The 57,671-nt window shown below is 34.8% G+C and carries 53 protein-coding genes (2 of these 53 cut by a window edge); 4 read left to right on the forward strand and 49 right to left on the reverse strand.

The window, feature by feature from the left end; all coding sequences use genetic code 11:
• From BMY18_RS15485 to BMY18_RS15630, 30 genes are all read right to left on the reverse strand, one after another.
• Window positions 1-333, reverse strand: partial view of a nitrogenase component I subunit alpha gene (locus BMY18_RS15485; protein ID WP_092455685.1) — the beginning only. 1,275 nt of this gene lie to the left of the window's left edge; 333 of the gene's 1,608 nt are visible here — the first part of the coding sequence; it begins with the start codon at window positions 331-333; its stop codon lies beyond the left edge, outside the window.
• A gap of 16 nt (window positions 334-349) precedes the next feature.
• Window positions 350-739 (reverse strand): P-II family nitrogen regulator, encoded by a 390-nt coding sequence (locus BMY18_RS15490; protein WP_092455687.1) that lies wholly within the window; start codon window positions 737-739, stop codon window positions 350-352.
• Window positions 740-749: 10 nt separating this feature from the next.
• Complete coding sequence (locus tag BMY18_RS15495) at window positions 750-1,076, reverse strand: P-II family nitrogen regulator (RefSeq protein WP_092455689.1); 327 nt, start codon at window positions 1,074-1,076, stop codon at window positions 750-752.
• A 33-nt stretch (window positions 1,077-1,109) separates the two neighbouring features.
• The gene (nifH, locus tag BMY18_RS15500; RefSeq protein WP_092455691.1) at window positions 1,110-1,931 is read right to left on the reverse strand and encodes a nitrogenase iron protein; all 822 of its coding nucleotides are present in this window, start codon (window positions 1,929-1,931) and stop codon (window positions 1,110-1,112) included.
• Between the two features lie 244 nt (window positions 1,932-2,175).
• Complete coding sequence (locus BMY18_RS15505; protein ID WP_092455694.1) at window positions 2,176-3,318, reverse strand: sulfate/molybdate ABC transporter ATP-binding protein; 1,143 nt, start codon at window positions 3,316-3,318, stop codon at window positions 2,176-2,178.
• A 643-nt stretch (window positions 3,319-3,961) separates the two neighbouring features.
• Window positions 3,962-4,657, reverse strand: coding sequence for a molybdate ABC transporter permease subunit (modB, locus tag BMY18_RS15510; protein ID WP_092455696.1), 696 nt, complete (start codon window positions 4,655-4,657; stop codon window positions 3,962-3,964).
• Window positions 4,658-4,681: 24 nt separating this feature from the next.
• Window positions 4,682-5,548: a molybdate ABC transporter substrate-binding protein gene (modA, locus tag BMY18_RS15515; RefSeq protein WP_092455699.1), complete on the reverse strand. Its 867-nt coding sequence runs from the start codon at window positions 5,546-5,548 to the stop codon at window positions 4,682-4,684.
• Between the two features lie 153 nt (window positions 5,549-5,701).
• The gene (locus BMY18_RS15520; RefSeq protein WP_092455701.1) at window positions 5,702-6,292 is read right to left on the reverse strand and encodes a TetR/AcrR family transcriptional regulator; all 591 of its coding nucleotides are present in this window, start codon (window positions 6,290-6,292) and stop codon (window positions 5,702-5,704) included.
• Window positions 6,293-6,441: 149 nt separating this feature from the next.
• Window positions 6,442-7,428: a BMP family protein gene (locus tag BMY18_RS15525; protein ID WP_092455703.1), complete on the reverse strand. Its 987-nt coding sequence runs from the start codon at window positions 7,426-7,428 to the stop codon at window positions 6,442-6,444.
• 87 nt (window positions 7,429-7,515) lie between these two features.
• A complete protein-coding gene (locus BMY18_RS15530; protein WP_092455705.1) occupies window positions 7,516-8,457 on the reverse strand; it encodes an ABC transporter permease in 942 nt (313 codons plus the stop codon).
• A 2-nt stretch (window positions 8,458-8,459) separates the two neighbouring features.
• Window positions 8,460-9,521 (reverse strand): ABC transporter permease, encoded by a 1,062-nt coding sequence (locus BMY18_RS15535; RefSeq protein ID WP_092455707.1) that lies wholly within the window; start codon window positions 9,519-9,521, stop codon window positions 8,460-8,462.
• Window positions 9,522-9,538: 17 nt separating this feature from the next.
• Window positions 9,539-11,056, reverse strand: a complete 1,518-nt coding sequence (locus BMY18_RS15540; protein WP_242941056.1) for an ABC transporter ATP-binding protein — start codon at window positions 11,054-11,056, stop codon at window positions 9,539-9,541.
• 403 nt (window positions 11,057-11,459) lie between these two features.
• Window positions 11,460-12,650, reverse strand: coding sequence for a YgeY family selenium metabolism-linked hydrolase (locus tag BMY18_RS15545; RefSeq protein WP_334292370.1), 1,191 nt, complete (start codon window positions 12,648-12,650; stop codon window positions 11,460-11,462).
• Between the two features lie 11 nt (window positions 12,651-12,661).
• Window positions 12,662-13,867: a diaminopropionate ammonia-lyase gene (gene dpaL / locus BMY18_RS15550; RefSeq protein WP_092455713.1), complete on the reverse strand. Its 1,206-nt coding sequence runs from the start codon at window positions 13,865-13,867 to the stop codon at window positions 12,662-12,664.
• Entirely contained in the window at window positions 13,857-15,464 is a 1,608-nt protein-coding gene (locus tag BMY18_RS15555; RefSeq protein WP_092455714.1) for a hypothetical protein, read from the reverse strand. The genes dpaL and BMY18_RS15555 overlap by 11 nt, the downstream gene beginning before the upstream one ends.
• The gene (gene ssnA, locus BMY18_RS15560) at window positions 15,454-16,809 is read right to left on the reverse strand and encodes a putative aminohydrolase SsnA (RefSeq protein WP_242941057.1); all 1,356 of its coding nucleotides are present in this window, start codon (window positions 16,807-16,809) and stop codon (window positions 15,454-15,456) included. Before ssnA ends, BMY18_RS15555 begins: the two co-directional genes overlap by 11 nt.
• 220 nt (window positions 16,810-17,029) lie before the next feature.
• A complete protein-coding gene (gene xdh, locus BMY18_RS15565; protein WP_092455716.1) occupies window positions 17,030-19,582 on the reverse strand; it encodes a selenium-dependent xanthine dehydrogenase in 2,553 nt (850 codons plus the stop codon).
• A gap of 10 nt (window positions 19,583-19,592) precedes the next feature.
• On the reverse strand, window positions 19,593-21,194 hold the full coding sequence (locus tag BMY18_RS15570; RefSeq protein ID WP_092455718.1) for an N-acyl-D-amino-acid deacylase family protein: 1,602 nt from the start codon (window positions 21,192-21,194) through the stop codon (window positions 19,593-19,595).
• Window positions 21,195-21,237: 43 nt separating this feature from the next.
• Window positions 21,238-22,080, reverse strand: a complete 843-nt coding sequence (locus BMY18_RS15575; protein ID WP_092455720.1) for an FAD binding domain-containing protein — start codon at window positions 22,078-22,080, stop codon at window positions 21,238-21,240.
• Window positions 22,074-22,541 carry a (2Fe-2S)-binding protein gene (locus tag BMY18_RS15580; protein WP_092455722.1) on the reverse strand — a complete coding sequence of 156 codons (468 nt, stop codon included), beginning with the start codon at window positions 22,539-22,541 and terminating at the stop codon, window positions 22,074-22,076. The genes BMY18_RS15575 and BMY18_RS15580 overlap by 7 nt, the downstream gene beginning before the upstream one ends.
• A gap of 18 nt (window positions 22,542-22,559) precedes the next feature.
• On the reverse strand, window positions 22,560-24,662 hold the full coding sequence (locus BMY18_RS15585) for a xanthine dehydrogenase family protein molybdopterin-binding subunit (RefSeq protein WP_092455723.1): 2,103 nt from the start codon (window positions 24,660-24,662) through the stop codon (window positions 22,560-22,562).
• A gap of 10 nt (window positions 24,663-24,672) precedes the next feature.
• Window positions 24,673-25,998, reverse strand: a complete 1,326-nt coding sequence (locus tag BMY18_RS15590) for a dihydroorotase (protein ID WP_092455725.1) — start codon at window positions 25,996-25,998, stop codon at window positions 24,673-24,675.
• A complete protein-coding gene (locus BMY18_RS15595; RefSeq protein WP_170841435.1) occupies window positions 25,995-26,654 on the reverse strand; it encodes a nucleotidyltransferase family protein in 660 nt (219 codons plus the stop codon). Before BMY18_RS15595 ends, BMY18_RS15590 begins: the two co-directional genes overlap by 4 nt.
• Before the next feature lie 26 nt (window positions 26,655-26,680).
• The gene (locus tag BMY18_RS15600; protein WP_170841436.1) at window positions 26,681-27,760 is read right to left on the reverse strand and encodes an XdhC family protein; all 1,080 of its coding nucleotides are present in this window, start codon (window positions 27,758-27,760) and stop codon (window positions 26,681-26,683) included.
• An 8-nt stretch (window positions 27,761-27,768) separates the two neighbouring features.
• Complete coding sequence (locus BMY18_RS15605; RefSeq protein WP_092455731.1) at window positions 27,769-28,278, reverse strand: MogA/MoaB family molybdenum cofactor biosynthesis protein; 510 nt, start codon at window positions 28,276-28,278, stop codon at window positions 27,769-27,771.
• Window positions 28,265-28,762 (reverse strand): MOSC domain-containing protein, encoded by a 498-nt coding sequence (locus BMY18_RS15610; protein ID WP_092455733.1) that lies wholly within the window; start codon window positions 28,760-28,762, stop codon window positions 28,265-28,267. The genes BMY18_RS15605 and BMY18_RS15610 overlap by 14 nt, the downstream gene beginning before the upstream one ends.
• Before the next feature lie 5 nt (window positions 28,763-28,767).
• Window positions 28,768-29,739 carry a GTP 3',8-cyclase MoaA gene (moaA, locus tag BMY18_RS15615; protein ID WP_092455735.1) on the reverse strand — a complete coding sequence of 324 codons (972 nt, stop codon included), beginning with the start codon at window positions 29,737-29,739 and terminating at the stop codon, window positions 28,768-28,770.
• The gene (gene moaC / locus BMY18_RS15620; protein WP_092455737.1) at window positions 29,740-30,219 is read right to left on the reverse strand and encodes a cyclic pyranopterin monophosphate synthase MoaC; all 480 of its coding nucleotides are present in this window, start codon (window positions 30,217-30,219) and stop codon (window positions 29,740-29,742) included. It lies immediately after the preceding gene.
• Between the two features lie 109 nt (window positions 30,220-30,328).
• Window positions 30,329-31,348 carry a molybdopterin-binding protein gene (locus BMY18_RS15625; protein WP_092455739.1) on the reverse strand — a complete coding sequence of 340 codons (1,020 nt, stop codon included), beginning with the start codon at window positions 31,346-31,348 and terminating at the stop codon, window positions 30,329-30,331.
• A 24-nt stretch (window positions 31,349-31,372) separates the two neighbouring features.
• Window positions 31,373-32,644: an amidohydrolase family protein gene (locus tag BMY18_RS15630; RefSeq protein ID WP_092455741.1), complete on the reverse strand. Its 1,272-nt coding sequence runs from the start codon at window positions 32,642-32,644 to the stop codon at window positions 31,373-31,375.
• A 324-nt stretch (window positions 32,645-32,968) separates the two neighbouring features.
• Here BMY18_RS15630 and BMY18_RS15635 point away from each other — a divergent pair, with 324 nt between their 5' ends.
• Window positions 32,969-33,259, forward strand: a complete 291-nt coding sequence (locus BMY18_RS15635; protein WP_092455743.1) for a PqqD family protein — start codon at window positions 32,969-32,971, stop codon at window positions 33,257-33,259.
• A gap of 78 nt (window positions 33,260-33,337) precedes the next feature.
• On the opposite strand, the gene BMY18_RS15640 is transcribed toward BMY18_RS15635, so the two are convergent.
• The 6 genes from BMY18_RS15640 to BMY18_RS15675 form a co-directional block, all read right to left on the reverse strand.
• Window positions 33,338-34,345, reverse strand: a complete 1,008-nt coding sequence (locus BMY18_RS15640) for a hypothetical protein (protein WP_092455745.1) — start codon at window positions 34,343-34,345, stop codon at window positions 33,338-33,340.
• A gap of 79 nt (window positions 34,346-34,424) precedes the next feature.
• Window positions 34,425-34,556 carry a hypothetical protein gene (locus tag BMY18_RS21550; RefSeq protein ID WP_278281068.1) on the reverse strand — a complete coding sequence of 44 codons (132 nt, stop codon included), beginning with the start codon at window positions 34,554-34,556 and terminating at the stop codon, window positions 34,425-34,427.
• Between the two features lie 236 nt (window positions 34,557-34,792).
• Window positions 34,793-35,458 (reverse strand): TraX family protein, encoded by a 666-nt coding sequence (locus BMY18_RS15650; RefSeq protein WP_170841437.1) that lies wholly within the window; start codon window positions 35,456-35,458, stop codon window positions 34,793-34,795.
• A gap of 85 nt (window positions 35,459-35,543) precedes the next feature.
• On the reverse strand, window positions 35,544-37,385 hold the full coding sequence (locus tag BMY18_RS15655) for an alpha-amylase family glycosyl hydrolase (protein WP_092455749.1): 1,842 nt from the start codon (window positions 37,383-37,385) through the stop codon (window positions 35,544-35,546).
• A gap of 578 nt (window positions 37,386-37,963) precedes the next feature.
• The gene (locus BMY18_RS15670) at window positions 37,964-39,457 is read right to left on the reverse strand and encodes an MFS transporter (protein ID WP_092455755.1); all 1,494 of its coding nucleotides are present in this window, start codon (window positions 39,455-39,457) and stop codon (window positions 37,964-37,966) included.
• Window positions 39,458-39,634: 177 nt separating this feature from the next.
• Complete coding sequence (locus tag BMY18_RS15675; protein WP_092455757.1) at window positions 39,635-40,558, reverse strand: radical SAM protein; 924 nt, start codon at window positions 40,556-40,558, stop codon at window positions 39,635-39,637.
• 266 nt (window positions 40,559-40,824) lie between these two features.
• Between BMY18_RS15675 and BMY18_RS15680 the strand changes: the two genes are divergently transcribed.
• Complete coding sequence (locus BMY18_RS15680; RefSeq protein WP_092455760.1) at window positions 40,825-42,468, forward strand: ABC-F family ATP-binding cassette domain-containing protein; 1,644 nt, start codon at window positions 40,825-40,827, stop codon at window positions 42,466-42,468.
• A gap of 245 nt (window positions 42,469-42,713) precedes the next feature.
• Entirely contained in the window at window positions 42,714-43,136 is a 423-nt protein-coding gene (locus BMY18_RS15685) for an acyl-CoA thioesterase (protein ID WP_092455762.1), read from the forward strand.
• 64 nt (window positions 43,137-43,200) lie between these two features.
• Here the strand turns inward: BMY18_RS15685 and BMY18_RS15690 are convergent, their stop codons facing one another.
• Both BMY18_RS15690 and BMY18_RS15695 read right to left on the reverse strand, forming a co-directional pair.
• A complete protein-coding gene (locus tag BMY18_RS15690; protein WP_092455764.1) occupies window positions 43,201-44,157 on the reverse strand; it encodes a Gfo/Idh/MocA family protein in 957 nt (318 codons plus the stop codon).
• A 120-nt stretch (window positions 44,158-44,277) separates the two neighbouring features.
• Complete coding sequence (locus BMY18_RS15695; RefSeq protein ID WP_092455766.1) at window positions 44,278-45,738, reverse strand: phosphate--AMP phosphotransferase; 1,461 nt, start codon at window positions 45,736-45,738, stop codon at window positions 44,278-44,280.
• A 267-nt stretch (window positions 45,739-46,005) separates the two neighbouring features.
• Here BMY18_RS15695 and BMY18_RS15700 point away from each other — a divergent pair, with 267 nt between their 5' ends.
• Window positions 46,006-46,242: a hypothetical protein gene (locus BMY18_RS15700; RefSeq protein WP_092455768.1), complete on the forward strand. Its 237-nt coding sequence runs from the start codon at window positions 46,006-46,008 to the stop codon at window positions 46,240-46,242.
• A gap of 330 nt (window positions 46,243-46,572) precedes the next feature.
• Here BMY18_RS15700 and BMY18_RS15705 read toward each other — a convergent pair whose 3' ends face one another.
• The 11 genes from BMY18_RS15705 to BMY18_RS15755 all read right to left on the reverse strand — a co-directional run.
• On the reverse strand, window positions 46,573-47,274 hold the full coding sequence (locus tag BMY18_RS15705; protein WP_242941058.1) for a S8 family peptidase: 702 nt from the start codon (window positions 47,272-47,274) through the stop codon (window positions 46,573-46,575).
• 195 nt (window positions 47,275-47,469) lie between these two features.
• A complete protein-coding gene (locus tag BMY18_RS15710) occupies window positions 47,470-49,173 on the reverse strand; it encodes a recombinase family protein (protein WP_092455772.1) in 1,704 nt (567 codons plus the stop codon).
• 39 nt (window positions 49,174-49,212) lie between these two features.
• Window positions 49,213-49,827, reverse strand: a complete 615-nt coding sequence (locus BMY18_RS15715) for a DedA family protein (protein WP_092455773.1) — start codon at window positions 49,825-49,827, stop codon at window positions 49,213-49,215.
• A 294-nt stretch (window positions 49,828-50,121) separates the two neighbouring features.
• Window positions 50,122-50,595, reverse strand: a complete 474-nt coding sequence (locus BMY18_RS15720; RefSeq protein WP_170841438.1) for a heme-binding protein — start codon at window positions 50,593-50,595, stop codon at window positions 50,122-50,124.
• A 14-nt stretch (window positions 50,596-50,609) separates the two neighbouring features.
• Window positions 50,610-51,578: an aldo/keto reductase gene (locus BMY18_RS15725; protein WP_092455777.1), complete on the reverse strand. Its 969-nt coding sequence runs from the start codon at window positions 51,576-51,578 to the stop codon at window positions 50,610-50,612.
• A 30-nt stretch (window positions 51,579-51,608) separates the two neighbouring features.
• Window positions 51,609-52,667: a Gfo/Idh/MocA family protein gene (locus BMY18_RS15730; RefSeq protein ID WP_092455779.1), complete on the reverse strand. Its 1,059-nt coding sequence runs from the start codon at window positions 52,665-52,667 to the stop codon at window positions 51,609-51,611.
• 1 nt (window position 52,668) lies between these two features.
• A complete protein-coding gene (locus BMY18_RS15735) occupies window positions 52,669-53,301 on the reverse strand; it encodes an MBL fold metallo-hydrolase (protein WP_092455781.1) in 633 nt (210 codons plus the stop codon).
• A 49-nt stretch (window positions 53,302-53,350) separates the two neighbouring features.
• Entirely contained in the window at window positions 53,351-54,277 is a 927-nt protein-coding gene (locus BMY18_RS15740) for an AEC family transporter (RefSeq protein WP_092455783.1), read from the reverse strand.
• Complete coding sequence (locus BMY18_RS15745) at window positions 54,277-55,410, reverse strand: Gfo/Idh/MocA family protein (protein ID WP_092455785.1); 1,134 nt, start codon at window positions 55,408-55,410, stop codon at window positions 54,277-54,279. The genes BMY18_RS15740 and BMY18_RS15745 overlap by 1 nt, the downstream gene beginning before the upstream one ends.
• Before the next feature lie 761 nt (window positions 55,411-56,171).
• Window positions 56,172-57,302 carry a Gfo/Idh/MocA family protein gene (locus tag BMY18_RS15750; protein WP_092455787.1) on the reverse strand — a complete coding sequence of 377 codons (1,131 nt, stop codon included), beginning with the start codon at window positions 57,300-57,302 and terminating at the stop codon, window positions 56,172-56,174.
• Window positions 57,303-57,497: 195 nt separating this feature from the next.
• Window positions 57,498-57,671 carry the 3' end of a hypothetical protein gene (locus BMY18_RS15755; RefSeq protein WP_092455789.1) on the reverse strand. 303 nt of this gene lie beyond the right edge of the window, so the window shows 174 of its 477 coding nt (coding positions 304-477); its start codon lies beyond the right edge, outside the window; its stop codon occupies window positions 57,498-57,500.

Genomic DNA, 57,671 nt, shown 5'->3' on the forward strand with positions numbered 1-57,671 from the left:
CATATCCGTTGAGAAACAATATTCAAGATAGCAATCTGCATTTTCGCCATCGCGCTCATCTGCAAATGCTTTGTGTCTTCTTGTTCCCCATGCATAGTATGAACAACCGATAGGACCATGGACAATAATAAGTGCATCCTTGATTGGTCCCAAAACAACGCCTTTACACCCTGCATAACAACAACCTCTTTGTGTCATAATTCCCGGGATTGCTCTTGTATTTGCTGCCACTACATCGGTTTCGTTCTCTCCAACTGTAATAACATGCTCTTTTCTATTTTTATATACTCTGGAACTATACTGATCCAGAACATGATCTCTTACTGAACTCATTTTTGTCACCTCCTACTTAATATGCCTCTGAATCTTTTTGCGCTTCGCCATCTCTAACACGGATTGATTCACATATTGGTAATATAAATATTTTCCCATCACCTGGATTCCCAGTTGAATTAACTTCAATAATCGTATCAACTGCTTTAGAAACATCACCATCTTGAACAATTAGCGTAAAATATCTTTTCGGAATTAATCTTGCATTTTCAGTAAAGTATTCACCTACTGATGAAACAGGAAGTGCACCCTCATCGAGGATCATTTGAATCAATGCTGGATCAATCGATTTCTTGCCTCTTCCCATTACTTTTCTACATGTAAATGCCGGAAATCCTACTTCTGCTAAGGCTTCTTTGGTTTCAGTAACTTTATTCAATCGAACCATTGCCATTATTTCTTTCATAATGTTCCTCCTATAATCCAGCAGTTTTTGTACTAATTGTATAAGCTTCTTCAACCGGGCTAACGAAAATTCTACCATCACCATAGTTGCCGTTTTCACCAGTTCTAGCATATTTCATGATTATTTTTACAACATCGTCTTTATCTTCATCTTTTACTACCATCAACAACATCTCTTTCGGAATTTCATCATAAAATACGTCTCCAACTTTAACGCCCTTTTGTTTTCCACGTCCAAAAACGTCCATTTTTGTTACTGCTGAGAAACCACCTGATAATAATTCTGATAAAACGATACCCACTTGATTAGGTCTTATAATTGCACGAATCATCAACATATAAAAATACCTCCTTTAATATAATTTTATTTTTTATAAATCCATCATTCCATGTTCCATAAGGATTGCTTCTAATTCTTCAATTTTCATTGGTTTGGGAATAACAAACATATCATTATCATCTACTTTTTTTGCTAATTGTCTGTATTCATCTGCCTGTGGTACTTCTGGGCTATATTCAATTACAGTTTTTTTGTTAATCTCAGCTCTTTGTACTGCATTATCTCTAGGTACAAAATGAATCATTTTTGTTCCAATTTGTGCTGCAACTGCTTCTACAAGTTCTTTTTCTCCATCAACGTTTCTTGAATTACAGATAAGTCCACCAAGTCTACATCCACCTGTGTTAGCATATTTCAAAATACCTTTTGATATATTATTAGCTGCATAAAGCGCCATCATCTCACCTGAACATACGATGTAGATTTCCTTTGCTTTACCTTCACGAATTGGCATTGCAAAACCACCACAAACAACATCACCAAGTACATCGTAGAATACATAATCTAAGTCGTCTTCATAAGCGCCTAATTGTTCAAGTAAATTGATTGAAGTAATAATACCACGACCTGCACATCCAACACCTGGCTCTGGACCACCTGACTCAACGCCCTTGATTCCGCCATACCCTTCTTTCAAAATCAAGTCGAGATCGATATCTTCTCCCTCTTCTCTTAATGTATCAAGTACCGTTCTTTGAGCTAAACCTCCGAGTACCAATCTTGTTGAATCTGCTTTAGGGTCACATCCAACGATTAATATCTTTTTACCCATTTCAGCTAAACCTGCTGTAAGATTCTGTGTCGTAGTTGATTTTCCAATACCACCTTTACCATAAATAGCAACTTGTCTCATAATGTTATCCTCCTTTTTGTTCAAATCTGGTTATTTTTTTTTTGCAATGTTACAAACTTGGCGAATTCTATCTTCACTACCGGTTAGATGAAAAAAGACGTCAAAAGGATTTCTCCTTTCAACGTCTTTGTCGAATTGTTCTCAAGTTCTATGTTTAAATTATATGTTATTTTAAATCTTTTACAATACACTAAAATATACAAAAACTTAGTAAAACCATTCATTTTATACATCAATTTGTTCATTAGATTAGTAAAAGTAACCTTTCTGGTGGTATTATTATGGTTTGAATCTCCTCAAATGGATCAACCACTCCAATATTCGCATTGGACACCTTGATCCAGATTTCACCACTGCAACCAGTTGAATTTTTCACTATATAATTCGTATCAAATGGTTGCTCTGACATCTCTACTACATTTACTGATAGTTTGTTAATACTCTTAGCACTTTTATCTATTTCTACATGATGTGCTCTAATACCAACATAAGCGATATTATCAGGAACCTTCTGAACCGTATTTAATGCTACATTCCAGTCAGTAGCATTAATCTGATAATCATCTATTTTGATTGCTTTCGATATATTTTTACAGCCTGTAAGTTTAGCAGCTTCAATGTATTCTGGGTTCTCAAACATTCTTTTTGTCTCATTATATGTAATTATTTTACCACTATCCATTATGACGAGTTTCTCCGTAAGTTTAAATACTTCATCGCGGCTATGGGAAACCATAAGTACTTCACCATCATATTCTTTCATAATATTAAACATTTCTCTTTGAAGCTCATCCTTTAGGAAACTATCCAATGCAGAAAATGGTTCATCAAGCATAATGATATCTGGTTCATTCGCAAGCATCCTTGCAAGTGCCACCCTTTGTTGCTGACCACCTGACAATTCTGATGGGTATCTTTCCTCTAAACCTTCCAGCTGAAACTTTACAACTAGTGCCCTCACAATTTCTTTTTTCCTGCCATTACTGTTTGTATCATTTTTTGTGTCACTCTTTATGTCATTCTTTGTATCATTCTTTATGTTCTTTTTTGTCTTATTTTTTATGTTATCCTTTATATCCCGAATTCCAATCGCTATATTTTTCTCCACTGTCATGTTCGGAAATAATGCATAGTTCTGAAATAAATATCCCACTTTCCTCTTCTGTGGAGCAAGATTAATCTTCTTCTTAGAGTCGAATAATACTTTCCCATTCAGTACGATTCTGCCTTCATCCGGCTTCACAATTCCAGCAATACATTTTAAAGTCATACTTTTCCCACAACCACTTGCACCAAGAATTCCTATATGACTCCTACTGTCTGCATCAAATTTCACATTCAGCTCAAATTTCCCAATCTTCTTCTTAATATCCACCTCAAGCCCCATACATACTCCTTCCCGAAAACCCACAGTATATATTTTCTTATGTTTTCTTTTGTTTCTTTATATTTTCTTATATTTTTCTCTTCTTCAATTTTTAGCTCGCCTATCTTAGCTAACTTTTCTCAACTCTTGTATTGTTCCTTTATCGTTCTTTTATTGCTCTTTCCCTTGCTTTTTTCTTGCTCTTTTTTCTTGCTCTTTTTTCTTACTTTGTATTTCTCTTTGAGCCATTTGAATTGTTCCAAAAACGTCTATAAATAATTTGCACTTGTTGTTGTTTTTTTTCTTTTCCGCCCTAATGTGCGTAATTCAAATTTCGCACTTTAACCCATTAACTCGCCTGATAAAATCCACCTCGATAAACTTCAAGTAACCTAGAATTATCACTTTGCCTTTGCTGTATATTTGACGTTATGATAAGTTACTTATGCATTCATTTCATGCGTTAAGATATAAAGTTCTACTGTCTGACGAACGAAGTGAGGAGTTTAGAACTTTATATCTTGCTTTTAGCATAAAATGAATACATTAGTAACTTACATAAAAGGATATATACAGCAAAGGCAAAGTGATAATTCTAGGTTACTCAACGCCTTCCGATCCATTTTTTATCAGACCATTGCCTTCATAGCCGCCGAAGTTTCAATTACCACTGCCTTATATTCTTCATTCCCTTGCCAGAAATCATATTGATAGATAATATGATTACAAATGACATCGCCACAATAATTGCAACCCACATTCCTGCTGTATCGTAATTTCCTGCGGATGTCTCTGATGCAATTGCGACTGCTATTGTTCTGGTTTTTCCAAGTATATTACCAGCTAACATTGAAGTTGCTCCGTATTCGCCCAATGCCCTTGCAAATGCTAAAATTGTTCCTGAAGCAATACCTGGTGATGCAATTGGCATTACTATTTTCCAGAATATTTTACTTTCACTAAGCCCCAAGGTTCTTCCTGATTGGATCATCGTTATATCAACCTGCTCAAAAGCTGCCCTCGCATTCCTATACATCAGTGGAAATGCAATGACAGCTGCAGCAATCACGCATCCAGTCCACGTCTGAACTACTTTGATGTCAAATTGCATATAAAGGAACTTACCAAATGGCCTTCTCACACTAAATAATAGAAGCAGGAAAAATCCCGCTACCGTAGGTGGCAAAACTAACGGCAGCGTAAATATTCCATCTAATATCCATTTAAATGTTCTGTTTAACCTCATAACTAACCTTGCTGCTAATATTCCAAGGAAAAATGCTATAACTGTTGCCACAATACCAGTTTTTAATGAAATCCATAATGGACTCCAATTGATGTTACTAAATATATCATTCATAGCATACCTCCTCTCAAGCCAAAACTACTTTGCTTTACTAAATCCATATCCACTGAATATACTTGTCACTTCATCTGTCTGAAGATAAGAAATAAAATCTTTTGATGCTGCTGTTTGTGCTGTACTAGCACTTTTATTTTTAACTAGGCCAACTGGATATATTACTGGAGTCTTTAGACTTGTACTTGGAGCACTTGCAATAATATCTATTTTGCTAGCAACGGATGCTGCATCTGTTGCATATACTACACCGACTTCATTACTACCTTCACTTACAGCGGCTAGAACTGCTGTAACATTTGCACCTTGATTGATTTCCATTGCCATTACTTTATCTAAGATTCCTAGATTTGTAAATATTTCTCTTGCATACGCGCCAACTGGAACATCTTCTCCTGCAAGTGCAATATTTTTAGCTTTTGTAATCGTATCAAAACTTGTTACAAGTGTAGTTCCACCCTTAGGTTTAATTAAAACGACTTGATTCTCAAGCAGTTTTGCGATTGATGTTGATTCAATGTATCCTTCCGTGTTCAAGTCATTCATTTGTTTCATCGCAGCGGAGAAAAAGATATCACATGTAGCACCCTCTTCTATCTGTGTTTTCAAAGTTCCTGAACTGTCTGGATTAAGTACAATTGCTACATTCGGTTGAACTTTGCTATACATCTCTTGAATTGTTGTCATAGAGTTTTTTAAACTCGCTGCAACAAATACATAAATAGTAGCCTTATCTAATTTAGCTACCTGCGATGCTTCAACTGATGTTGTATCTGCTGTTGTGTTGCTTACATCCTTTGCGCTTGAACACCCCACAAGTCCCATTGCTGAGCAGATTACTAATAACGATACTAATAATAATGAACTTATTCTTCTTTTCGCATTTTTCATATCAAATTCCTCCATATTCTTTTAATATGTTCATAATACAGATTATTTCGATATTTGCCATCAACATAATTTTAGATTTTTGTAATATTCTTTATCAGTTATTTGTGGAATCATCCATAAGCATTTACTTATACCAACAAAATTTCATATCTCTTAAGCATTTATCTCATGAATAATTAATTGCTTACAATATTCAAAATATTTATCGACTGAAAACGCTTCCGCATCAACTAAATACTGTATCGTTGCCCCCTCAAGAAGTGATATTATAACACTTGCAAGTAATATCTGTTTTTCCTTCTCAAAATGTAATGCATAAGTTTCAATAAGATCTTGTAGCTCTTTTCTCCAACCATAAAACGACCGTTTAAATTCTTCTTTAAAATCTTTATCAATTCTTGACTGAATCCAAAAGTCAATTTCTGCATAATCATACTTTGGTTCTTCTTTGATGAAAATTAATTTTTGCTGTAAAAATACATCAAGTTGACTTTCCAATGTATCTTTAGCTTTACTCTTTTCTTGCTGTCTGAGTTCAGAACAACGGTTTGCGACTTTTTTCTGTGCTGCTAATAGAAGTTCTTTTTTTGACTTATAGTAATAATGCAAATTTGACTGATATACATCCGCTTTATCTGCAATACAACGCATCCTAGTCTCGCTAATCGTCTTCTCCTCAATAACATCAAGTGTTGCTTGAATAATTTTATCCTCTGTTGAAATCGTATCTAATTTTTCTTTCATCCCAAACCTCGCAATCTAGTAAAAACGGGATTCAAAAGCATGTCCGTCTAAAAAGCCGACTTATCCTTCAAGAATCCCGTCATAAAATAATATATTTATATTACATTGCTTTCAATTAAACCGCAAGTAATAATTTAGGCTTACATGTATTATTTAATAAATGTGCCTGCTTTAATTTGTTCAACAATTGCTAAATACTTGGTCTTAACATCTGCTGATACAGCACTTCCGAATGTACCAACACTTAAAGCACCATTTGCAAGGTTACCATAAACAGTTTTGTTGCCATATGTGCCAGCTTTTACGTCTTTCATACAAAGACCGATCATTGTTGCATTATCTGTTACAACGCTACAAAGTACTGCATCAGATTTTTGTGTTGCAAGCAAATCACTTGGTTGTCCAATATCAAATCTATCTTTATAAGTTGCTAATACTTCACGAGCGCCTGAATCTACTGCACTTGCATCACCAAAGAATACATCAACATTGTTATTTGTAATCATAGAGTTTGCAATTTCTTTACCTTTTGCAGTATCACTAAATGATCCAGCATAAGCGGAGAATGCTACTACTGATGGATTAGCAATTTTTGCAGCAGCTTCATAGCATGCTAATTTTGCTTTTGTTGTATCTAATTCCATTCCACCAATAAATCCAATTTTATTTGTTTTTGTTGTAAGACCAGCTAATGCACCAGCCATGTAACCAATCTGCTTTGCATCTGGTAAAATAGATGCAATATTTGCAGTTTCAACAGTACCGTTTAATAATGCAAAATATACATTAGGGTAATCTGCTGCCACTTGTTTAACAGCATCCGTATACTGATTTCCAGGAGCAAATATTAGATTAAAGCCCAAATCACAGTATGCTCTCATACTAGATGCAAAATTAGCTGAAGTAATACTATCTGTGTATTGTGTTTCAAATCCATTTTCTTTACCAGCAGCAACCATTGCGTTGTAACATGCTGCGCCCCAACCGCCGTCTGAAATTGAAGAATCACAGATCATTGCAACTTTATATGTCTTCTCACTTGTAGTTGCACTTTCATTTTTCACTACACCACAACCTGTTAATCCTGTAACAACCATTACGGTCATTAATAATAATGATATTAATCTCTTTTTCATAATAATTTCCTCCTAATAATTCATTTTATTTATAATCAAGGCTTTGCCTGTAACTATCTTTATTCTATAATTATCTTTCTTCTATAATTATCTTTCTTCCTTAAAATAAGGTCTGCCATTCGCTTTTGGTCCAGCTTTTTTGATACCAAAAAATGCAAGAACAAATAATGTGCAAATGTATGGAATCATTGCTAATAACTGATATGGAGTACCAGAACTCATAACTTGCATACGAAGTTGAAGCGCATCTGTAAATCCAAATAACAAAGCTGCAAGTAAAACGCCACCAGGCATCCAACGTCCAAATATTACCGCTGATAATGCAATAAATCCACGTCCGGAAACGACGCCATCTGAATAGGTACTAATATAACATGTTGTAAGATATGCTCCACCGATTCCTGCAAGCGCACCGCAAATAATTGATGCTAGATACTTCTTAGCGATTACATTTATTCCAAGTGACTCAGCAGCTTTAGGGAATTCTCCTACTGCTTTGAAATTCAAGCCAGCTTTCGTCTTATTAAAAAACACATAAGTGATTGGTACTAGTAAATATGCGAAGTATACAATTGGTGTATGATTAAACAAAATGCTACCAAAAAATGGTATTTTGCTTAGAATTGGTATCGGAACTACACTCATTAAAGTATTCGTGATTAGGGCTGAATTAATCCCAAAGTAAATTTTATAGATGAATGAAGCGATTGCCGGAGCAAATATATTGATTGCCATTCCGTAAACAATTTGTTCCGCACCCAAGGTGATTGTGCAAAAAGCATAAACCATATTGATGAGAACTCCACCTACCGCACCTGCTAATATTCCAAGGTAAGGGTCTCCAGTGATATAACAAGTAAGAAATCCAACAAGTGAACCAAATGCCATAATTCCATCTAATCCAATATTAACTAATCCAGCTCGTTCAGAGTATAATTCTGCGAGCGCTACTATAAGGATGGGGGTAGCCATGCGAACCATTGATAACAACAAATCCTGTGTGAAATTCAAATTAAATATTGCTCCCATAATCACTCCACCTCCTTTTTAGACTTTTGCGAAATGTTAGTGAAAAATTGTTTTACTTTTGGTAAGTTGGTCAATGCACTTCCAGCAACTGCAAAGACAATTACAAGTGCCTGGATGATATCAATCACTGATGTTGGCATTCCTGTCCCAACCTGCATAGTAATTGCGCCTTTACGAAGTACTGCAAATAAATATGCGACAAGTACTGTTCCTATCGGATTAAGTTGTCCAATCAAAGCGATTGCAACACCATCAAATCCATACCCTACGCCAAATCCTGACATAAGTCGAAATTGTGTTCCGTGGAGTTCTACACTACCTCCCAATCCAGCGATTGCGCCAGATATTACAAATGATGCCAACATAAGTTTCTTAAGAGGAAAACCATTATATTCTGCTGCTGTAGGATTTAACCCAACTGCACGAAGTTTAAATCCAAATGATGTGTGAAACAAAAAATAATATAGAACGAATGTTAAAACTAATGCTATTAAAATTCCTGCATGTACTCTTGTGCCACTAAATATTCGACCAAGTTTCACAGCCACTTCTGCTGTCTGAGGAAGATTTCCATCTCTTAATGGTCCTGAATATAAATAACCCATAAAAAGCACTGCAATATAATTTAACATAATGCTTACAATCATTTCATTTAATCCACGTTTTATCTTTAATATACCGGGAATCAATCCCCATAAACCGCCTGCTATTACTCCACTTGTAAGACTTAAAACAAGCAATAATGGAGCAGGAACACTTAGAAATGTTGTTGATACCCATACACTTGCTACGGCTCCCATTACAAACTGTCCTTCAGCACCTAGATTAAACACACCGCATTTATATGCAAATGTTGCTGCAAGTCCTGTAAATATCAAAGGCGTTGCCTTAACAAATGTTTCTCCGATATTTGATGTGGTTCCAAATGCACCTTTTAATAAGTAAGAAAATGCTTCCACCGGATCACCACCAATACTCGCTATCAAAATTGCTCCTACTATAAAGGAACACACTATTGATATAATAGGCACTAATATTTTAATTAACTTATTTTTCATATTCATATCTTAAGTTCTCCAATCTATTCTATTTTTCCGGCCATTGCCAATGAGATTTCTTTTATAGGAGGATTCTTTCCTGCGTAAATTCCTACTAACTGACCTTCAAACATAACTGCAATACGATCTGATAACTTTAATATCTCATCAAAATCAGCACTTATTAACAATACCCCGCAACCTTTATTTCTAGAATCAATCATTTTATCATGAACATATTTTGTAGCTCCTATGTCTAATCCTCTTGTAGGATGGACTGCTACCAATAATTCTGGATTTTCTTCCATTTCTCTAGCTAGTATGATTTTTTGTTGATTGCCGCCTGATAGATTTCTCGTTTCTTGCTCTACAGAAGCACATCTGATATCATATTTTTCTTTCATCTCTTCTGCATTTTTTGTGATTGCTTTCTTTTTTAGAAATAATCCCTTTGCAATTGAGATTTCTGGAGTTTCTAAACTTTTAAGTGCTAGGTTTTCCTTTACGCTCATATTCCCAATTAGTCCCATTTTATTTCTATCTTCTGGTATATGTGAAACATTAGCGTCAATAAATCTTTGTGGACTAAACTTTGTCATTTTCTTTGAATTCAAATAAATAGTACCGCTATCTGGTGCAATAACACCTGTAACCATCTGTGCAAGTTGAGATTGTCCATTTCCATCAACGCCTGCAATGCCAAGAATCTCGCCTTTACCTACCGCGATTGTTATATCAGAAATACCACTATGCTTTGATTTTTTATTAAAGCTTACATGCTCAAGCGAAATGATGTTTTCTAGAGTTTTAGTAACTTTCTCATATTCACTTGTAACTAATTCTTTTCCTATCATTAAGTTTGCAAGTTCTAATGCCTCTGTATCATCTTTTTTCAAAGTTGTAACGGTCTTACCAGTTCTAAGTATTGTGATTTGATCACTTATTTCAAGAACTTCTCTCATTTTATGTGATATGAAAATGACGGATTTTTTCTCCGCTGTCAGTTTTCTTATAATCTTGAATAAACCCTCTACCTCTAACTCTGTCAATGCTGCCGTCGGCTCATCTAGTATTAATACTTCAGCTCCTCTGTACAACGCTTTTAATATTTCGACACGTTGCTGCGCTCCAACTGAAATTTCAGTTATCTCTTTATCAATTTCTATATCTAGTCCATATCTGTCTGCAAGTTCAATAATTCCTTTTTTGATTGCATCTTTTTTAATAAATATTGATTTATCCTTTGATGTTCCAAGTATGATATTTTCAAATACTGTCATCGCTTCTACTAACATAAAATGCTGGTGAACCATTCCGATTCCAAGTTTAACTGCTTTAGACGGTGAATCAATCTTAACCTTTTCACCTTTTATATAAATATTTCCTTTTGAAGGTTGATAGAGCCCAATCAAAATATTCATCAGTGTGCTTTTTCCTGCTCCATTTTCGCCTAGAAGCGTGTGCACTTCACCTTCCATAATTGTTAGGTTAATGTCTTGATTGGCATATACCTCTCCAAATTTCTTTGTTATATCTTCCATTCTCAGAATTTCTTTCATCATCACATCTCCTAACTATTATCTGTTCTATCCTCTTTTTACTTACTGATATAAAGGGGATGCACTTTTAAATAAAACAAAAAAAGATGCAGACAAAACCTTTCAGTTTTCCATCTACATCTTTGTATTGGTATAATATTAAATTTTTAGTTATCTGTCGCTGCTTATGTGCTATCTACCTATGTGATATTGCCCATGTGCTATCTGCCTATGTGTTATCTACTTATGTGTTATCTACTTATGTGTTATCTACTTATGTGTTATCTACCTATGTGTTATCTGCCTATGTGTTATTTGGTCAAATGGTAAATTAACTTGTTATTAATATATCATTATTTGGTCATCTAGTCAATATTTATTAAATTAGTTTTTATGGCACTTTTACTTTATATTATTAAGTTTGAAACTACTTCAATAGTGCCTTCATGATTCCACAATAACACTCTGTCACTTTCGTAAGCTGCTCAACCTCAACATACTCATCAATCGTATGCGCAAGTTTTTCATCAGATGGTCCCATACCAATTGTTTTTATTCCTGCTTCTCCGGCATAGTGGCTACCGTTGGTACAAAAATTATATTGTGTAATCTCCGGCTGAAATCCCATATCTTTTAATTCACCAAGAACGTTTTCGATAAAATCTTCTTCTTTTGAAAATAACCATCCTGGAAAAAATCGTTCCCCTGATATTGAATTTCCTGTATAGCATGTTTCATGTCCTGTTGCATAGGAAACCTTAGCCTTTAATTTATCATCTGATTCCATTAGTTCATTTAATCGCTTTTGAATTGGCTCTAGGACGCTTACCTTTGTTTCCCCAACTAAAAGCCTTCTATCGTATGTTACTCTACAGTATTCAGGAACAACTGAAGCACCAGGATATGGGCTTGATTTAATATCTGTCAGTTCTAAAATACCTTTCCCTAAAATCGGATGCTTCGGTGGTTCAATCTCTCTAATTGCATTGATTACGTGACTCATTGCATAGACTGCATTGATTCCTTTTTCTGGACTAGCTGAATGTGCAGGCACGCCAAATGTTTCAACGACTATCTCAGCTCTACCTCTTTGTCCGATCTTCAAGTTCAAATTGGAAGCTTCTCCGATAATAACATAATCCGGTTTTACAAATTCACTGATACTTCTTGCTGCAACGCCTTCAAAACATTCTTCATGTACAACACCTGCCACATAAAGTTCTCCTGCAAAATCTTTATCGCATTCTTTGGAAAATTTTGCAACTGCGCAAGCCATTGCTGCGACTGCACCTTTCATGTCACTTGTGCCTCTACCATATATTTTTTTGTCCACTATTTGCGCGCCAAATGGTGCATGTGTCCACTTTTCTTCATTTATAACTGGAACCGTATCAATATGACCATCAAAAAGTAATTTCTTACCCGGTCTTTTCCCTTTCATAATTCCAATCACATTGCCGTATGAATCAATCTTTACCTCGTCAAATCCATTTTGTTCAAAATATTCTTTTAATGTTTCACCGACCTGTTTTTCTTCGCCTGAATAGCTCTGGATTCTGACTAATTTTTGGCACAGCTCAATTACTTCTTTGCTCTGTTTTTCATTTAACATGGCTATTTCCTCCGCTATTATTTATTTTCAGGTCGTGGATAGATCCCGTCCCATACAATCTTGTTATAACTTTCTTTATCTGTATCTCCTTCAGTGCTAAAGAATAGAAGTACAGAATCTTCATCGATTTTAAGTTTTTCTTTCCAATCACTTAGACTGCTATTTGTCATAATCTCATAAAACAAACCAAATCCTGCTGCTCCACTTTCTCCTGATATAATTCTTGAATCTGCTTCTAACGGTGAAGAAAGCACCCTCATTCCCTGTGCTGCTACGTAGTCAGGGCAAGAAATATAGTTGTCACAATAGTTTCTTAAAATCTCTATCCCTACAGTAATTGGTTCACCACAGGCAAGGCCTGCCATAATTGTATTCATGTCGCCCGTTACAGGATGAATCTTTCCATCATTTGCTTTCATTGTCTTGAATATACATGCTGCTGCATTTGGTTCAACAATCGTAATGATTGGCTGATTCTCACCATATATAGAGGCGAAAAATCCAGTCACACCTGATGCAAATGAACCAACACCAGCCTGAAGAAAAATATGTGTCGGTTTTATATCTTTCATTTGTTGATGTGCTTCATATGCCATAGTGGTATATCCTTGCATAATATGTGTGGGAATATCTTCATAACCATCCCATGAAGTATCCTGCACAAGCACCCATCCATTTTCATTTGCATCACGATTGGCAAGTCTTACAGCATCATCGTAATTTAAATCCGTAATTTCAGCGGTTGCACCAGCAGCTCTTATATTTTCAAGTCTTTCACTAGCGCTTCCCTTTGGCATATAGATCACAGAAGACTGCTTTAATGCACTTACTGTCCAAGCCACACCTCTTCCATGATTTCCATCTGTTGCTGATATAAATGTAATGTCTCCAAGCTTATTTCTAACCTCATCAGAAACCATTTTATCATAAGGGAGGTCATCGATATCCATATCTAATTTTTCAGCTATATAGCTTCCAATGGCATAACTTCCACCGAGTACCTTAAATGCGTTCAGTCCAAATCGATAAGATTCGTCTTTTACGAATATATTTTTTACACCCAGTTTTGATGCTAGATTTTCCAATTCTCTTAAAGGAGTTGGTTCATAGATTGGAAAGCTTTTATGGAATCTATTTACTTTTTCTGCGACCTCTAGGTTTAGATTGTCTACAGATGGTTTTTTGTTTGAATTCCTAAGATGTTGAATTATTTCAAAACTCATAATATTCCTCCAGGCATTTTATTTTTTCTTTTACTTGTTCTTTTACTTCATCATTTTTTATACGAAATATTGGGTCTTTTCCATCCATTACAAGTCCTTCATTTTCACTAGAATGAAATGCTTCCATACTATCGAATATGGTCAGCTTATCCAAATATGGTTTATGACCTGCGATACAAAAGAAGCTACAGTTTCCGCATTGATTACAAAGTCTGTCATAATGAATTACGTAAGTTTTTTTGTCCTTTACAATCTTTTTATTTGCACGATTCGGACATACATCCACACAGTTGTTACATTTCCCACAAAGAAGAGAATAGTCCTTGGATATTGCGAAGCTTTTTTCAACCTTTTTGCAGTATTCCAGATGCGTAATTGCTTTTTTTGCCAAATCATTTAATGCCTCAACATCCACAGTTCCAGTTTTAACTCTCTCATGCTTATCTGCCTGCACATTCATTTTGGTTATGTTTTTGTATCCACCTGGCTTTAATAAAATCGAAGAAATCGTTACTGGATAGATACCCGTTTTTAGGATTTCTTCTACGTTGCTTGTATCTGCGCCTCCCGAATAAGATATTGGGAGCTTTCCATCAAATTCTGCTTCCAACTTTGCGGCTACCGCTATCGCAATGGGATACAATGGCGTTCCTGATAAATACATATTCTCACCAGCAAGCTCATTTCTATTAATTTTTACCTGAAATGTGTTTGTAAGTTTGACGCCAAACGCTTTTCCTTCTTTTTTTGCGATTTCCAGCAGAACAGTAATCATTTTTACCGCATTAGGGAAATCAAGATCCGTCTCAAATATTTCATCGTCAAAAGTAATATGTGTATAACCCATGCTATCTAAAATTGTTCGAATGGCATCGTTTCCCAATAGGGTTGGATTCATCTTCACATAGGTATTCAGTGCTTTTTTCTCAATGCAATATCTAGCGATTGACTCAATTTCTTCGTTTTTACATCCATGCATCGTCGAAAGTGCGATTGTATGAGATATCGCAGGAGATATTGATTCCACAAAATCCTGTGTTACATTTTCAAACATCTCTAGGTGTGAAAGAATATATTCAATATCTTTTTTCCATTCATTTGTTTCTTTGGCATTCTTCATATTTTCAATGAATTCGTCTATTTTTTTAGATTGGATTCCGGCCAGATTATAACCGATACTCATGATAAAGTTGAATCCATTTATATTTCCTAACTGCAATTCTTGAATCAATATTTTCAACAAAATATATGCTTTAATATATTCATCCGCTGCCTGTTTTACAGTAAGTTCTGTAGACCATTCCGTATTATAAACTTCTTGTGAAGAATAAATACATGGTTTTACAATCCCTAACGCTTCTCCGTCTATAATCTGAACTGTTTTCAATTCAAAATGAGAGGCGCCTGCCCCATATGCAGCCACTATATTTCCTGCCAACTGCGTATGTGGTCCTGCTGCCGGTCCGATTGCACTTATGTAGTCCATATCTGTGTTACGACTTACCGGAACAGATAAGAAACTATTATTTATTCTATATTCATCTAAGAGCCTTTTCAGTAATTGCTCAAAAGATATTGGGTTCATTTTATCGCTCATATAAATCTCTCCATAATTCTGCAGAAGCATCTCTACAATTTTCTAGTAATTCCTCTGTATTATTGATTACAAGCTTACGATTCTTCATTAATACTCTTCCATTTACAATCGTTGTATCAGTTAATGCACCACTCATCCCAAATATGATATGTCCATCGACATTTGCCTCATTCATAGGGGTAAATGGATTGTAATCCACCACAATAATGTCTGCCACAGCTCCAGCTTTTAATATACCTATCTGCTCCCCAAACATTTCTGACACAATTGATGCATTATTTTGAAACAGCATCTGTGCAGCTTCCAAAAATCCTCTGTCTGGATTTCTGCTGTTATGTTTCTGCAAAATATTCGCAACTTTTACTGATTCCAGCATATCATTTGTATAGCCATCTGTACCCAACCCCACCAAGATTTCTTTATCTATCATTTTTAATACATCAGGACAACCAACTGCATTGGCCATATTGGATTCTGGATTATGAATTACAGTTGTGTTCGTCTCTTTCAGGATATCCATATCTTTCTCTGAAATATGAATACAATGACCTGCTATTGTTTTTGGTCCAAGAAGACCTTTTTTGTTTAGACGCTCCACCACTGAACAGCCATATTTCTCTAGACAATCTAGATTATCATATTCACCTTCGGCTACATGAATATGGTACCCTTTTCCATAGTAATTATGTTCTTTGCAATACGCTATTGTTTCATCGCTTAAGGTAAATGAAGCATGCATGCCTATCATGGCCTTTAACATTGGATTTGGATTCTTTTCTGTGAACTCTATAAAATCACAGGTCTCACTAACTGCCTCTTTCATTTTATCTTGCCCATCGCGGTCGGATATCTCATAAGCCAGACATGTTCTAATTCCAATAATTGCAGCCGCATCTGCTATTTTAAAAAGGCTTCCTTTGATTTCTTTATAGCTTGCGTGATGATCTACTACCGTTGTTACTCCATTTCTAATGCATTCCATATAAGTACCTATCGCACTGCAATATGTTTGATTAAGGTCCAAATGCCTATCTATTTTCCACCATGTTCCCTCAAGTATTTCTAAAAAATCAGTAGGATGGTTACCAAAAATATTAAGCCCTCTTGCAAATGCACTATAGATATGATTATGCGCATTAATATATCCTGGCATGATCACCTTGCCTGCTGCATCTATATATTCTATATCTTTATATTTGTTTTTTAAAACTGAGTCCTGTCCAACTTCTTTGATATAGCCGTCTTCAATTAAAACAGCACCATTTTCAATATAAGGGTTATCTTTGTCTCTGGTAACTAGACATCCGTTCCCAATCAATATTCGTTTACTATTCATATTTTCCATGATTCACCCCTATTCATTGAACTTATTTTCATTACAAAAGCAAAAAAATGCACACAGCTATGCTATGTACAACTTCATTGTTGTTTCATCTTTATTTATAATCAGTATAACTTCCATCTTTTTTCGTGTCAAGAGTTTTTTGGTCATTTAGTCAAATATTGAAATTGAATAGATAAAAAATTCATGTAACACGATATAGTTACATGAATTTTTTCATTTTTTATTTTGAATATGGCGTATCTTTTAACGGAAGTGAAGTACGAAAAATTCCATCACGTTTATAATAAGCGGCCTGTGCTGCAGGAGAGGTTGGGATAAGTGGTATTTCTCCAATACCTTTTGCTCCATAAGCCAGTTCTGAATGATTTTTTTCAATCAAAATGGTTTCTATTTCTGGTACATCTGTTGCTCTGAACAATCCTAGTTTTCCATAAGAAACGGTTGGTCGTCCTCCTACTATCTTTGGATTTTCTGTAAGTCCAAATCCGAGTCCCATAACAACTCCACCTTCTATCTGGCCTTCGACATTTGTAGGATTAATTGCACGGCCTACATCATGCGCTGCAACGACTTTCTTCACCTTGCCATCAACACCTAGTATTACAACTTGCGCAGCATATCCATAAGCAAGATGACTTACTGGATTTTCTTTCTTCGAACCCATTGGATCTGTAATTCCGACAAATTCTTCATAGTACTCTTTTCCTTCAAGTTCCTTCAATGAATATGTTTTTAAATCCTCTTTCAATTTGAGACCGACTCTTCTTGTTGTTTCACCTGTTATCACAGTCTGTCTTGAAGCGGTACTCGTTCCTGAATTTGGTGTAATATTCGTATCCGGCTTTGCTACTATAATATTTTTAGGTGTAAGCCCCGTTGCTTCACATAGAATTGAACGCATTGTTTCAGCAATTCCCTGACCCATGCAAGCTGCACTTGTTCGAAGGCTTACAATTTCGTTTTCGATTTTCAAACGAACACGCCCTGTATCTGGAATTCCTACACCTACTCCAGCATTTTTGATTGCACACGCAAGTCCTGCGTGATCAAAATTATCATAATATGCTTTCTTTACTGCATCAAGACATTCTACAATTCCTGTACCTTCATCAGCAATCTGACCATTGGGAATTACTTGTCCTGGTCGGAGTGCATTCAAATAACGTATTTCAAAAGGATCAATCCCTACTTTTTCGGCAAGCTGATTGAGATTACATTCTGTCGCAAACATCGTCTGTGTTACACCAAATCCGCGGAATGCCCCACTTGGTACATTATTTGTATAAATAGATTGACCAATAATATCAATATTTTGATAATTATACGGTCCTGCAGCATGCGTACACGCTCTTTGCAAAACTGGTCCACCAAGAGATGCATATGCTCCAGTATCTGCGATTAGACGTAACCTCATTCCTGTTAGTTTACCATTTTTATCACAACCTGTTGTAAGTTCCATCTCCATTGGATGACGTTTCGGATGTACAAATAAACTTTCATCTCTTGTTAAGGTCACTTTTACTGGCACTTTTGCAAGATATGCAAGTAGTGCAGCATGATGCTGAACACTCATATCTTCTTTGCCACCGAATCCACCACCTACATATGCACTAATAATTCGCAGTTTTTCTTTTGGTATTCCGAGTAGATCACCAATCTCTCTGTATTCATCATAAACACTTTGCCCTCCGGTAAAGACAGTAAGAGAATCTCCTTCCGGTACTGCTAAAGCACTTTCTGGCTCTAAAAATGCATGTTCTTGTGCTGGTGTTGTATACGTATTCGTTACAATAAATGCAGATTCTTTTAGTACTTTGTCTACATCGCCTCTTTTAATCAATTCCGTGCGATATACATTACCTGTTTCATGAATCAGATATGCATCTTCTTTCATAGCCTCTTTCGCAGATAACAATGGTACTCTTTCTTCATAATCTACTTCAATTAGCTTTTTAATCTCTTCAACTGCCTTCTTCGTTTTTGCTGCTACTAATGCAACTGAATCACCAAGATACCTTGTCTCTTCGCCTACCGCAATCAATGCCGGCCAATCCTGCGTCAAATGTCCAATCACTCGCTGTCCAGGAACATCTTGTGCCAAAACAATCTTCACAACATCTGGATGCTTAAGCGCATTACTAATATCAATACTTTTCACGAGTGCTCTTGGATATTTAGAACGAAGTGCAGAGCCATAAGTCATTCCCTCGACCTTTAAGTCATCTGCAAATTTTGCAGTACCTAGTATTTTACCAGTAGCATCTGGTCGAAATGTTCTTTCACCGATTTTTCCTGTAAACTCTTTTACTGGTATTGCTTTATTATCTCTAAAAAACTCTGCTGCCAATAATATTGCTTCCTCAATCTTTTTATACCCTGTACAGCGGCAAATATTTCCTTTGATTGCCTTTTTGACGTCGTCTCTTGTTGGACTTTCATTGACATCGATAAGTGCTTTTGCACTAATAATCATACCCGGGATACAAAAACCACATTGCACTGCACCCGCTTGATTAAAACAGAAATCATATACTTCTTTTTCTCTATCTGTTAATCCCTCAATTGTGAGGACATCTGCACCATCAAGTTTTTTTGTCGTCATAAGACAAGCTCTTGCTTTCTTTCCATCAGCCAGAATCATACACGCACCGCATGCGCCCTCACTACATCCGTTTTTAAGCGAGGTTATATCTAGATGATCTCTCAAATAATCTAAAAAATTCAATTCTAGTTCTGTTTCTATTTTCATTCCATTAATCGTAAATTTATACATTTGCTTTCTCCTAACTTCTTCTAATGACCATACCATTACGTTTCTTCGTATATTTTCCATTTTCCACTGCCGTTTCACCATTTACGATAACGTACTCAATGCCCTCTGGAAATTGTTTAGGGTTCTCAAAGGTTCCCTTGTCAATAATTGTATCCGGGTTAAAGATCGTTATATCTGCATAATATCCAACCCTGATAAAACCTCTTTCTTTTATGTTAAGCGCATCAGCTGCCTTACCTGTCATCTTGTAAATGGCTTCTACTAATGAAAGGACGTTCTCTTGCCTTACGTATTTTCCAAGGACTCTTGCAAATGAGCCATATACCCTTGGGTGAGGAGTTCCAGATAAAAGTCCATCGGTACATACATTCATCTCGCTACGTTTCATTATTTTTTTGACATGGTCTTCCAACCCGTAGAAATCAACCATTCCTACTGCATTTTGTTCTTCCATAAGTAGATCAAACGTTGCTTCAAGCGGTTCTTTTTTCTTAAGTTCGCCAAGTTGAAGTAGACTTAAACCTACTACATCTTTATTTTTTGGAGATGCTACACTTGTAATAAATATACCTTCCACTCCTGCAAAATCAATAAAATTATCCCATCCAGGAATCCCATCTGTCATATCTTTCTTCATCTTTTCACGAAGATCTTTGCTTTTAAGTCGCTCCACTAGCTTATCCGTGCCGCCATCGTGAACCCACGGTGGAAGTATAACGCCTAACATTGTACTTCCCGCCACATATGGGTACTGATCTAAGGATACTTTAATCCCTTCTTTCTTAGCACGATCAAGCAAATCAAACATTTGATCAAGATATTTCCAGTTCTTTTTACCACATACCTTAAAGTGTGAAAAATGAATCTGAACGCCACTTTCTCTACCTATTTCAATAATCTCCTCCATTGAAGAAATAATTGTATCCGCTTCACTTCTTTGGTGTACTACAAATACACCATCGAATTCATTTACAACTTTACATATTTCAATTATTTCTTTAGTATTCGAATATGCGCATGGCATATAAATGAGTCCAGATGATAAACCTAGACATCCCGACTCCATCTCACGTCTGGTTATGTCACACATCTTCTTGATTTCTTCGTCGCTAGCTTCATGATTGCCTAATCCCATCGCTTCCATTCTTACATTTCCATGTGGTAATAGGTAACTTTCATTCACAGCAGGCTTTGCTTTTTCAATCATCGCGAGATAATTTTTAGTGGTTTCATATTCCCAATTAATTTCACTACTCTCGCCATCCAAGCCTGCAAGATTTTTTCTCCATGCTGAAATATATTGAATTGGAAGTGGTGCCATTGAAATCCCATCTTGACCTAGTACTTCTGTTGTGATTCCTTGCATCAGTTTCGGCTCAACATCAGGTTCTGTAAGCACTTTCAAATCACTATGACTGTGCGTATCAATAAAACCTGGAGAAACAATATAACCTTTTACATCAATGACCTTCACCTCTGATGTAATTGATTTTTCCCAATCTTTTGAATCCCCAATTGCAACAATCCTGCTATTATCTATGAAAATATCACCTACATAGGATTCTACATTGTTTCCATTTATAATCGTTCCATTTTTTATTAACATTGCCATATTCTTATTCTCCTTATCCTGAGTGCCTAAGTAACAACACTGATTAGCATTCGTTCAAAAAATCTTCCAAAAGATTCAAACAACCTTTTTTACGATACACCGCTGTTGAGCGCTGATCATCTATGGGATGAAGACATTCCCTATATTCGTCAATGATTTCTGGGATTTTGGCGAGCAACTCTTTATATTTTATTCCAATATAATGTGACTCAATATCTTTTCTTCTTAACGTTGTGATTCCTACAGAACCATATGCGACTCTTAGATCTGTAACTTGATCATTTTCAACATTCATAACTGCAACAAATAATAACTTAGAGATAGCTTGCGCTTTTCTTGCACCTACTTTTTTATAACCCATCTTCGTTGTTCTTGATATCTTATCCTTGGGGATGATAATTTTTGTTACGATCTCATCAGACTTTAAATCTATTTTACGTATTCCGAGTATAAAGTTTTCAATTGGAATAATTCTTTCAATTATTTGATTATGATCATCTAGCGAAGCGGCCACAATCTTTGTATCAAATATATAAAGAGCAGGTAGTGAATCACCAGCAGGTGAAGCATTACAGATATTCCCTCCAATTGTTGCAACATTTCTAATCGCAGGAGAAGCGATGTCTTTTAATACCTGCTTGAGCAATTCGGGAATTAGAGGATTTTGAATCATGTCATAATAAATAGATGCTGCACCTATTGTTAGAAATTCTTCATCCTCATAAATTTCTTTTAACTCATTTAATTGATTAATAAAAAGCATTTCATGAGAAACTTTCTTTGCCACCATCAGGTCAGAACCGCCTGCATATATTATTGCATTTCGATTATTTTTTTTCATTATGAGTGCTTCTTTCAAAGTAGACGGATTCAAACTTTTTACCATAATCCTTCCCCCTGCTCTGCTGCCATCTTTATCGCATCTATGATCATGTTATAACCTGTACACCTGCAGATATTACCGGATATTGCTTCTCTAATATCCTCTTCGGTTGGAGTTGGATTGGCAACAAGCAGTGATTGGGCTGCCATAATCATACCAGGCGTACAAAAACCACATTGAACCGCACCGGCTTTTGCAAATGTATCTTCAAGTAACTGATACTGTTTTGTATCTTTAAATCCCTCTACCGTGATCACACAGCTACCTTCAAGACTTCCAACCGCTGTGATACACGAATTGGTGAGTCGCCCATTAATCAGCACAGAACATGCTCCACATTCCCCTTCTCCACAGCCTTCCTTCACTCCAGTAAGCAAAAAATGCTCTCTTAGGATATCAAGTAGACGTTTTGAAGGATCGCCACTGTATTTTACGATTTTATTGTTTAAATTGAATTCGATCATTATATTTCTCCTTTCAAGTTATAGCATCTCCATTAGTTTCTCCGGCGTAACCGGTATAAAATTAATGTTGTGTCCAACTGCTTCTTCTACTGCCGATGCATATGCCGGCGCAATTCCAATAATAGTTAGTTCGCCGGCACCTTTTGCACCGAACGGCCCACCATCATATGGGTTATCAACTAATTCACTTACAAAATTCACCGTATCTTTAGACGTCGGAATAATATAATCCGTCATACTGGCTTGCTTAATGGTTCCGCCTACATTCTCCATCTTCTCACAGGACGCATATCCTAGTCCTTGAAGCATTCCACCGTCAATTTGGCCTTTCATAATGATGTCATCTATCGCATTTCCTACGTCATATATTGCCCATACACCGAGTAGTTTTGTTTCAGCAATTAGCGTATCTACTTCTACTTCCACTATATTTACGCCCCATGAATATGTAGGATATGCATCTCCCGAAAATGTTTTAATATCCCATGGTATCATTTCAGGATGTACATAATGTTCCTCGAACATCTGATATTCTCCTGATTTATAATTCTCCTTTAGCTTCTCTGCCGCACGTTCTAGCAGCTTTCCAACGACCATAATAGAACGTGATGCCACTGTAGGTCCTGAATTTGGGACTCTGTCAGTGTCTGGGTTCGCAATCTTAATTTGATCTACCGCAATCCCTAGCACTTGCGCAACTATTTTACTAAATGTTGTTTTTACTCCTTGACCCATATCAGTATTACTTACTAGAATTTCAATAGAATCATCTTCATACTTCACCAACTGTACAACTGATCTTATGAAATCTTTTTCACCTGAACCCGTAAAACCACATCCATGTAAGAATAATGATATTCCGATTCCTTTTTTAAATCTACCTTCGTGACTTTGATTCTGATATTCTTTGTATTTCTTACTATAATCACTCAGTGCTTCCGCGCGTTCTAGCATTTTGGGAAGTACGATTGGATATCGAAATTCTCCATGCGTTGCTGTCTGATCACCTTGTTCAACTAGATATTGTTTTTTGAAATCCAAAGGTGACATACCAATTTTCTTTGCAATGTGTGACATTATCATTTCTACCGCAAAAAAGCTCTGTGGTGCTCCGAATCCTCTAAATGCACCATTGGGAACCGTATTTGTAACCATAACTTTACCTGATGCTCTTAGTGCCGCAATTTTATATACTCCTGTAACTGCAATTAGCGAGCGCTGAAGTACTACACTTGATAAACCTTCATAGGCGCCTCCATCGAGACGAATATCAACATCCATAGCAGTAATTTGATTATTTTTATCTAGTGCTACCTTATATACCAACTTAGCGGGATGCCTCTTGGGTGTTACCACCATATCTTCACGACGATCAAAAATTAATTTGACTGGACAATTAAACTTTTTAGAAGCAATTGCAACCTGGCATCCAATCATTGAAGGATAATCTTCTTTCCCTCCAAAACCACCACCTGTGGTTGATTGAATAATCTGCACCTGATCTTTTTCATATCCCATTGCATACATCACGGCATCTTTCACATAGTAAGGACACTGCAATGAGCCAATTACGGTAACTTTGTTATCCTGATATATTCCAATTGCACCCTGTGTCTCTAAATAAGTCTGTTCCTGGTATCCTGTATAAAAAGTTTCCTCAATGATCTTAGCAGCTTTTGCAAACGACTCTTCTACAACTCCATGCTCATATTGATATTCCACGCAAGATTCTATACTTTCATCAATTGAATAGACGCCAGGTAAATCTTCATATTCAATTTTTACATTTGCCGCATATTCTTTTACTTGATCAAAATCACTACCGACTACCATAAGTATAGATTCACCTATAAAGCGAACTTCATGCTCCGCAAATATAGGTTGTTCACTTTTGATCACTTTAAGACCATTACTTCCAGGAATATCTGTGTAATCTACGATTCCATAACCAGCCTGCATATCTGGTAGCTCTATTTTCATTATCTTTCCATGTGGTCTTGTAGAACGAACCATTTTTCCAAACAACATATTAGGAAATGTTAAATCTGCAACATACTTTGCATCTCCACTCATTTTCTCTGCATGGTCTACTTTAGTGATTGATTGACTGATTTTTGACATGTTGCTCTCCTTATCTCTTTATATATTTTCCTAGCCGATTATGAACTTTACCTTCTGATACCAGTAACTGGCCTCTTAAATATACTTCTTTAATAGCGCCCTGTAATATATTTCCATTATATACACTTTCAAGATCTTTTACTGTCGTATGCGCCTTATCATCAAATATAACAATATCTGCATCAGCTCCTGGCATTAAAGTTCCTTTTTGGGGATATAATCCATAAGCTTTTGCTGGACCTTTTGTAAATTTATCAATTATCTTATCCTTAAACAAGGAATAAATATTTAAAAAGGAATACTGAATTCCACCAATTCCCATCGAAATATCACTTGTATATTTATGGTTCTTATATTTTTCTGCAAATGGGCAATGATCTGTACCTATTGTCGAAATGTAATCAATATATTGATTAAGAAGTATTTTGTCCGTTTCAGGTCTTAATGGAGGAGTCATTGTATAACGGAAACCATCCTCCTGCTCATATACGCTACTATCAAAAATAAAATAATGAGGACAGCTTTCTAATGTAATCTGATGTCTATTTAATTCATTTTCGAAGTTTTTAACAAGTTCCTCCACTGAGCTACCTGCACTGACATGAACAATGTAAAGATTCCCGCCTGTTTCTTTTGCCATCGTTGCCAGCTTCATAACCTCAATGTTTTCACTGATGACAGGTCTATATTTTTCATGATCTTTTACTAAAATATCTTTTTTACCTGAAACGAGTTCATCATTTTCAGCGTGAACCACCACTTTGATATTTTCATCCTTTGAGCACTTGAGGAGCTCATAAATGTAATTATCTCCAGTTCTTCTATCTGAATCAGAATATGTTGTAAATAACTTGATGGAAGGAATGCCAAGTTTTTTAGAGGCTCTTATGATATCGATTGGAGCATCCACAGGATTTGCAATTGTTGTATGAAATGCATAATCTGTTATACTCGTTTCTGCAAGTTTAAGTCGTTTTTCAAACGCTATATCGATCTGAGATGCCTTTTTAACTGGATCTAGAAAGTCGATATAAGTAGTAACTCCTCCTAATGCAGCCTTTATTGAACCTGTATGAAAATCATCACTGCTTACACAATCCCCAACGCCTAGATGAAAATGTACATGAGGGTCGATTAACCCAGGAAGTACCATACAACCACCTGCATCTACTACTTTTTTGCATTGTAGTTTTTCACTTGTAATACAACTTATTTTCTCACCTTTTATATAAATGTTTGCATTTGAAAATCCACCATCCATATATACTTTTCCATTGATAATTCCTAAATCTTCAATTGTGTTATTATCGTTTATATTTTGGTTCGCTTTAATCATAATTGTCCCCTTTCATTCATAATAGTCTGTAATTTCATATAATCTTCTCTGGTGTCTAAATCATATATAATTCCATCATCGTTAATATTAATATACTCCACAGGCAGTTTTTTTAAAAATGACTTAAGATTTCCCTCTACATTTTCGGAAAGGAGTTTTTCTATACATCTTGAGTTAATTAGTATGGGATGGCCACCTTTCATGTGGAAGCTTGGAACTACATAGGCTTTTCCTGCTGAAAGAATTGAACTACATATCTTGGTTGTTATCAATGGATAATCACCAGGTGTAATAAAAAACTGTTCTGATAGAACATGCTTCGCACCTGTTTGCACCGATGAAAACATACCATTTTCAAATTCTTTATTAATCACTAGCTTGACCTTATCACCATAAGGTTCAATCAGCGGAAGTAGTTTTTCATATTGAAACCCTCCAACCACAAATATATTGATACAAATCGGAAGAAATGCTTCAATCACATGCTGAATTACTGCCTTGTCATTCATTTGAAATTGCATTTTAAATCCATCCGCTCTACTTGAATAACCAGCTGCCAAAATTACCGCGTCTGTTGTCACGACATTTGGTGTTATTACGCCTGGTGTTATCGTATCTGATATAATCTCATCTGTTGCCTTGGCACTCGGTATCATTGACATCTCCTCCTATCTGATTTTTTTTAATTAATAGTCATATCTTCGAGCAATACCGTCATAATACCGCCGCATACCATGCCCTCTTCCTCTGCTTCTTCCGCTGTCATATCGATATCTTTTATGATCCATGTTTTGCTTCCAATTATTTCAAGTGCTGTTCTCATAATTGCTGATTCGCTACATCCGCCACCAATACTTCCTTCAATACGTCCCGTCTCATACACAATCATCTTAGCTCCAACACCTCTAGGCACTGAGCCTTTGGAAGCAATAATAGTTACCATGCAACAACGCTCATTTTTGAGTGCTGCAAGTTTATTTAACATATTTGAATCCATGTCTGACCGATTGATAATAAATTGCTCTGCTCTATCCAAACGTTTTCGCTTAATTAGCTGTGCTATAATGGAAATACTTATCTCTTCTGGTGTTGCTGAACCAATTGCTAGCCCAATCGGCGTGCATACTCTTTCTAATCTAATTTCATCAAAACCTTCCTCAGACAATTCTTGTTTCACAACTGCCACTCTATGTTTGGAACCAATCATTCCAACATAAATTGTTTCCGGTTCTTTTAGGATTTGTCTCAAACAATCCGCATCATGTCTATGTCCTCTTGTAATAATTACAATATAATCATTTCTTGTGATTTTTATCTGATCAAGGCAAGATGTGAAACTTTCACACAGTACCTTTTCGGCAGTTGGAAATCTTGGTACATTTGCAAAGGATGGTCTATCATCAACTACTGTAACCTGAAATCCAACTTTTGAGGCAATCTCAACCAGTGGAAGTGCAATATGTCCTCCGCCTAGCACAACCAATCTTTCTTTTGGAAAAAATGGTTCCACTAATGTAAATCGTTCGTGTTCTTTATCTGAATTATCTGGAATACACACAGGCTTTCCTACTTTAAGTACCTCTTGAAAAAGTTGATTTTCTTCTTGAAGCAATTCAGATTCATTGACAAGCCTGCGTTCCAATATATCTGTATTTCCTGTTCTATCTGTATTTTTTGTTCTATCTGAAGAAAGCGTCGTGGCTAATAAAATCGTTTGATTTTGTTCTACTACATTAAGAATTGTTTGATATATATTTCCCATAAAACGCATCAACTCCTTCCACAGTCTCCATTTTCACCCCTAAGCACTGCAAGACCATGCTCTAATGTATCCATGATATAGGTCAGACTTTCTCTTACTGCTTTTTCACTTCCAGGTAGATTAACGATCAAAGTCCTCTTTCTAATACCAGCAATTCCCCTGCCAAGCATTGCTCGCTTGGTTATCGTCAAACTATAACTTCTAATGGCTTCTGCTATTCCAGGTATTTCCTTTTCAATAACTTCTTTTGTTGCCTCTGGGGTAACATCTCTTGGTGAACATCCAGTACCTCCAGTTGTAAGAATCAGATCACATATATCTTCATCTGCTAACTTCATCATTTTTTCTGCTAACAGCTTTTGTTCATCCGGAAGGATTACATAATCGGTTACTCTATAATTATTTTTCTGAACGATTTCAATGATTGCAGGGCCACTTGTATCTACTCTTTCCTTACTATAGCCTTTATCACTTGATGTAATTACCGCTACTCGATATTGATATTTACTTTGTGACATACATATCATCTCCTACCTTGATTTCTCCTGCGTGTAATACCACTGCAAATACACCTTCTCTTGGCATGATGCAATCACCAACCTGACGAAATATTTCACATTCACTATGGCACTGTTTCCCTATTTGCGTAATTTCAAGTAAGACATCATTACATTGAAATTTAGTACCTATTGGATAGGATTTAAAGTCAAATCCTTCTACTAAAAGATTTTCACCAAATGCGCCATCCGATACATTTGCTCCTCTGGCTCTGAATTCTTCCACTCTTTCATAAGATAAAAGGCTAATCTGACGGTGCCAATTACCCGCATGAGCATCTTTTTCTAATCCGAAATTTTCAATGAATCTTCCACTATTTATATTTACTTTTGCAGTTCCCTTTTTTTCACTGATACATACTGCTTTTACAATTCCCGACTTTATAGTTTCTAATTTTATAGTTTCTGCTTTTGTAGTTTCTAATTTTACAGTTTCTGTCTCCATTTGTATTAGCCTCCAATCTGCACCATGTTTTTCATTTCAACCTTATCTGATGCTTCTTCATAAAAACAATGTGCCTGTGGTTTTTCGAATATTGCTTGCTCCATAACACTCAATAACAAATCTTGATTTCCATTTCTAAGAACATCTCTTAATGAAACGCCTTCATCATAATTAAGACATAGTTTCAACTCACCCTCTGCACTTAATCTGATACGATTACAATCACTGCAAAACTTATGTGAAACAGCACTCACGAAGCCTATTTTTCCTACCAAATCATCAAATTCATAATAAACTGCTGGACCATTTCCAGAAACAGTAGATAGATGAATCTTATCTTGAAAGATCGCTTTTAATCTTTCAAGAATTTTATCATTGCTATAAGTGTCAAACAACTTTCCAAATCCTAAAGGCATCATTTCTATGAAACGAATATCTATAGGATAGTGCTTTGCAATCATTGCAAATCCATACAATTCTTCATCCGTTATTGTTTTTCTTGAAACGCAGTTTAACTTAAGATGTATTCCTATATCTCTAGCTTTTCTAATGCCTTGTATCATCTGGATAAATTCATTTCTTCTTGTAATAGAAGCATATTTTTCCTTTGTAAGTGTAGGAACATTAATATTAATACTATCAATACCTGCCTCTTTTAACTCATCTGCATATCGCTCGAGTAGAACACCATTTGTAGTTAATGTAACCTGTTTTATTCCATCAATATTTTTAATATTTTTAATTAGTTTCGTAATATCATCTCGCAGTAGTGGTTCTCCACCTGTTATTTTTATAGCATTGATACCGATACTGACTCCTGCTTTTACTATTGTTTCAATTTCATCAAATGTAAGAAGCTCAGATTTATCAATAGAAGGGATTCCTTCCTCTGGCATGCAATAACAACATCTCAGATTACATTGATCTGTAACCGAAATTCTCATGTAATTAATTTCTCGACTCCATCTATCTTTCATCTAAATCACCTCGTAGGTTCCACTCTTTCCACCTGTTTTTTTAAGGAGATATATCTGTCCGATTATCATCCCTTTATCAATTGCCTTACACATATCATAGATTGTAAGAAGCGCAACTGTGGCTCCGGTGAGGGCTTCCATTTCGACGCCTGTTTTACCCTCAAGTTTTGCCGTACAGAGCACTCTAATCATATTTTTTTCTGTATCTAACTCAAAATCAATAGAACTATTTGTCAGCATTAAAGGATGGCATAAAGGAATCAGTTCGCCCGTACGCTTCGTTGCCATAATTCCTGCAATTCTAGCCACGCTTAACACATCACCTTTTTCTACTGTATTATGCTTTATTTTTTCCATAACAATTGAACTTACCTGTATCGTCCCTGTTGCAATTGCCGCTCTTTTCGTTGATAATTTTTCTGTAACATCAACCATTATTGCATTGCCATTTTCATCAAAATGTGAAAAATCCTGTCCCATTTTTTCTCCATTCCTGTGGCTTGCTCTTGCAAGACACAATATCAAGATTTATTTCAACCTTGAATCCTTATCTTAAAATCATTATATGAATTATTTATTTTTCTCAAAGTTACTTACCAAATCCACAATTCGGAAATAGACAAATCTCACAAGCAAGGCATAAACCGCCATGTCCGAGACTTGAAAGCCATTCTTTCGTTACAGGTTCATCCGACATCACCCTTGGCAATACCAAATCAAATATGGTACGTTTGGAATACATAACACAACCTGGTAAGCCCATAATTGGTATATTTTCTTTTGTATATGCCATTAGAAACATTGCTCCGGGAAGTACCGGTGCTCCATAGGAAATGATTTTTGCCCCTGTATCTTTGATCGCAGTTGGCGTTGTATCATCAGGATCCACGCTCATTCCTCCAGTACATATCACCATATTTGCACCTTCACTAAGGAACTCATTTATACCATCTGAAATATCGCGTGGGTTATCTCCAATTATTCTTTGGCCTATTACATCCACATCATATTCAGCTAATTTCTCTCTTATTACTGGCCCAAATGTATCTTTGATTCTTCCATAAAGCACTTCATTTCCAGTTGTTATAATACCTACTTTTTTGTGTAAAAATGGCTTAATCTCTAATAGGGGTTTCGTTCCCGCCGTTCGCTTTGCTTTTTCCATCTTCACTTTTTCGATAATTAGCGGAATAATTCTAGTCCCTGCTAACTTGTCGCCTTTTTTTACAGGAAACCCAGAATGCCTAGTTGCAATCATCATTTCTCCTAATGAATTAACTTCCAGTAGCCGCCCAATATCCACTTTGAAATATCCATCAGCATCAGCAATTACATCTATTTTTCCTTCTTTAACTTCAGAAGGTTTCATAAAATCGTTTTTGCACATATCGTAAAGGATTTGAGCCGCCTCATCTTCGTGATACATCGTATCATCCTTCTCCCACACATACAGATTATCCTTTCCTACACTTAAAAGAACTGGAATATCTTCTTTACATACAACATGACCTTTCCGAAAAATCGTGTCTTTATTAACACCCTTTATTATTTGCACAATATCATGACAGATCACATGTCCTTCTGCTTCTGTTGTTTTAATGAAACGCATATCCAATCACCTACTTTTTTTATCTTAGATTCTTGTTCCATCCACGTATTTTGATATAACATTCTCGTTATTTCCAAGATATATGATACGCTCCAGTCTTTCTTTTGGAGTTAATTTTTTCGAACTTTCAATATTATCATCACTTAATATCACAGCATCCATCTGGAAACCCTTTTCAAAACTACCTACATTTCCAAAGAAAGCGCCTCCACCTTTGGTCCCCATATAAAAAGCCTCTTCTAAGGTAAGTGGTACATCTGTCTCATTGACAAGTCTCCAATATAACTTAGAGGATTGTATTGCACTTGACATTGCATGAAATAGATTAATAAATGAGCCAGCTGCCAAATCTGATCCAAGTCCAACATTCAGACCATTTTTTAGGTATCTACGGATAGGTGCGATTCCTGATGCTAGATTCATATTGGAGTCCGGACAATGCGCAATAAATACATTTCTTGTTTTTAACAGATTCTCTTCCTCTTGTGTAAGATAAACACAATGAGCCATAATTGTATTTCCCGATTGATTAAATGAACCTCTTCTTTCATATGCGTCTCCATAAGAATCTGCATCTGGACATAATTTTTTCACCCACTCTATTTCGGATATGTTTTCCGCCATATGTGACTGTAATGCAAGATGACATTCTTCTTTTAATGTTCCAAGCGAGACCATTAAATCATCAGAACACGTTGGAATAAATCTTGGTGTAAGAATTGGGACTGTGTTTTTATAATTTTCTTTTGCATATCTTACAAATTCTATCGTGTCTTCAATTGATTTTTCAGAACTCTCCTCTTTTAGATAATCAGGACAATTTCGGTCCATATTGACCTTTCCAACCATTGTTTTCATTCCAGTTTCTTCAAGCATATTCATAAGAAGTAATGTTGCCTCATTATGAATGGTTGCAAATATACAAGCCCTTGTTGTAGGACTATTCTTCAAGTCCTTCACAAATATTGGATAAGCCTTCTTTGCATATTCAATATCTGCATATTGGGACTCCTCTGGAAACGTATAAGTATCTAACCATTCCAAGAGTTCCAAATCCATCCCAGTTGCTCGAAATGGATACTGCGAAGCATGAAGATGAAGATCTATAAGTCCTGGTATAATCAATTTTCCTGTGTAATCGTAAACTGCAATGTTTTCAAATTCTTTAGGAATTGTTTCATATACGCCCTGACATATTCCATCCTCACTTATCACATATCCATCCATCACTTCTATAATCTGTTGCGTTTTAGAATACATACAGATTCCCTTTAAAGCAAACGTTTTATCATTCATAACATTCTCCCTTCGATTCAGGTTCGTAATTTGTTTCTAAGTTGCTGAATCTGATTGCTTAGTTGTTTATCAAATAGCGTAATAATATCAAAAAAGACGTAGACGAAAACATCTCTGAATTCGCATCTACATCTTTGTATTGGCGTTAAATTACATATATATATTATATTTATAATTAGATTAAATAATCAATTATTTTTTTTTAATATATCATTATTTGGTCATATAGTCAATATTTTAATGTTAAAATTTATTGACTATTTTAAAAATCTAATGTTATAGTTACATACATAATTATTTTTATTGAATGGAGGTTTCTATTTTATGATTTTAAATGACGTTAAAATAAAAAGCGGATATATACTTAGAGAACTTGGCGGAGAATTTTGTCTCGCTTTTGAGGGTGACACGAATAATGGTGCAGTCGATGGAATTCCATCAATCAATGAGACCGGAATCTGTTTATGGCACAAATTAGAAAAAGGTGCCACCCCTGAAGAATTAATAACATACTTAATCAAAAAAGACGCAATTGATTATGAGGATGCGGAAGCTGATGTTGGAGAATTTCTTGCGAAACTAATCAATGCAAAAATTATAGATTACACAAGATAATCCCTTAAAAGTTCACTAACATTTTTAGATATGGCATCAATCGCGTTAACTTTTATAGGAAAAAACATAGTCATTTTATTACAGTTTTTCAATCAGCTCTCGCACCTCTGCGTCTTGAGTAATATCATATACAACAGAAAAACAATCCTTTGCTTTGACATTGTCCCCTTCTTCCATCAACAACTGACCCACTCTGTAAATGATTCCAATTGTAGTTGAGTCGGGGCCAAGTTCAATGTCATTTTCATTCAGGATTTGTTGTAATGTGGCCAAGTCATATTGAGGTGTTTTGCAATCTGTAGATTTTGCAATATATGCTAATTCATTATCTGCATTTTCCGTCTGAAAATAAATATTACTGTATGCATAAAGTGCTCTAGCAACTTCTGGTTTATATTTTTCTACATAATAAAATGCAACATTTCTATAAAAACGCGCCATTGTTGCTCTTGTGCAGCAATATCTGTAGGCTTGTTTTGTTGTTTTCAAAAAATTGTCCAGATCATTGTTATGTTTATATACTTCACAAAGGGAAAGTATTGAATCAAGATCTACTGGATTCCACTTCATTGCCTTTTCATGTGCTTCCATTGACGCCTCATACTCTTCTAAATGAGCCAATATAAATCCGTAAGTACGGTAAAACACATTATATTCTATATCTGCTGCTTTCACTTCTTTTACTGGTTTATAATAAAAATGGTAAATGTACATTTCCATAATGTGATTAAAACTCATATAAATGCTATCTTCATTTTCTTCATAAGAACCCTCGACTGCTGTCAATATTGATTCCATTGTGGCCTTCGCCTTCATAAAATCTCCATCTCTAATCATATCTTTCACAGCCGCAAAATCAGTTGCAACCCCACTCTTCATTTCTTCGAATCTACTTGCTAACTGCATTTTTTCACTATCGGGAAGAATCCCAAACATCATAGTAGCGATTTCTCTCAAAATATCCGTAGACTCCTCATCATTTTTATACTTCTCACTCGCACTATGGAGTATCACCATATCTTCATCATAATTCCCCACGAGTTCCTTTTTAATACTGTCAATAATTAATTGTGCATATTCTGTCATTCCTAACAATTCCTCTCTTCCGCATGATATTTCCTGTTTTCATATTTGTATTTGTTTCTATATTTGTTTCTATATTTGTTTATATATTTGTTTCTGTATTTGTTTCTGTATTTGTTTCTGTATATGTATCTGTATCTATATTTGTTTCTGTATTTGTTTCTGTATTTGTTTCTGTATTTGTTTCTGTATCTAAATTTGTTTCTATATCCATATTTGTTTCTGTTTCTATATTTGCATTTGTATTTGTATTTTATTGAATCAATCTATAATTTGATCGTCAAAATTCATTTCATAATGTAAACGGTGAATAAGAATTTATAATTATGTATTTTACCGCAGACCGGCTGAAAACAGCGCCTTATGCTGTTTGAAGGAAAGGCAAGGCAAAACACATAATTATAAATTCTTATTCACTCAACACCTACCATTAAGAAAGAATTTCCCCCCTCAAATCAACATATGTATCACATACAATATCACCAAATGCCCTGGATAGAATATATAGAAAAAATACTTGAAACCAATTCCCTTTTTCCCATTATACAATGCAATTGGAATCATTGCCAGTACATCAAATATTTGATAACTTGATACTAATAAAATCAATGAAGCGGTTCCAAAAATTAATTTATTATAAAAGCGTTCGTAATTCCAATAAAATATCATTACAATTATAATGCCAAACATTCCATAATCAGTACCAATAAATTCTGCCAAAAACGCAAATGCAAAAGCCGCAACAATTCCAATCTTCCTTTTATATTGTCTGTCAATATACATCGCTAATATTGCAAACAAAAATGTAATAAGAACATTTTGATGGCCCCAGTCAAAAGTGCCCTCGAATGCAAAATCAAAAGGGATTTCTGTAAGCAGAGCAAATACTGCCATCCTAATGATATATTTTTTCACATCTTTTGTATGCATAAAACCTTCAACGATCAAAAATGCAAATATAGGAAATGATATTCGACCAATAATCCTTAAGAATATATATTGTGGAAAGAAAATATATCCCATATGATCGATTAGCATGGTCACTGCCGCAATCATCTTTAACGTAAATGCATCAATACCTACCTTATTATTTTTCATAACATCACATATATTCACGCATATCCTCATTTCTCAATTTTTGAAGTATCCAATCATTAATTAAATACTAATGTGCATATAAAGTTTGTCACTTTTAACTTACCTATATTAATTTTTTCGTATTCGATTTTATAATTTTTCCCAAAAGTACAACTACACATCTAGGTTCAATCTTTACAATCTTATTGTCCGTTATATTCAATTCTTTTTGCTCTTTTGCAGAATTAAGGATTACACTCCAATGGCATCCATTTGCAATCTTAGGCAATGCCAAATCATGGCTCTCCCAGTGCATATTATAAGCCACATAAATTAACTCATCCTCATTCGCATTCTTTGCGTATTTACTACAATACATAACTCCAATATGTCTATTATAATTTTCAAGGGCGCTGTACCAAGCACTTTTCCCATGAAAAGAAATATCTGGATATCCACAAGATAAGCTATCTGCCATATATAGTTGCTTTGGCATATGAAGAATTCCGTGCTCTTTTCGAAAAACAATCAAGCTTTTAACAAATTCATGTATTTCCTTCGCATTTTCAGTATTATTCCAATTAAGCCATGTCATTTCATCATCAATGCAATACGGATTGTTATTGCCACCCTGTGAATTTTCAATTTCATCGCCTGACAAAATAAGTGGAGTCCCCTGTGCTAACAACAATAGCATAAATGCATTCTTCATCTGGCGTTGTCTAAGCTCTATTATCTTTTTACTTCTAGATTTACCTTCAACTCCACAATTCCAACTGTGATTATAATTCTCACCATCTCTATTGCCTTCACCATTAGACTCATTATGCTTTCTGTCGAAACTCACAAGATCAAACATTGTGAACCCATTGTGATTCGTAATATAATTAATATTAGCGCTCTGTACTGGATTCATTTTCAATACATTTACAAATGGCGTTAACTGGTCCTCATCTCCTTTTAAGAAGCATTTCGCAACAGTTGAAAATCCATCATTATAATTGCCCATATTCTTGTATTTCTCTACATCTGCCTCGCCATTCCAGGATTCAGTAAATATCTTGGTTTTTGAGAGTATTGGATCTTGCGCTACAACATGCAAGTTATTTTGATTACAATACATATGCACACCATCAATATGATATTCAATTACCCAGTACCTAATACAGTCATCGATCAAGTTTGCATTTTCTTTGCCAAAATACATTTCCATAATTAATTCAATGCCATTCTTATGTAGTTCCTTAACTAATAATTTGAATTCATATGTGTAATCTGCCTTGTTTTCACCATTTATACCATTTTCACAGTATGCAGATTTGGGAGCAAAATGTAATCCACTTGTATATCCCCAGTAATTTAAAATATTTACATCACTCGGTGTATAAATATCTAACTTTTTATCATCTTTAAAACGATCAATTTCTTCAAATTCATATGCAGGCATCATTTCAATTGTAGTAATTCCAAGTTCTTTCAGATAAGGAATCTTCTCTACAATACCAGCAAATGTACCTTTATATTTCACACCTGATGTCTTACTTTTCGTAAATCCACGTGCATGGAGCTTATATATGATACATTCATCATACGGAATTTTCAGTGTTCTATCTTCATCCCAAGCAAATTCATCAAGTTCTACACAGCTTACATACAATGCATTTCCCTTAACCTTGCCAAATTCCTCACAATCAGTAACAGTCTTTCCATATGGATCGACTACATATTTATTTCCAATCTTATAATTATATTGATATTCTTTCAAATCTATTCCACTTAACAACACAGAAAAAACATCCCCAGTTTTAAATCTATCATCCAATTCAATGCAAAACGCAACCTTATCTGAATTTTTCTTATAAAGCAGTAACTCACAATTTTCAGCCGCACCTTTCACCGAAAAATTATACCCATTCACATTTTTAACCACACCCATTATACAAGGATTCCCATAACCAATCTCCATCAAACTTCCCTCCTTCTATATCTATTTCCCATCTAGTTTCGACCTTCACCGCCCTTTCACGGTGAAACCCGTGAATACCGTCCATCCGACCTTCAGCGCCCCTTTTCACAGTGTAACCGTGAATTATAATTTGTGATTGTGCATTTACCGCAGACCGGCTGAAAGCAGCGCTAATATTTTTTCCAAGACTCAGATAAAAAATGAGCGAAGCGAGTCTTTTTATCATCTCTGAGGCTTGCAAAAAAATATGCTACTTGAAGGAAAGGCAAGGCAAATGCACAATCACAAATTATCATTCACTCGATACCCCCCCTCCCTTTCACGGTGAAACCCGTGAATACCGTCCATCCGACCTTCAGCGCCCCTTTTCACAGTGTAACCGTGAATTATAATTTGTGATTGTGCATTTACCGCAGACCGGCTGAAAGCAGCGCTAATATTTTTTCCAAGACTCAGATAAAAAATGAGCGAAGCGAGTCTTTTTATCATCTCTGAGGCTTGCAAAAAAATATGCTGCTTGAAGGAAAGGCAAGGCAAATGTACAATCACAAATTATCATTCACTCGATACACCCCCCCTCATTGATACAAATCCCTAACTGCCTTTTTATCCAACTTATAATGCTGCAAAGTAAATAAAGTGATACCCCAACTAATAATTGGAATAATGCAGTAGAAAAATATAGTAAGCCATTTTAGTGTAGGTGTAATTGCATCATCTACTTGTGGAAACACCTTTGAAAACCCAACAAATGATAGTATTAATCCAACAAATGCAGTTCCAAGTGATGAAATCCCCTTATCCACAAAAGAAAATAGTGCACCCATAATTCCTGGAACAAATTGTCCACTTCTCATATATTCATAATCCGTACAATCCGCAATCATAGGAACCACCATATTATTTGTAATTGATTTGCACCCATTTAACAAAGTAAATACTACTAGAAATTCCAAAGTGAGCCAGTTAAAATGCGTAAGAGAAATTTTAGTTAGATCCCAAAATACCATCATCCCCAAGATTACGATCTGAAATAATACGCACAATCTTGTAATCGTTATCATAGCCTTTTTTTGGCCATGTCTTCTAGCATATACAATACCTAAAAATGTAACACCTAAGTTTGGAAATCCAATAATAACTCCTATAAGACCTGCTAAAGGGTAATTATTCATAAGAATCCCATACAACATAACGATTACTGTCGAATTACCATAAACCATTGATGCAAATCCATTTGCTGCTGCTACAACGACCAACATTTTAATTGGTTTGTTATTCTTAAGTATCTCAAAATAATCTTTCAGACGAATGGATTTTTTATTATCGACTTCAATTTTGAAATACGCCTTATTGTCTTTTTTCCAGATCCCGAAAATGGCAAGAGCTGTACATATTCCAGCCAATATAATGACTGTAATAACAAATTCTTCAAATAATTTCGGATTATTAAAATTCGTATATTTCTTAATTAAGTATACCGAAACATAAAATGCAACAAGTCCATGTGCAAACATAATAAATGTTGAATCAAAAAATGTAATTATAGGTCGTTGTGATACATCATTTGTTATCACAGTTTGTCCCGACTTTACAACGGAGCTTTGAAATGTATAACCAATAATATACAGCGAATATGTTGCCATGAAAAACGGTACCCTTAATGCTCCTGGTACCAAATGTGTAACATAAAACAACAGTAACGAACTGATGGCCGAAAACAAATAGCCTGCTACCATGAATGGCCTAAACTTTCCATACCTTCCATTCGTCTTATCAATGATGTATCCCACTATCGGATCCGTTACACTATCAAAAACGCGCATTCCCGTAAGAATAAAGGAAATCAAAACAACTCCAATTCCAGCAATACCATTTGCATAATAGGATACATATCCCATCATTGCGAGGAAAAGATTCGTGGATGTATTATTTAATGAAAATAGTGCTATTTGCCATATCTTTGCCCTATTGGCTTCTATTTTATTTTTTTTATTAGAATTGGGTTGATTTTCTATATTGGGATCTGGTTGATTTTCTATATTTGGATTTGGTTCTGCTTCTTCATTCATATCTTAGGCACCTTCATCATTTATATTAAGTATCTTCGATTATTCTAATGTTGTATGTGTCATGAATTTCTCCTAGTATTCTTTGCAGATTAAATTATATTAATACTTCATATGACATAAATTATTATAATGATATTACCAACATTATACAGTATAATTGCAATATTATAAAGAATTTTATACACCTTCACAGTCGAACTCTGGGATAAAGCTTTCCTGTGCAGTCTTCCCCTCTTGGATAAAACCATTCTCAACCCCTAAATCGATCGCAAAATCAACTAATTTATCATATTCTTTTTCAGTAATCCTTCTATTCAGTTTTTCGATATTCTCCACTTGTTTTAAAGGTGTATATTGATTCATAATACTTATAAATACATTGTTTCCATATGTTTGATATAAATACGTAATAATATTTTTAGAGTCAACAAATTCACCTGGCAGCATTAAATGCCTTACAATCACGCCCTTTGTCATAATCCCCTCTTCAATTATAGGATTATCAAGAATCTCTTTGCTAGATTTCTCATTAAACTGTGGATTTCCAACCTGTCTATACATTTCAGATATTGCCTTAACTGCTACCTCAAAATAATCTTTTGCATTAGAATAATCATCAGCTAGTTGTGCTTCCATATATTTAAAATCTGGTAAATATATATCCACATACCCTTCAAGCAATTCCAATGTCTCTACAGTCTCATATGCACTGGTATTGTAGACTATTGGCAGTATTAACCCAGCTTTCCTTGCAAGATCAATTGCCTGGATAATCTGTGGAACATAATGCGTGGGCGTAACCAAATTGATATTATTGGCCTTCTTTTCTTGAAGTTCCATAAATATTTCAGCAAGACGCTCTATTGTTATCGCTTTTCCACTTTTTCCAATTGCAATGTCTCGATTTTGGCAATATATACATCTTAACTGGCATCCAGAAAAAAAGACCGCTCCGGATCCCGCTTCACCTGAAATACAAGGCTCTTCCCAATAATGAAGTGCTGCCCTTGCAACTTTAAGTTGTGCTGTCATTCCACAATATCCGATTTTTTTGTCTTCTCTGTCAACATTACATTTTCTTGGACACAAATTACATTTCATCTATATAACCCTTTTCTTTTGATCGATTTTTGTCAATTCATATCATTTTACAAATATAACTCTTCTGCTTTCAAATGTAAATAATTTAAGTAGTTTTTAAAATCTATGGACATATTGAGCTTACCCATAAACTTGTCATAGAGATATGGATAAGGCTTTTTTTGTACTGATTCCAAAATATATCTTGCAATTTCCTATATATAAGGTAGAATAGAGAATGAATGCAAATTTTTAATTATATATTGTAAACGAAAGGAAATATCAAAATGATTAGTGCTAATAATGTAACCCTTCAAATTGGTAAAAAAGCTTTATTTGAAGAAGTTAATATTAAATTTACAGAAGGCAACTGCTACGGTCTTATCGGAGCAAACGGTGCTGGTAAATCTACATTTCTTAAGATTCTTACAGGACAACTTGACTCAACAAAGGGCGATATCGTAATAACACCCGGACAGAGGCTTTCTTTCTTACAGCAAGATCATTTCAAATATGATGAATATAATGTTCTTGATACTGTAATTATGGGAAATACAAGACTCTATGCAATAATGAAAGAAAAAGAAATAATATACGCAAAAGAAGATTTCACTGAAGAAGATGGAATCCAAGCAAGTGAGCTTGAAGGCGAATTTGCAACTATGAATGGTTGGGAAGCTGAATCTGACGCAGCACAACTTCTTAACGGACTTGGAATTGGAACAGATCTTCACGACAAAATTATGAAAGACTTAAATGGTAGCGATAAAGTTAAAGTACTCCTTGCACAGGCTTTATTTGGTGATCCTGATATTCTACTTCTCGATGAGCCTACAAACCATTTGGATTTAGATGCTATCGCTTGGCTTGAAGAATTCCTTATTAATTTCAACAATACTGTTATCGTTGTATCTCATGATCGTTACTTCCTCAATAAGGTTTGTACACATATTGCAGATATTGATTATGCTAAAATCCAGTTATATTCCGGCAATTATGATTTCTGGTATGAATCTAGCCAATTACTTGCAAAACAGATGAAAGATTCTAACAAGAAAAAAGAAGAAAAAATCAAGGAGTTACAGGACTTTGTTACTAGGTTCTCTGCAAATGCTTCTAAATCAAAGCAAGCAACTTCTAGAAAACGTGCTCTTGAAAAAATCGAACTTGATGACATCAAACCATCAAGCAGAAAATATCCATATATCGATTTCAGACCATCTCGTGAAATAGGAAATGAAGTTCTTTCCGTGAATGGACTTTCAAAAACGATTAATGGGGTAAAAGTTCTTGATAATATTTCATTTATTGTTAATCCTGTTGATAAAATTGCATTTGTTGGTTCTAACGAACTAGCTACTACTACTCTTTTCCAGATTCTCAATGGCGAGATAGAGCCTGATGAAGGCACTTACACATGGGGTATCACTGTTTCCTCTTCATATTTCCCTAAAGACAGTGGTGCAGAATTTAATAATGAAGACACAATCGTTGAATGGCTTACACAGTATTCTCCAGATCCTGATATGACTTACGTTCGTGGATTCCTTGGCAGAATGTTATTTGCTGGCGAAGACGGAATTAAGAAAGTCAAAATATTATCAGGTGGTGAAAAAGTTCGTTGTCTAATATCAAAAATGATGATTTCTTGTACAAATGTACTTGTACTTGATGATCCTACGAACCACCTTGATATGGAATCAATTACAGCCCTTAACAACGGACTTATGAAATTCCCAGGTGTTGCAATCTTTACATCACATGATCATCAGTTCATTGAGTCAACTGCTAACCGTATCATGGAAATCATTCCAAATGGTCAGTTAATTGACAAGGTTTCAACTTATGATGAATACCTTGAAAGTGATGAAATGGCTAGAAAGCGTCAAGGATTATCTGAATCAGATGATGAAGATCAAGATCAAGATTAATTAATTTAAATAAATCTAATTTAACTATAAATGCCTCTTCAATTAACTTAAAATAATTGATGGGGCATATATTTTAAAGAAATTGATAACACCTGTCCTTTGAATCTATTGATAACATATAGTTTGAAAGAAATTTCTATCACATATACTTTGAAGAATTAGATGACATACACATTAATTGCTTCTAAAACAGAAAGCTTGTGTACGAAAGATTTTAAAAATATTGCAGAAAGAGGAATAAACGAATGGAAATAGAGAGTTATAGTTGGACACACCGCGCACAATATTACGAAACAGACCAAATGGGAATTGTTCATCACTCAAATTACATAAGATGGTTTGAGGAATCAAGAGTAGAATTTCTAGATAAAATTGGATATAGCTATAAAAAGCTTGAAGATAATGGCATTATAAGCCCTGTAATTGAAATAAGTTGTAAATACAAATCTATGGTTCACTTTGGTGATGATGTTATTATAACTCCAACAATCAAGGAATTTAATGGTGTAAGGCTCACAATCTATTATGAAATAACAGATGCTTGCACAAAAGAACTTCGTTCATTTGGTACAAGCAGCCATTGTTTTCTAGGAATTGATGGCCGTCCTCTTCGACTTAAGAAAGACCACTTTGATTTTTATGAGAGATTACTTAATCTTGTTGTTTAAAAATAACTACAATAATTACTTAATCTTGTTGTTTAAAAATCACTACAATGATTGCTTAATATTGTTATTTAAGTATCTCTGCAGTAATCTTTAATGTTTTAATCGCTGTACTAACATCTGCGCTAAACTTACCTATTCCATTCAGTTCATCTACGATTGCCTGTTCCATATTGAGACCCACAAATTGTGAATCCTCAATCACATACTCAGACTGCCCAGTCTGAGTTATAACATAAATAGGAGAATTGTTATGAAAGAAATCAAATCGAATTATTCCTTTATCTCCAATAATCTCAATTCTATCAAGTTCCGTGTTACAGTTATAGAGCCACTGTCCACTTCCAACGACACCATTTTGGAATTGAATATTCATACACAAGGAATCAAAAACTGGATTTGACTTGTTAAAGATGTTCTTTATAACGTTAAATTCTTCCACTTCGCCCATAAGACTACATATATAATCTAATGCATGAATATCAGTTTCCGAAAATATATTTCCACCAGAAACTTCTGGATTCATTCTCCAAGCCTCAGCGTCTTCAACTGCTTTCACAAATCTTACAACATTAACGGCTTCTATCGTTCCAATTGCCCCATCCTTCATAAGCTCTGCAATCTTATTAAACCTGTTAAGACTTCTTCGATAGAATGCAACATATGCTTTCTTTCCTGCTGCATCAAATGCTTCCTTAATTTTTAATCCTTCTTCATAACTAAGTGCTAATGGCTTTTCAATTAAGCAGTTTTTTCCTGCTTGTGCACATTTAACAGCATACTCAACATGCATATCTGGTGTTGTTGCAATATACACGATATCTATTTCTGGATCATTTAAAATCGCATCGACATCTTGATATACCATTCCATGCTGATGTCTGGCTACCCAGTCGTTTGCCTTTGCTATCGTTCTGTTCGTTACTGCCTTTAGAATAGAGTTCTTGGCAAGATATAGACCTGGTCCATTCTTAACTTCTGTTACATCTCCGCATCCAATCATGCCCCATACAATATTTTTCATGTGCAATTATCCTTTATCCTTCTTATGTTTAATATGATAACAATCTTTGCTTTCATATAACACTATCTTTGCTTTCATATAACACTATCTTTGCTTTCGTACTTGCGGTATCTCTAATCACTATAATCGCTTTTCAATAGCCGCAATAATTGTTTCCAATGTTTTAATTCTAGCAAAATATTTGCTGTTAGATTCAACAATCGTCCATGGCGCATTTTCGGTAGACGTGTTCTTTAGCATATCATTAACGGCCACTTCATACTTGTCCCATTTTTCTCTATTTCTCCAGTCTTCTTCAGTGATTTTCCACTGTTTTTCTGGAGTTTCTTGTCTCTGCGTAAAACGTACTAACTGCTCGTCCTTATCAATTTGAAGCCAAAACTTAACTACAATAGCGCCCCACTGCGTTAATTCCTTCTCAAACTCGTTAATTTCATTATATGCGCGCTTCCATTCTTCCTTACTACAAAAGCCTTCAACACGCTCAACCATAACTCTTCCATACCAAGTTCTATCAAATATCTTTATATGCCCCGTCTTAGGGATGTTATTTCTAAATCTCCAAAGATAATGATGTGAAGCTTCTGTGCTATCTGGTGCAGCAATAGGAGTAACATCATAATCTCTAGGGTCAAGACTCTCTACCACACGTTTTATATTTCCACCTTTTCCAGCTGCATCCCATCCTTCATAGCAGATAATAAGTGGGATAGATTTTTTATATAGTTTATATGATAATTTCTGTAGTTTATTTTGTAAATATTCTAATTGAATATTATAGTCCTCTTCCTCTAAATTGCATGACAAATCCACATTGACCAACTTAGGCATCTTAATTAATGGAAATCCCATCTTGCTTGCTATAATTCCTGTTTGCTTTGGCCTCTTAACTTCTAAATCAGCCTTTAATTTCTCCTCAATATTCTTTACTAAAATACTAAGAATACTATACAATGCAACATGCTTATCCATTCCAGAAATTGCATTCCACGGAGCATTCTCAGTGTTCGTATCTTCCAACATCATTTCAAATTTTTTGTAATTTTTATTATAATGCTTATTTTGTTGTAAATCAAAATCATTGACTCTCCAAGCTGAACTTTTCTTCGAACTTAATTCGTCCAATCTACTTTTTTGTTCTTTTTCACTGATATGTAAGAAAAATTTAACAATTAAATAACCATCATCTGTAAGTTGACGTTCAAATATGTTGATGTTTTCTTTCTTAGATTCGCAGTAATTATGATACCAACTTTTATCAAACACTGCAATTTCTCCACGCTGTGGGACCTTCAACCAAAATCTATTAAGAAATGGTAATCTTGCCTCCTCTGCATTTGGCTCATTAACCGTAACAACTTCAAATCCACGTGGATCAAGGTTAAGTATCATTTTACCAACTTGGCTTCCCTTTCCAGACGCGCCCCATCCTTCAAAAACAATCATTACAGGTGTTTTTGATTCCCTTAGTTCCTGCTGCAATACTGAAAGACGTTCCCCTAACAATTTGATTGCCGGTTTAATAGCATCCCTTGTTTCATCTTTGGTAACTGCATTCTTCAAAATCACTTTATCTAACATATAGTTCCTCCTTATGTAACTGATTTAACTCAAGATACCCTTGTATTATATCACTGTAGAAACTAATATCAATCAAAAACTGATTTATTCTAACATTCCAGCAAATAAATAGATTTAGTTCAATTATTAGATATTAATTACTCAACAATGTTATAGCATCAGTAAGTGTATGAATTATTTTATAGATATACAGTATTGTAATAATTTTCCAATTAGTATAAAATATACTTAAACCAATATAATGATTAAAGTGAGGAGAACGATAGAATGGAACAAAGCAATAAGAGGAAAATCAAAGATCATAAGTTATGTGTTTTTATTAATTTGATTTTAATACTATTTTCGACCAATATTTCAAACTCAATTGCATATGGTTTCAATTATGATGCTACAGATGTGGATTGTATTCGCTATCAAATAGCCTTGGTTATAACATGTATAATTATATCTATAAATTCATGCATTTATTTGTTTATATATACTAAAACAGATAAAAAATCTTAATAAATTATAATTCAACACATGATTTGAAACCTTCGTCCTTAGTGCATCAATCAAGGAATTAATGACAGCCATTTCCTCTTGGCTGATGGTATCGTATTGAGCCTGCACACGTAGATTTTCCAATGGATGTTCCTATAAAACTTTCGTTCCTTCAAAATAATTCTCCCTTTCGATTTCATAACCTATAAATTAAGATTATATTAAAGTTGTGAATCATCTATTGTTACTTGTCTGAAAAATGTATGTTCTAAAAGTAAACGAACTACTACAATACAACAAAAAAGGGCAGAACCGACTCTGCCCTTTTAAATTTGCTAATGTTCAAGTACCTCAATTGCTTAATAACCGCTTCACATCCAGCATCCCCCAACCTTGTTGATTTGCAGGGATTTGAATTCTCACTGCTCTATCATGCAAACGCATTTTGACATCCTTAGGTGTCAATTCTGGATATTTTTCCAACAACAATGCAATTGCACCACTGCATATAGGTGCGGCCATAGATGTTCCACTTTTAATTGAATATCCATTATTTGAGTTCAGGCATGAGATGATGTCTGAGCCCGGTGCCACAATTTCCGGCTTAATAATACAATTTTCTGTTGGTCCTCTTCCTGAATAGTGCTTTTTTACAACGCCTCTCTCATCCTTATATTCCACATCATCATACGCACCAACTGTTATAACTTTTCTACTAATTCCAGGTACCGTAACGCTACATTTATCTGGCCCATTATTTCCAGCTGCCGTTACTACAACAATTCCATTATCCCAGACTGAATCAACGCCTTTAATTAATATTGAATCCTCATTCAGTTCTTCATTTGGGGAAGTACCAAAAGAAATATTTAAAATCCTAATGTTATATTTCTCTTTGTTTTTTAGAACCCATTGTAATCCGCTAAGTACGCTTTTAATTTTACCATTACCGTTCTTATCTAAAACTTTAACTGCAATCAGATTGGTTCTAGGTGATATTCCAGTGTACTTTCCTTTTGAGGCGATTCCACTTCCTGCGATTATTCCTGCCACATGGGTGTGTAGTGTTTTTACACAATTGGTTATTATATTAATAATTGTTTCTGTTTATCTGTTCAATAATGATCATTTTTATTTTGTTCATTCTTTCTACTTCACTATTTGTCAAAAATATATTTTTAACAATATATCTTGTCATAGCCTTCTGCTCCTATAACTCTGGATATATTATCAATATACAATGTGAAGTCAAAAGTTCCAGTGAATGACAATTTCTTGTGTATTTTCTTCTGTCGATTCATGTCCCCGCATTTCAACATTTTCCGACTCATTCATTTTCGTTTCATTAATTTGCATTTCTTCTTTTTTTATTTCATTATGCTGCGTCTCACCAATTTCAATTAAAGAGATGAAATCATTCACTAATTCAAACGTTAGCTTGTCAAAATCAGCATATTTATTAACCAAGAAATCCAAATTCTTTCCCCTAACCAACTCCAATTCATATTGTTCGTTTTTACGATCAATGGTTTGGTTTTTATCTTTTAGCAACTGATTATTTTCGCTGAATGTTTTTTTAAGTTCAATATATTCACATTCAGATAAGACTCCCTTGACTTTATCTAAATACAAATTTGAAAGTGCTTTCTCATTATCCGTTATTTCTTTGGAATTTTTAATGATTAGATTTAAATTCTTATCGATTTTATTGTTTATTTCACTATATATTTTAATGTGAGATTTTATTTCTTCAACATTTTCTTTATTTTCAAGGCATGTATAAATTATTTTATGTATTTCTTTTGCAACATATTGTTCTAAATAATCATATCGTATTGAATGCCTCGTACATTCTGTTAATTTACTTTTTTTTGCCAGCTGACACAAAAAATAATCATGTCCATGCGCCAATCGTCCAGAAGTCTTTGTCATTATACTTTTGCAATCTTTACAAATAATCTTTCCAGAAAATACATGCGGTTTATAATTTTTATTATTTATTAGGTGGTTGGGTGAAATTTTACAACTTTTTCTCCTGGTTTTTAATAACTTTTGCACTTTATAAAACACTTCTTCTGATATGATTGATTCATGATGATCTTTGACAATAATCCATTCTTCTCTTGGTGTAATAATTATTTTTTTACTTTTATAGCTTATCTTTTTTTCACGACCCTGCATCAGCCAGCCTATGTATGTTTCATTATTCAATATTCTTTTAATTGTAGTAGTTGACCAGATTCCCTTCTGGGTATATTTGCTATTTGGTGTAGCATAATGAAATCCTTGTTCCTTCTTATACTGGACCGGTGTCGATATCTTTTCTTGTGACAATTTATCTGCAATACGGCTTACTCCTAGCCCATTTAATGATAAGTTGTAAATATATCTAACTACCTCAGCTGCTTGATCGTCAATAATCAGTTTGTGTTTATCCTTTGGATCTTTTATATACCCAAATGTGGGAAATGCAGCAAGATTTTGCCCTTCCTTCATTTTTCTATTAAACACAGCTCTAATATTATTTGACAAATCCTCAACATACCAGTCATTTACCAAGCCGTTAATTTGCCTCGTCTTCTTATTTGCATAAACATCCGTATCAACGCCATCTACAACTCCTATAAATCGAATTCCCAGTAATGGAAAGAGCTCTTCAAGATACTTTTCACTATGCTGCACATTTCTTGTAAACCTGGACTGCGTTTTGCACAAAACGATAGTAAACTTACCTAATTTTGCATTTGCAATTAGTCTTTCAAATTCTGGCCTGTCTTCATATAATCCGCTATAATCGTCATCAATATAGATGCCTTCGGTTTCCATCTCATTTCTATTTGCATAATCGCTCAATAAATTAATTTGATTTTGAATACTTTCACTATTATCATATCGATTTACTTTATTTTCATCCTCCTTTGATAATCTTACATAGAAAGCGGCTCTTTCCATATTAAGTTATACCTCCCCTCTCAAGCATGCTTCAAAATCTTATTTATCTTTAGCCCTTTTAATATAAAATAGCAACCCCGCTAAAACGAGAACAACGAGTAGAACAATCACAGTTATTTGTGTATATAAATCTACTCCGCCCCCAATTTTTTCCCAAGAAGCTCCAGCAGCTATGCCAAGATATACTAATATGATATTCCACAAAAGAGAGCCCATCGTAGTCAAAAGACAAAATATACCGAACTTCATCTTAGCCATACCTGCAGGGATTGAGATCAAACTTCGAATAACTGGTATACAACGACAGAATAAGACTGTACTTTTGCCTTTGCTATTAAACCAATCAGTCGCTTTAAAAACATCTGCTTTTTTAAAATGTAGAATCTGCCCAACTTTTCCTTCAAGTAAGTTTCCAAGACGTTCTGCTGAAAGAAACCAACCCACACCATACAATACCATTGCACCTAACAAAGAACCTATTGTCGCAGCTATAATCACACCCCATGCTGTTAAACTTGTGTGCAGTGTCATAACTCCGCCAAATGTGAGAATGACTTCTGACGGAATTGGTGGAAATATATTCTCTAGCGCAATTAACAATATAATACCGACATATCCATATTGGTTCATAATATCAATAATCCAGCTTTGCATAAATTGTTCTTTCTCCTTTTAGTTGTTTTAAACTTTCTTTTATATATCTTAAAATTAATTTAATATACAAAAAAATAATTATTTATATTACATCTATTCTAATATATGAATTGTAAATTTATATATAATTAGAATTCATAAAAGTTATTTTATCTTGGTTAATACTAATAATCTTAGTATTACTTTAATTTGTAACTCTAAGTCAATAATATAATATTCTCAAATATTAAAACTGCAAAAAAAGCCATGCAACCAATATCTGCATGACTTTTTTTATAGTTAATTTGTAACCTTTTACATTTTGAAATCTCTTTCCAAAACATCAATAATGATTCCATGATCCATTGTATGCGCAAATCCAGATACCGTAATCGTTCCGATTGCACCATCACAATTTTTTAATCGAATTGGAAAAGCACCGCCCACTGATACATATTCATAAGGTGATAAGCTCCATTTCTCATCCATTGTCATTCCTATATCTGCCAGAAAATAATAGGCCCACAGACTGCTATGACCACTATGAACTGCTATTTTTTTCTTTCTTTCAATCATCAAATCATTACTTGGTGCATTTCCATTGCTTGAATAATGAAATAAACATCTTCCAAATGCAAATATATCAATCGCTATCTTATTATTACGGCTTTTTGCTTCTGCAATAAGTGCATTCCCTATCTTTAAAGCCATTTCTGAGTCAAATTCGTCAAAGACTAATTTATTCTCCTGTTCTTCCATCAATTCCATTAATTCATGATCTGTTTTCATGTTCTTCCTCATTTCTATTTAAAGTAATTAGTACGTCCATTCAATAATTCTTTTCCAATTTCTTCGCACTTTATCATTGTATCATCATCTAATGAGATTCCATTCATTGCTGTTATATTTTGCTGAAGTTGTTCTAGTCGACTGACTCCGCTTATGACAGAATCAACATAAGGATGTGCGATACACCATTTCATTGATAATTCCAACAAAGAAATTTCTTTGTCTGCCGCTATCTTTTCCAATTTCTTGATAATCTCAAAGTTTTCAGATTTCCAATAACGAGCCATATAATTTGCCTTTTCAGCAAATCTTCCTTCTGTAGGTAGTTGATTAAAGTCGTACTTTCCACTTAATAGACCGCCTGCAATCGGATTATATACAGTCATACCCAAATGATGTTTTTGAATACATGGTACTAACTCGGATTCAACCTCCCTGTTCAGCAGATTATATAAGTTCTGTGTAACTATCGGTGCAGTAAAGTTTCGCTTATCTGCAGTTCCTAACATATCGCTTACTTGCCAAGCTGGGAAATTACTAATTCCGATATATCTTACTTTACCAGAACGAACTAAAGTTGTCATTGTATCAAAAGTTTCTTCAAAGTCAACATCATCGTCCATTGCATGTAGATAATAAATGTCAATATAGTCGGTCCGTAAATTCTTGAGGCTGTTATCTACCTGCTTTAATATATGGCGCCTGTTTAATCCACTGTTATTGACTTCATCTCCTACTTTGAACCGAACCTTTGTTGCAAGGATAATCTCTTCTCTACGGCCTTCTAAAGCCTCACCAACAATACGTTCACTTTCACCTGCATTGTAAGCATCTGCAGTATCAATAAAATTAACACCATTTTCAATTGCATAATTAATAATTTTAAAACTATCTTCTTTACTTGTCTGTGAACCAAACATCATAGTTCCTAAGCACATTTCAGATACCTTTATACCTGTTCCATTCATTTTTTTGTAATTCATTACTATCTCCCTTCATTCCTATTATGTTTTCTACATCATCCAATTTTGTGACTGCATCTTAATTTCCTGATTTGGATTTGCCAAGGCTTCCTGCATCAAAATTGTAATATATGCATCCTGCATTGCATCCGCAAGCGGATAGACTTCTTTACAAGTCAAGCTATATTCCTTCATTCCTGACATTAATCCTGCAATCGCAGTTTCATCCTCCGAAAGTCCACAATCATTATAAGGGCACTGATATACGCTTTTCCCTTCAAACTTTACGCTCTCAATCTGGCCACTTTCAAACTTTTCTATCGTTATTTCAGACTCATGTGACATATTTTCTTCATCAAGATAACGAAATGTATCGTTAACCATTTCTCCTTTGATGCCCTGAACCTGCATATAGAGACTTCGGATTGTTGAACGATACTGAATCGATGAGAAATCATAAAATGCCATTTTTCCATTTTCAAATTCAAATGTAAGGCGATCTCTTTCCTTATCAGCCACTCTGCCATCAAACAGCGATTCATAGCGAGTTAACGTTTCCGTTACTGGATATTTATGCTTTTTCCCATATATCGTTACATTTTCAAAGCCAGTACCTAGTATCTTTCGAATAATGCTTGCTGCATGGTAGTCATGTATTGCGCTAATTGTGACATTATATGGGTCGCCCAAAATCTTGCTATCTAATATATCTAACTTTCCTTTATAAGTAGGATAAAGAAAATACTGTTCTGCTACCTGCAATTTTGCACCTTGTTCATGCATTTGCCACAAGTCTTGCAGCTCTTCTAATTTCAAACTTGGAGGTGTTTCGCAAAGTACTGCGAATCCTTTTTTCATCCACTCTTTACTAACCTCATAAATTGAAGTTTTATTGACAGCAACCACCACGAAATCCGGACTATAGGAGACACATTCTTCGATTGACGTCGTTGTATGAATATTATTTTCGCGTGCAATCTTTTCGGCCTTTTCAGTCGTTCTGCAGTACATTGCACATAGTTCAAACATTTCTGGCAATGCTTTTGCAATCCTTACGTAATACATGGAGCGCCATCCCGAACCAATAATGATAAATTTACTCTTTCCCATATCAATTACCACCTTCACCTTCTATGTACGGATTATGAATTCGCTCATGCTCCATCGTTGTTTCTTCCTTGTGTCCAGGAAATATATGATAATCTCCTTCTAATTTAGAAAGCGCATTTATGGATTCAATCAGTTGTTTTTCATTTCCACCTGGAAGTGTTGTTTTCCCATGGTTCTCTCTCAACAGTGTGTCTCCAGAAAAAATGCAATTATCTAATATAATAGCCATTGATCCATCTGTATGCCCTGGCATTGCATAGAATTTGAAATGCAGTTCCTCTACCCAGATTTCATCATTTTCATGCACTAATATATCTGGTGTGACCTTTTTGTATGGTTCTATTACATATGGTCTAGAATTGATTAAAGCTTCATCTGCAAGCCTTGATGCATCTGTTTTGGATATAACCACAGGTATATGATATTCATCTTTTAAATCACTTGCAGCTAATATATGGTCTGTATGACCATGCGTAATAAAAATATACTTTGGTATTAAATTATTACTTTCAATCACCTGCACAAATTTAATTGCACAATCTGCAGGATCTATAACTACACAATTACCGTTATCAGACGCAATAATATAACAATTTGTGTGGCACGCACCCAATACTATTTTTATTATTTTCATATAAATTAGCCTTTCTTATATAAATTATGATTATTTAAATTTAAAATCATTATGTGAGAAGCAAAGAAACTACAATTGGTATCGTAATCACTGATAAAGCTGTTGAAACAACAATATTTCGAATAAGAAGTCTTGTATCAGAATGATGTTCATTTGCAATCATCATTATTAAAGCAGCTACTGGCATTCCATTTGTTATTGTAACAATACTTGTCATGTAATCGCTCACTCCCAATAGTTTGCAGATTGCAAATGACAATATCGGTAGAACTAATAAACGCACGCTTGAAAATGCATAACAATGCCAGTCAAGCAAAGATTCTTTCAATGGATACAATGCTAATGTTGAACCTAGAAGAATCATTGACAAAGGCGCAGTAACATTTCCCACCATATAAATTGTGTCATATACAAATCCAGTTATGCGAAATCCTGAAGCAAAAATAATAAAAGCAAATATTGTTAAAACGAATCCCGGATTCACAAGTTTTTTCCATTGAAGTTTTTGTTTATTATCATTGTCTGCTTTTGCAAAACACAAAACTGCATATGTGTAAGCAAATATATTAAACGAAAAATGCAACATAGAAGAATAAAATACTGCTCCCATTCCAAGTATTGACTGCAATACTGGATATCCCATAAAAGCATTGTTTGAAAATACAAGCATGCATTCATAAACCGGCCTGTCCTTCTTTGGAAAACGACATACAGTAACGACTAGCTTTCCAAACAAGATAAATCCTATATACATCAAAAATCCAGCTCCAAGAATAATTAAAACCTGTGCTCTATTATCAGTTGAAGCACTTAATGATGATGCTATAATCAAAAGGGGTGCCGTAACCTTTGCTATGAGAGATGATATTTTTATATTAGTATGTGTATCTAAAATACCAACTTTATTTAGTATAAAACCTAGAATCAGTATGAAAAATAGCTTCAGCATTACCTGAATTATCACTTGAACATCCATTAAATGCTCCCCTTTTCCAACGCAATATGCTCTTGTAACATTTTATCATATACAAATGCATCAATTGGAAATGTTATTTTCTGATTCAGCCAAGCAGACATATATGCTGCATTTGAAATTTCCAAGGTGTTGCTACCATCTTTTCCTGAAGCAATCAGATCTGTTCCGTCTAAAACAGCTTCGCTAAAATTATTCAGAATAATTTCATATGGTTCACTTGGTGCATCACAGATAATCGTCTCGCTTGTTGTCTTCATGTTATCTCTAGTATTAATCTTTGCTGTCATTCCATATTCCACAGCATCCGCTTCATTTCTTTCGACTTCTATTTTATTACCATACATACTGATTTTTCCCTTAGAGCCAATGATGGAAAGCTTTTCCTCACGTTGTATTTCTCCAGTCGTCAAGATAAATACGGCGCTTTTCTTATTTGGATATTCCATAAGTAAGGTTGCTTCATCATCCACTTCAAAGTCATTGTATTTTCCAAATGGGATATCAGCGATTATTGCTTCTGGCATTCCAAACATCCACTGCCAATAATCCAAGATGTGTTGTCCTTGATTGATTAGAGCACCACCACCTTCTCCAGCCCAACTGCTTCTCCAACTTCCAGATTCATGATAGAACTTTGTTCTGTAATAAATGCTGTTTTCAAGAATCATACGATCAATCGTTCCAATTGTATTCTCCTGCAATAACTGTTTTAGCTTTTTAATGACTGGATATGTGCGAAGATGAAACATCATTGCATATTTTTTTCCTGCCTTATAAGCCGCAACTTCCATTTTTTTAGCATCAATTAATGAAACGCCTGCAGGTTTTTCACAAAACACATGTTTCCCCAGTTCAAATGCCTCAATAGCAAGTTGTGGATGTGACTTATGTGGTGTCGTTATTAAAACCGCATCATATAAGTCTCCATTTGAAAACAATTCATCGCTGCTCGAAAAAATCTGCACGCCATCATTCAGATTTTCTCTTACCCACTTTTTACTATCCTCACTTCTTGCACATACCGCAGTTAAGACCATTCTTTTCACTTTTCCATCGTTAATCATTGTCGCATATTTCATACCCATATTACCAACTCCAATGATTGCCATTCTTACAATATTATTTTCGCTCATTTGTATGCTCCTTTAATTATGCTTTTATTAAAACCTAGTATTATCTTTTTAACACTTTTTAATATTTTTCTAGTCTTACTCTTCTACTATTAAGTATTGTATCTTTCTCTTTTTATTATTGACTTTTCTTGTTTTTTATCTTATTTTATTTTTAGGATTCCATTAAGACTCTATTAAGACTCTATAAATACAATTATATAACAATAAATATGTATTTCCACTAATTTTAAGTTACAAAGCAAACTATTTACAGATATTTTCTTATTTAGATTATATTATGATATATTCAAACTCAAATGTAACTCGAATGTAACGCGAGATGCCACTTTGTAAATCAAAAAGCAATCTTTGCAACTGATATTATGATATTTTTACAATATTATTATTGGTGGTTTATGGATGTGTTTATAAATGTATTTTAAATATGTTTATGAATGTGTTTATGGATATATATAGGATGCGCATCTAGATGAGTATATGGATGCATATACGCGGATCACCAGAAGATAAAACCTAAAAAACACTATCAATCACAATCTCCCGTAATCAACAGTGTAAATTATTATACTTTTTTTAAGACCCAAATTTGATTTAATTATCAAAACCAATTTCACAATGTAACCCGTGAATAATGATTTATAAATATGAATTTCGTCGCAGACCGGCTGAAAGTAGCGCAGCTACTTGAAGGAAAGGCAAGACAAATCCATATTTATAAATCATTATTCACTCGATTCCCCCCTGTCCAATACTTTTTAAATTCAATCAAATTTTTCCTGCTCGATATGTTCCTTTAACAATTTTTCATAAACAATTTCGTCAATTGGCAATGTTATCTTTTGATTAAGCCATGCAGACATATAAGCTGCATTGGTAATCTCCAGCGTTTTACATCCATCTTTTCCTGTTGAAATCAAATCTACTCCATCCAAGACAGCTTCACAGAAATTATTAAGCATTTTATCATACGCTTCTTCTGGCGCATCACACTCAATCGTCTCTCTTGTAGTATTCATATCATTTCTGCTGATAACAGTAGCTGTGCGACCATATTCTAAAGAATCCATAACATTTTTCACGATTACGATTTTATTACCGTACATACTTATTTTTCCCTTAGAACCAATGATGCAAAGTCGCTCCTCCCTTTGTATTTCACCTGTTGTTAGAATAAATAGTCCCGTTACCTTATTCGGATATTCCATGAAGATTGTTGCTTCATCATCAACTTCAAAGTTGTTATACTTTCCAAACGGAATATTCGCGAATACTGCTTGGGGACTTCCAAACAGCCACTCCCAATAATTTAGGATATGCTGCCCCTGATTAATTAGTACGCCCCCACCCTCCCCGGTCCAGCTGCTTCTCCAACCCGCAGATTTATGATAATAATTAGTTCTGTAGTAATTACTGTTTTCAAGAATCATACGATTAATTGTTCCAATTGTATTTTCTTGTAATAGTTCTTTCAACTTTCTAATTACTGGATAGGTACGGTTATGATACATCATTGCATATTTTTTACCTGACATTTCCGCCGCTGCTTCCATTTTCTTTGCATCAATCAATGAAACGCCTGCCGGTTTTTCACAAAATACATGCTTTCCATGTTCAAACGCTTGTATGGTCAGTCTCGGATGTGATTTATGTGGTGTCGTTACCAAAACCGCATCAAATAATTCCTTATGTAAAAAAAGTTCATCGCTGTTTGAAAAAATCCTAACGTCTTCATTTAAGTTTCCCCTTGCCCAACTTTTACCAATCTCACATGTTTCACATACTGCAGTTAATATCATTCTTTGAACTTTACCATCTTCAATCTTTTTTGAATATTTTTTCCCCATATTACCAATACCGATAATAGCAATCCTTAAAACATTATTTTCACTCATATACTGACTCCCCCTTTTGTTATATTTCAATATTCCTTATTTAATATTCTTATTTCTATATATACCATACATACACTCAATACTGTAGCTTGCTTTTGCAAAAGAAACATCAAAGAATGAATTCTTTCATACTTTTGGGTAAAAATAAGCACTATAAATTACCATACCTGTAATCAATAGCGCTTAACGTTAAACTTAATATTCTCGAATTTGACTATGCTTATTTTTTTTACCTTGATTCAAATTCTTTACTATAAAATACACGCATAAAGAAGTAAGTGGAATCCATATCGAATACATTGCTACCCAAAACCAAAACGCTGTCATTGCTTTTGCACCTGCTATATTTTCCCCCATGTAATATAAAGT

It is taken from the genome of [Clostridium] fimetarium (assembly GCF_900111235.1).
Taxonomy (GTDB): Bacteria; Bacillota; Clostridia; order Lachnospirales; family Lachnospiraceae; genus Clostridium_N; species Clostridium_N fimetarium.

Coding starts and splice junctions, on each gene's coding strand:
- BMY18_RS15605 (WP_092455731.1), bottom strand. CDS start 28,278: ATGTCACAAAGTAAATATCAATATCGAGTAGCGGTAATTACATCAAGT.
- BMY18_RS15530 (WP_092455705.1), bottom strand. CDS start 8,457: ATGGGAGCAATATTTAATTTGAATTTCACACAGGATTTGTTGTTATCA.
- BMY18_RS15740 (WP_092455783.1), bottom strand. CDS start 54,277: ATGGATGTTCAAGTGATAATTCAGGTAATGCTGAAGCTATTTTTCATA.
- BMY18_RS15555 (WP_092455714.1), bottom strand. CDS start 15,464: ATGAGCGATAAAATGAACCCAATATCTTTTGAGCAATTACTGAAAAGG.
- BMY18_RS15505 (WP_092455694.1), bottom strand. CDS start 3,318: ATGGGGCTTGAGGTGGATATTAAGAAGAAGATTGGGAAATTTGAGCTG.
- BMY18_RS15680 (WP_092455760.1), top strand. CDS start 40,825: ATGATTAGTGCTAATAATGTAACCCTTCAAATTGGTAAAAAAGCTTTA.
- BMY18_RS15495 (WP_092455689.1), bottom strand. CDS start 1,076: ATGTTGATGATTCGTGCAATTATAAGACCTAATCAAGTGGGTATCGTT.
- BMY18_RS15580 (WP_092455722.1), bottom strand. CDS start 22,541: ATGATCGAATTCAATTTAAACAATAAAATCGTAAAATACAGTGGCGAT.
- BMY18_RS15730 (WP_092455779.1), bottom strand. CDS start 52,667: ATGGGAAAGAGTAAATTTATCATTATTGGTTCGGGATGGCGCTCCATG.
- BMY18_RS15575 (WP_092455720.1), bottom strand. CDS start 22,080: ATGGTAAAAAGTTTGAATCCGTCTACTTTGAAAGAAGCACTCATAATG.
- BMY18_RS15490 (WP_092455687.1), bottom strand. CDS start 739: ATGAAAGAAATAATGGCAATGGTTCGATTGAATAAAGTTACTGAAACC.
- BMY18_RS15625 (WP_092455739.1), bottom strand. CDS start 31,348: ATGCGTTTCATTAAAACAACAGAAGCAGAAGGACATGTGATCTGTCAT.
- modA (WP_092455699.1), bottom strand. CDS start 5,548: ATGAAAAATGCGAAAAGAAGAATAAGTTCATTATTATTAGTATCGTTA.
- BMY18_RS15570 (WP_092455718.1), bottom strand. CDS start 21,194: ATGGCAATGTTAATAAAAAATGGAACGATTATAAATGGAAACAATGTA.
- moaC (WP_092455737.1), bottom strand. CDS start 30,219: ATGGGACAGGATTTTTCACATTTTGATGAAAATGGCAATGCAATAATG.
- BMY18_RS15715 (WP_092455773.1), bottom strand. CDS start 49,827: ATGCAAAGCTGGATTATTGATATTATGAACCAATATGGATATGTCGGT.
- BMY18_RS15735 (WP_092455781.1), bottom strand. CDS start 53,301: ATGAAAATAATAAAAATAGTATTGGGTGCGTGCCACACAAATTGTTAT.
- BMY18_RS15720 (WP_170841438.1), bottom strand. CDS start 50,595: ATGAAAACAGATCATGAATTAATGGAATTGATGGAAGAACAGGAGAAT.
- BMY18_RS15540 (WP_242941056.1), bottom strand. CDS start 11,056: ATGATGAAAGAAATTCTGAGAATGGAAGATATAACAAAGAAATTTGGA.
- ssnA (WP_242941057.1), bottom strand. CDS start 16,809: ATGGAAAATATGAATAGTAAACGAATATTGATTGGGAACGGATGTCTA.
- BMY18_RS15725 (WP_092455777.1), bottom strand. CDS start 51,578: ATGAATTACAAAAAAATGAATGGAACAGGTATAAAGGTATCTGAAATG.
- xdh (WP_092455716.1), bottom strand. CDS start 19,582: ATGTATAAATTTACGATTAATGGAATGAAAATAGAAACAGAACTAGAA.
- BMY18_RS15535 (WP_092455707.1), bottom strand. CDS start 9,521: ATGAATATGAAAAATAAGTTAATTAAAATATTAGTGCCTATTATATCA.
- BMY18_RS15640 (WP_092455745.1), bottom strand. CDS start 34,345: ATGACAGAATATGCACAATTAATTATTGACAGTATTAAAAAGGAACTC.
- BMY18_RS15690 (WP_092455764.1), bottom strand. CDS start 44,157: ATGAAAAATATTGTATGGGGCATGATTGGATGCGGAGATGTAACAGAA.
- moaA (WP_092455735.1), bottom strand. CDS start 29,739: ATGAAAGATAGATGGAGTCGAGAAATTAATTACATGAGAATTTCGGTT.
- BMY18_RS15685 (WP_092455762.1), top strand. CDS start 42,714: ATGGAAATAGAGAGTTATAGTTGGACACACCGCGCACAATATTACGAA.
- BMY18_RS15635 (WP_092455743.1), top strand. CDS start 32,969: ATGATTTTAAATGACGTTAAAATAAAAAGCGGATATATACTTAGAGAA.
- BMY18_RS15710 (WP_092455772.1), bottom strand. CDS start 49,173: ATGGAAAGAGCCGCTTTCTATGTAAGATTATCAAAGGAGGATGAAAAT.
- BMY18_RS15525 (WP_092455703.1), bottom strand. CDS start 7,428: ATGAAAAAGAGATTAATATCATTATTATTAATGACCGTAATGGTTGTT.
- BMY18_RS15595 (WP_170841435.1), bottom strand. CDS start 26,654: ATGATACCGAGTGCCAAGGCAACAGATGAGATTATATCAGATACGATA.
- BMY18_RS15750 (WP_092455787.1), bottom strand. CDS start 57,302: ATGAGTGAAAATAATGTTTTAAGGATTGCTATTATCGGTATTGGTAAT.
- modB (WP_092455696.1), bottom strand. CDS start 4,657: ATGAATGATATATTTAGTAACATCAATTGGAGTCCATTATGGATTTCA.
- BMY18_RS15670 (WP_092455755.1), bottom strand. CDS start 39,457: ATGAATGAAGAAGCAGAACCAAATCCAAATATAGAAAATCAACCAGAT.
- BMY18_RS15655 (WP_092455749.1), bottom strand. CDS start 37,385: ATGGAGATTGGTTATGGGAATCCTTGTATAATGGGTGTGGTTAAAAAT.
- BMY18_RS15630 (WP_092455741.1), bottom strand. CDS start 32,644: ATGAATGATAAAACGTTTGCTTTAAAGGGAATCTGTATGTATTCTAAA.
- BMY18_RS21550 (WP_278281068.1), bottom strand. CDS start 34,556: ATGGATATAGAAACAAATTTAGATACAGAAACAAATACAGAAACAAAT.
- BMY18_RS15600 (WP_170841436.1), bottom strand. CDS start 27,760: ATGGGAAATATATATCAAACAATTCTTAATGTAGTAGAACAAAATCAA.
- BMY18_RS15520 (WP_092455701.1), bottom strand. CDS start 6,292: ATGAAAGAAAAATTAGATACGATTTCAACAGAGGATAAAATTATTCAA.
- BMY18_RS15700 (WP_092455768.1), top strand. CDS start 46,006: ATGGAACAAAGCAATAAGAGGAAAATCAAAGATCATAAGTTATGTGTT.
- nifH (WP_092455691.1), bottom strand. CDS start 1,931: ATGAGACAAGTTGCTATTTATGGTAAAGGTGGTATTGGAAAATCAACT.
- BMY18_RS15675 (WP_092455757.1), bottom strand. CDS start 40,558: ATGAAATGTAATTTGTGTCCAAGAAAATGTAATGTTGACAGAGAAGAC.
- BMY18_RS15745 (WP_092455785.1), bottom strand. CDS start 55,410: ATGAGCGAAAATAATATTGTAAGAATGGCAATCATTGGAGTTGGTAAT.
- dpaL (WP_092455713.1), bottom strand. CDS start 13,867: ATGAGTTTTGAAATAATTCAACATCTTAGGAATTCAAACAAAAAACCA.
- BMY18_RS15590 (WP_092455725.1), bottom strand. CDS start 25,998: ATGATTAAAGCGAACCAAAATATAAACGATAATAACACAATTGAAGAT.
- BMY18_RS15585 (WP_092455723.1), bottom strand. CDS start 24,662: ATGTCAAAAATCAGTCAATCAATCACTAAAGTAGACCATGCAGAGAAA.
- BMY18_RS15610 (WP_092455733.1), bottom strand. CDS start 28,762: ATGGAGACAGAAACTGTAAAATTAGAAACTACAAAAGCAGAAACTATA.
- BMY18_RS15695 (WP_092455766.1), bottom strand. CDS start 45,738: ATGTTAGATAAAGTGATTTTGAAGAATGCAGTTACCAAAGATGAAACA.